This window comes from Candidatus Uabimicrobium helgolandensis (genome assembly GCF_041508025.1).
Classification (GTDB): Bacteria; Planctomycetota; Uabimicrobiia; order Uabimicrobiales; family Uabimicrobiaceae; genus Uabimicrobium; species Uabimicrobium helgolandensis.
In genome coordinates, this window is the sequence record NZ_CP165719.1 from 4147175 (window position 1) to 4204845 (window position 57671).

A 57671-nucleotide genomic window follows, 5' to 3' on the forward strand; every position below is an offset into this window, starting at 1 on the left:
CCATTTATTTGAAAGAAATAATGCGCAAAATGGTGCAACTTGGCTTGTTGAAGCGAAGTAAATGATTCCGACATTTTTGTGGTTTGTTGTTGCGATAGTAAAAATATCACCATATTAGGGTTTGCTGGAAACTTTTTTATAATTCGCATAAGATTCTTTCTATGGCGGTAAAGAGTATGAAAAAAATTATTTTTGTTATTGCTGGTGTCGCAATTATCATAAGTGGGTGGATGCTGTTCTCGACGCAAAATTCGCAGAACTATAACCTAGTTCTCATTTCTGTAGATACTTTACGAGCAGATCGCCTTGGTTGCTATGGATACAGCGTAGCGCAAACGCCTAATATTGATAATTTGGCTAGTGAAAGTGTTCTTTTTGAAAAATGCTTTGCGCAAACACCTTTGACATTCCCGTCCCACATTTCTATTATGACTGGCACAAATCCAACAACTCACAATGTCAAAGACAATTTATATTATGCTTTTGATGAAGCTAAACTACCTACTATGGCAAGTATTTTAAAAACATACTTTTATCAAACGGCTGCGATAGTGAGTGCCGCACCGCTTAATAAAAGCAAGCGTTTAAACAAGGGCTTTGATTGGTACTCTGATGTAGAAGATAACGCCATTGAAGACAACAGCAAATTTGTTGCAGAGCGTGCAGCTGTTGCAAGTGTTGAGATTGCCAATGAGTATTTAGATAAAATGTCGCAAAAATCCCTACCGTTTTTCTTGTGGTTACATCTTTTTGATCCTCATGCAGAGTATAAAGCTCCACAACGTTTTGCCGAATCTTTTGTTCACCCTTATGATGCTGAAATTGCGTACACTGATTATTGCCTTGGGCTGCTTTTTGATAAGTTAAAAGAACTTGGTCAGTATGAAAACACTATTATTGTCTTTGTGAGTGATCACGGTGAAGGACTTGGCGAACACGGAGAACTTAGCCATGGATACTTCACTTACAATTCTACATTGCACGTTCCTTTGATGTTCAAGGTACCAGGTATCTCAAAAAAAAGACTCTCATTTCCAGTGAGCACTATTGATATTTTACCAACTGTAATGTCGTTACTGAGGAAAAAAAATCTCAGCGACAAGGTTGGTATATCGCCTGTCTCAGAAGGCTATGATCTTTCTGCACATTTTACGAGTAATAAGAAATTTCCAATTCTAGACTGTTATGGAGAATCGTACTACGCTTATAATGTTTTTGGTTGGAGTATTATGAGAAGTCTGACTTCTGGAGATTATAAATATATCGCTACAAAAAAAGGAGAATTATACAATATAGTTGATGATATGCACGAAAAAAACAATTTAGTTACCGATCAAAAATACCAAAATATCGTTGAGGAAATGAAAGGTAAACTGATTCATGTGAGTAAAAATACTGGCATATCACAAACATTAAATATGGATGAAGACAAGGCAGCGATGGCAGCGATCGGTTACTTGCAAGGAAGTCAACCAAAAATAGCACCCACTGAAGGACCTGATCCTGTAGAAATGAAAGATATACTTAAACTCGTCACCAATGCACAAACGCAAATGGTATTGCGGCGTTATGATCAATGCGAAAAGATATTAAATCATATTATTGAAAAAGATCCGAATAATATAATGGCATGGATGCTTCTTGGAAAGCTCTATACTCAGGTTAATAACTTTGCAAAATCGATTGTGGCTTTCAAAAAAATGGAAGATTTGTGTGTGACTTCACGGTTTGCAAGGAATGGACAAATTGATGCTCTTATTCAACTCGGACGTTTTTCTGATGCTGAGGTGTTGATAGAAAAAACGTTTAAAGAAAATGAAGCTGATAAAGATGCTTTTTTGCATTCACGTAAGGCTTATGTGCTTTTACAACGCGAGAAATATGAAGATGCTGAGCGTAGCGCTCGTACCGCTTCTTCACTTGATTCCGATTTGCCAAGCGCTCAATTTTACTTAGCACGCTCTTTGCAGTTACAAAAAAAATATTCTGTCGCCGATAAAGAATTTATAAAAGCGATAAAGCTACAAAAGCATCATCCTCAAGCGTACTACTATTGGGGAGAGTGCTTACTGGCTATGGATAAAAAAGAGCAAGCGAAGCAATGCTTCAAAATAGCAATACAGCAAAATCCGCAACTACGCGAGAAGGTTTTGGAACTTTTGCGAAAGTAAGGTTTTTTACACAAGGATAAAAAATGCGATTCATTGTATACACGCAGTTTTTTATAACCATATTACAATGGACTCTAATGAGATCGATTACTTATGGATAGACATTTGACTTTGTTTTGCTGTGTTGTAATAGTTCCTAGTTTATTAGGAGTTATTATTACTTTTGCATGGCGAAAGTCTTTGCGAAGCGATGTTGCTGGTCACGTTTTTGCAATGTGGTTTGTTTTTTTGTGGGCATACTGTGGTTTCATGTATCCATTGTTGCATGAAGATGATAATAAGAGAACTGTTCTCATTCAGGGATATTTTATATGTGTGCTCATTTATATTACGTATGTTTTTTGGAAAAACTGGCGATTTTCGAAAACAACTAATTAGCAAGTTTGATATCTTTGAGTAGCCTCGTGCAAAAGTGGCGTTATAGGAAATGCTTTTTTAAATCCCACGGCCTCACTACTTCCGTATTGTCAGATCTTCAGTATTATCTTTTCATTGTAAAACATGAATCAATGGTTGGCATCCATCTTTGGTTACTGATAAAAGCCACAGAATATTAGTTGCTCAAGTATAGCTTCAGCTTTTAAGCGTTTTGAGAGAGTTACTGCACCACTTTTTCTATTATCTTGTTATGCCTTAATATAGAACTATTCAAAACAAATTTGATATATTTTCTTCTTGCTTTTTTTATAAAAACAAAGTACTCTGTATTGCAGAGTGAAATTGAGATAATCTATCTCAATAATAAAAAAGAACTAATACTATTATATTTGAAATATTATGGATAAAAAAGAACTTGTACAGAATATTAACTATATTAAATATGTGATATCGTCTTCAACGGAGTATACAAATCTTTCTGGAAAAGCAAATGTTCTTTGTGGTTTAGTTGCGATAGCTGGTTATTTTACCACAAAGTTTTTTGCAGGTGATGATGTGTTTCGTCAACAGATTTCTTACACTCATCCTTTTATTGTCGTATGGTTTTGTGTATTTTTATTTGCGTTATCACTTAACATTTTTTTTATTAAACGCAAGGCCAAAAACAAAGATGAGCCTGCTTGGTCGCGCCTTGTGAAAATGATTTTCGATGCTATTTTTCCAGCAATTGTAGTGGGAGCATTTCTGACGTTTTACTGTATTAGAGAACAAGTTCCGCAGTGGATACCTATCGTTTGGATGGGAATGTATGGACTGGGAGTTTGGTGTGCTAGTTTATTCTCTGTCAGAGCTGTGCGTTTTCTCGGCGCTGCTTTTATCATTACAGCACTACTGTGTTTGTTTTTTGCACAGAAGTATGCGATGTTGATTCTAGTTGTGTCATTTGGAGGATATCATATTATATACGGCTTTTGGCTGTACTATAAATACGGCGATTAAACTATGGATGATGATTCAATACAGTTAGATCAACTTTTAGAGTTAGATAAAGTGATTCATGAGCGTGTACGCTTAGGGATTATGTCTGCTTTATCTGCTTCTAAAAATTTGACATTCAATGATATAAAACAAATACTAAAAGCCACGGATGGTAATTTAGGAATGCATTTGCGCATGCTTGAGAAGCACCAATATATTGAAGTGGAAAAAAAATTTATTGGCCGAAAACCACAAACAAGTTACCAAATTTCTCAAAAAGGAAAAAAAGCTTTTCGTCATTATATTTGTGTGATCGAAAAATTGGTATCTAATTTGAAATAGGAAAAAGATGAAGGACAAAGAAATTGATAATATTCCGAGCCATATAGCTATTATAATGGATGGTAATGGACGTTGGGCTCAATCGCGTAATTGTCCACGGATTATGGGGCATCAGCGTGGTGCAAAAGTTGTTGAAAAAATTATAAAAGAGTGTGTGCGTTTAGGTGTTGAACAGCTTACTTTATATACTTTTTCAGAAGAAAACTGGCGACGTCCTGTGGAAGAAGTCGATTATTTAATGAATCTGCTGCAAAAATTTCTTGCAAAAGAACGTAAAAACCTTGTTGAAAATAATATTTGTTTTTCGGCAATAGGTGACCTTGGACGCCTTCCTAAAGCAGTGTGCCAAGAGTTACAAAAATCAATAGAAATTAGTTGTAAAAATAATGGTTTAAAATTGTGTCTAGCACTTTCGTATGGCGGGCGTTCTGAGATTGTAGATGCTACCAAAAAAATAGCAGAAAAAGTCGCGCTAGGAACTTTGAATGTAGAAGAGATTAACCACTCTATTTTTAAAGAACATTTGTACAAGCCCGATATGTCAGATCCCGATTTATTTATACGTACAGGTGGAGATATGCGCATTTCTAATTTTTTACTGTGGCAAATATCTTATACTGAATTATGGATTACTGATAAAATGTGGCCGGAGTTTAGTAAGGAAGATTTGCATGACGCTATTGCCGATTTTAACAAGCGTGAACGTCGTTTTGGTAAAACATCTGCACAGATTAAAGTGAATAGTAAAATTAGTTAAGTGATTCGTATATCAAAAGAGAGCTGAAACATCTATACTTTTGTTCGAAGCACAAAAGTATAGATATTTTAAAATTGAGTGGTAAATAGGCCGTTTTTTCAGATTCCAAGAAATACGTAAGTGCGTGGGAGGACAGCTGGCTACGCCAGCAGGAGATCATCGCAAATCACTATACTTTTTGTGTTTCGTGGTTGGCGGCTAATCAATCTTCCATAATCTAGTTCTTCGGACACAATTTTATAATTGTGCCCAGTCTTTAAGGAGGTTTACTATTAGTAAATATATACCAGCTTGGCAAATTAGAGCACGATTTTGTAAATATTTGTCAGATTTATATGCGAGAGAGGTTCCTCTGTACAAGACTCTTACTTCTATGGTACAAAAGACAAACAAACAAATTATTGAAAAACATCCTGAGCTTGGTCTTAATGTTCGAGATATTGAGGTAATTAGTGCTGAGCGCCACGGAGCTATAAGGTTGGGTAAACCACAAGAGCTTTACGTGATTGCAAAAATTTTTCGAATTATGGCGATGTATCCAGTAGATTTTTACGATTTGACGAAATCTGGTGCTAAAAGGCAGCCGGTTATTTCTACTTCGTTTCGCCCTATCTCTTTAGACGAAATTGAAAAGTCGTCTTTTCGAATGTTTGTATCGCTTTTACAGCCCGACGATCGCAGTTTCTTTACGGAAGACATAGGTAAAGAAATTAAAAAAAACATAGCACATCGATCTTTTTTCTCTACAAAGTTGCAAGAACTTATTGTGCAATATGAAAACGATGGAGGTTTTACAGAAGAAACTACAACTGTGTTTATTGAAGAAGCAGCAAAAATATTTACTTGGTCGCGCCAAGCAAATAATCGTAAGCTTTACAATTATTTAATGGATAATGGTTTAGCTATTGCCGCTGATATATCGTGTTTTAACAATCCTCATTTAAATCATTTAACTCCAAACTCTCTTGATATTTCTAAGTTATATGAGTTTATGTCCCAAGAAATTCCAGATAATTTGAAAGATAGTATAGAAGGTCCTCCTGCTCGGAACGTACGTATTTTACTGCGACAAACGTCTTATAAGGCTGTTGTTGAAGAAGTTATTTTTACAGATGAAAGTGGTGAGAAGAGTAAAGGTTCTCACAAGGCGCGTTTTGGAGAAATAGAAGAACGCGGAATGGCCATGACTTCTAAAGGTAAAAAACTATACGAGAATGCTCTCAAACGCTATATGGAGAACAATGACGTAAGCGAATTTTCCGTTATTCCTGATAACTACACAGAGTTATATAAGCAAAAACTTGGTTACTATATCTATGCTGCTACATCGCAAACCAAAGATAAAGGAAGTTTATGTTGCGATATAGATGAACTTATTGCTAATGGTGATGTAATACTTACTCCACTTCGCTATGAAGATTTTTTGCCTGTTAGTGCAGCAGGCATTTTTGCGTCCAACTTGGAAAATTATGGTGTTGAAAAGAGAGTACACGCAGAAGTGGATTATAGAAAAGAGCAGTTAGAAGAGATTATTGGACAACAAATATATGATTCTTTTGATATCTATGGATCTCAAAGTGCACAATCTTTAATGAATACATATCAACAGTTAGGTGTTTGGGAACAAGTGACAAACAAACAAGAAATACAAGAGAAAATAAAACCCATAGGCTGATAAATGCAAAAAATCGAAACGTATAATACGCTCCTTGCTAAAGAAATAAAAAAATATTCTTTGGTTTCTATGGATTTACTTATTGATGGTTTGAGGCATTGTAATAACGAGAAAATGAATCTCGGAGAGTATTTAGTATATAAAGAATGGATTTCTATTTCAAATTTAGCAGTAGCTATTCAAAATATACATCATCACATACCTGATTATTTAAAGATAGGTAAATACGCTGTTTTAAAAGAATTAGGTCGCGGCGGAATGGGGATTGTATATTTAGTTGCTCGTGAAAACTCTTCGCGCGTTCTAGTTTTGAAGACTTTACTTGCTTGTAGTGGAGATAATATTAAACGTTTTTACAAAGAGGCGCGTGCTGTCGCAGCTTTGCAACACCCTAATATTGTCCCTATCTATGATTTTGGTGAAAACAAAGATATTCCTTATTTTACAATGAAACATATTGAAGGTGTGGATTTTGATGCATTTTTGGAAACGCATCGTCATAATACTGATGCTTGTATCAATGTACTAATAAAAATATCTAAAACATTAAAATATATTCATGAAAAAAACATTATTCATCGCGATATCAAACCTGCAAATATCTTACTTGATAGTAATCTCAATCCATACTTAGTTGATTTTGGTTTAGTAAAGTTAGCTGAACATACATCATTGACAAAAGACGGCGATGTTTTAGGAACAATTCATTACACTTCTCCAGAGCAAGCAAGAGGGTTAATGAATATTAGTGACAAAACCGATATTTACAGTATGGGAGTGATACTGTATCAAATACTCACAGGTAAAACGCCCTTTGCTGATTATAATATGTTGGCTGCATACCGAAAAGTAGCTGAAAGTATTCCACCACCGCCACAAAAAATAGACAATTCTATTTCTGATGCTCTCAACGCTATTTGCTTGAAGGCCATGGAAAAAAAACCTGAAAAGCGTTATAGCGCTTTTGAACTTGCCGTGGCATTAGAACAATACAAAACCATCCCTAATTTTTCATTTCTCCAAAAGTTTTGGAGACAACATCTTATACCTCATCGTAATAAACTTTATATCTTTCTTGGCATTACTTTTTTGGCTTTATTTGTAATGTTTTTTCGGAAAACAGAAAACTCAAAATGGTATGAACAATATGTCGCAGATAGTCTTGTAGAAGAACAACGTTACACACAACTTATGAATCGTGCGAAACAACTTACTAAGGATAATTTGTACGATAAGGCATTACCATTATTACAGCAGTACCATCAATTTAATCCTCGTAATATGGAAGTTAATTATTTTCTGGCTTTGTGTTATGAAGAGCAAGGGAAATACACTATGGCTATTAAACATATATCGTGGTGTATTGAAATAGCTCCTTGGGAAGGGAAATATTTTCTTCAGAGAGGTGAAGTGTATTGTAAAGCGTCTATGATGAATGAAGCTGTTCGCGATTTTTTTCACAGTATGGAATTGGAGCCACGCAATATATTCATTATAGAAAGGTTATATACAATAGCACTTGACAAAGCCTCGCCAAAGTTACTGTTTCTTATTAAGAAACTCTTTGAGCAAGATGTATTTTTGAAATATTCGAAGCCAAAAATTGATTTATTTCAGCAGCAAAAAAATGAATTGTGTGCTGAAATTACCCAAAGTAAGTCTCGTCATAGTTTACCAAAAGAAATGCCGCGAATAATTATTTTGGGACTTATTGATACTTTTATGAAGAATAATGATTCTAAGCTTACTATGCGTGCTTATAAAGGAATGATTGTTCACCCTGAGCTATCTATTAGTTGCATCAATAGTTTAATCGTGTCGTCTACAAATGAACAAGTCGAAAAATTGACGGATTTAAAAAATCGCATTCATAAAAAGCATATAAAGAATATTAAAAACTTTGTTTTACAAACGATTGTTGGCTACATCCAGGCGGGGGAAAAAAAAGGATTAAGGCATTTGTATTTATGGCGACAAGAGGCTATTAATATTTTACAAGAAATGATTGTTTCCAAAGAAAATGATGTTATAGTGCGCTACTATGCATTAGAAGTTTTTTTTGAAGTTAATTTAACTGCTGCTTATCAGTTTACTCACGAAATATTACAAAACAATTCGGATTTAACTTTAGTCTTAATGAGTAAAACTTTAATGAACAAGTACGCTATGAAACTTAATCGCTACAATAAAAAGCAAGTAATTACGAAAAACAAAAAAATTATTGGCATAAAAATAAACGATAAACTTGTTACCATTAAAATCCAAGGAGAGGTAACAAGTACGAGGATTTCCGAGTTTATAAAAGTACAAGCATTAACATATATTGATACTAAAGTACTATGGCAATTGATAACGCCAAAAAATCCGCGACAAGTACGCTTACAAGCTTTAGAAAGATTGTTAGCTCGCTCACCAAAGAATACAACACTTCATGAAACATTACGCGCATTTTTAATTTCCCAAGATGAAGCAGAAAGAGGAATGGCTGTTTCCTTGTTGTCTCATCATATGGGTTATTACGAATTACAATTACTTGAATCTATGGATGATACTAGTTCTTTAGTAAAAATTATTGCTATAAATAAAATAAAAAAGGGGTGTTCGCAAGCAGTGTTTACTAAATTGAGAGAACAATTAAATGATGGCGATATGTTCCTTCGTTTGCATTGTGTTTTGTCTCTGGCATCTACAGGTCACTATTTGCGAAGTATTTTGGTCGATCCAAATGAAAATATATTATTGCGTTTCGCTACGATGGCTTATTTTCCTGGAAATAAGAATGTTAAAGCGTCAGAAATAAGTGTTGCTCGCGAGTTACTAAAAGACAAAGATCCAATTATGCGCTTTTTTATTGCGCACCGTTTTACAGGAAGAAATTTTGGTTCTCTGGCTTCTTTTGCTGCGATGGCTCTTGTTCAAAAAGACTATCACAGTTATATGGGAGTAGCAACATCAGACAACGTTTCTGTAGCTAAAAAATTGCATGAATTCGTTAGAAAAAATCCTCATAAGGAAGTTCAGCGTATAGCTTTAGTCTCGTTAGCTGTTGTTTCAATTCAACAAGGTATTGAGAAAATCACAAATTTTTTAAAGAGAAATAAGACCTTGGAGCCTTTAGAGTTTGAGAACTTCTTTTCAGAGTTAAGTACACTACAAAAAGAAAACAGCAAAATGCGCAAAAATATCGCGTTTGGTTGCCGCTATTTTTTGTATAGAAAGTTCTATCTTTCGAGAGATTCTTACTCAATACGTCGTTTGTTTAGTGAGTATGATTCTGAGTATTTACAGAAACTGGTTAAAGGAGCAGTAACATCTGATACATTTTCTCTTTTTCAGCTTGATTTTTTGAGTAAGAAGGCGGTGATTTTAAATGATGATCGCGTGTGTAAGCTTGAAAGAAGCGCTGTTCTTTATGGACTTTTTAAAAGAAATATGTCTCGCGAATCGTACAAGACTGCAGAGATTGCATTGAAAAAAATAAAGAATTTGCGGCCACTACAAAAATATTGGTTAGCTAGTCTCTATTTATATAATAGCAATTATGATTTAGCAAAAATTTTGGTTGAGGAAGCGGTGTCTAGTGAACCATGGAACATACGTTTTTTAAGGTTACGTAGAGAAGTGGATAAAAAACTTTTACAAAGAGAGTAAGTCTTATTCATTTTCGCTTTCTTCTAATTCTTCATGTAAGCGTTGAATTATCTCTTCTTGGGCGTCTATTTTTTGCTTGAGATAGGTATTCTCTTGCTTTAAAGTTTCCAACTCTTCTATTGTTTCTTCTGAAACATTGCCTACAAAAACAGGTGATGAAGAATTACTTTGATTTTGTGCCATTAGTTTTGTTGTTTGTGCAAGTAAGTCGACAAACATTCGTCTTATACCTTCACATTCTTTACGAATAGATTCGTTTTCTTGTTTTACTAAATTAACTTGTTGCTGTTGTAATTCCACTTTTTTGTCGAAATTCGTCTCTATATCTTCGATTTTTTTTAGCCATGGAAAGATCATGTTGCCTCCTGTATTGTTGTTAGAACACGTTTGTAGCGTGTTCTAGAGCTTTATATTAGAATAACACGCTTGTGCTAGAATGCAACTGCAAAATTGCGATTTTCAAAAAATAATAGCTTTGTCTGTCGCAAATTCTATAAAGACTTTCTCCTCTTTTGCGATTAATTTTTTACGACAAAAAACTATGAATTGTTGCACGCCAACTTCTATGTAAAACAAGAATCCTAAACCATTAAACTCAATATCGCGAACAATTCCTTTGATGCCTTTGTCACTTATATATATATGTTGCGGATGAATTGCGACCAAAACTTTTTTGTCTTGTGTATTTTGGCTAAGAGCTATTTTATGATCGCAAATTAAGAGTTTGTTGTTTTGTATTTTGGCGGGAATGATGTTCATTGGTGGATCACCTAAAAAAGTAGCTACTTCAGGTGTTTTAGGTTTATTGTATACATTTTCAGGTTTATCCAATTGTTGTAAATGACCATTGAGTAAGATGGCGAGTTTGTCTCCCGTTGCCAATGCTTCTTTTTGATTATGTGTTACATAAACAATGGGAACTTGTAATTCCCTACATATCTTTTTTACTTCGCGGCGCAAGGTATACTGCACTTGGACATCCAAGTGAGCAAATGGTTCGTCTAGTAAAAGAAGAGATGGTTTTCGGATAAGAACGCGTGCTAAAGCTGCTTTTTGAGTCTCTCCCCCAGACAATGTTTGCGGATAACGAAACCTCAAGTTTTGTAGCTGTAGTTGTTCTATTACCTTATCGATAGCAAAATCCTGTTGTTTTTTTGAAAGCTTTTTTACTTTGGTAACAAAACGCAAATTATTTTCAATTGTTAAGTGTGGAAGTAGCGCCGATTCTTGAAATAACAATCCAATCCCACGTTTGTAAACAGGAACTGTTGCGATATCTTGGTTATTAAGAAAAATTTTACCACTGTCCATTTGCTGTAAACCAGAAATTATATGCAATAAAGTTGTTTTTCCGGTTCCCGAAGATCCAAGTAACATTAGAATTTCGTTGCTGTGAACGTTAAAGGACACATCGCTTATAATCTTTTTGCCACAAAAACTTTTACACACATTTTTTAATACCAAAGACATAAATTCACCTAAGTAGAAATTACGCGTCCTTTTAAAGTACGTTTTGAATTCTTTTCTTGAACAATTAGAGCTGGACGTAGTTGGCGAATAACTTTTCCAGGAGAAAGTTGTTGGTTCTTTTGAACAATAATACCTTCAACATAAGAGTTTATAGCTCCTAAAGAGTCTTTTTTAGGAACGAAATCTTTCGCCATAATTTTATGTTTACGTGCTAAAAATCCTCGCCAATCTTGTACACGTTTACGTAATATATCGAAGAAAGAATGACCAAAAGGGCGATCGTCATGAAACAAACTCCAAAAACACTCTTCAATACGCCAGTAATTTGTCGCAATTTGGTAGTTACTTGCCTGTGAAGATAAACTGCGTTCAAAAACTTGTTTGCGTCGTTTTATTTCATCGATAATTTTAGCGCGATTTTCTGCTGTTAATGGTATTACTTTATTGCGATCAATACTTTCTATTGCGCAATTAGCTTTTGGTTGCATCCGTACGTGTATGGTTAAAAGTTCCAACTCACCAAGAATTCCGCGCCAGTACCCTGCCAAATTTTTAGCCTTGTGATGATCAGGAAAAGAGGTATTGGCAGGCAAGATTACTGTGGTTACTGGTGGTAAGAGTAATTTTCCTTGTTTCTTAATGCCTGGAACGACTAAAATCATCTTTTTTTGTTGCGCTCGTGGAGAACAACAGTAAATGATTTTTCCTACTTCTTTTTTTAAGTTTCCCATTTGTGTCGGAAACATAGTATACCCGGCTTTTTTTACTTCGTTGAGCCACAGATTCCAATTTTTTTGAAAGAGGTGCATTGTTTCTTTTGGTATTTTTCCTAAATTGACTGCGGCGATTAAATTGCTACGCACAGCGGAAATATTTTTGATAAAAGAAATAGCGTCTTTACTTTGCGAAAGATTGTACTTTGTTGTCAATCTGTGCCACTCATTGGCTTCTGTATTCCAGTTCTGTAGCATTTTTAACCTACTTTAAATGTTTTTCGAAAAGTTGAAAAATACGCATATATTCATCACGCCAGTTTTTGGGGCCGATGAAACTATGTCTTTCTAAAGGATAGACGGCGAGTTCCCAGTTGTCTTTTTCCAATTCAATGAGACGCTGTACTAGACGTATTACATCTTGAAATTGTACATTGTCATCCAACATACCATGGCATATTAGTAGCGCACCTTTTAAACCTTCGGCAAAATAAATAGGCGAACTACGCTTATAAGCTTCTTCGTCCTCATGGGGAATGTTTAAAATGTTTGATGTGTAAGGATGATTGTAATGCGCCCAATCTGTTACAGAACGCAGCGCTGCCCCTGCTTTGAATACCTCTGGTTCTTTGAACATTGCCATGAGGGTAATGAATCCGCCATAAGAACCACCGTAAATGCCGATGCGATTAGAATCAATGCCGCATTTTTCTATTAAAAATTTAGCACCGTCTACTTGATCGCTAAGATCCTTGCCACCCATGTGGCGGTAAATAGCGGTGCGCCAATCACGACCATAACCAGCACTTCCACTGTAGTCTATATCTAAAACGGTGTAGCCATGATCTACTAGTAGATTGTGAAACATGTATTCGCGATAGTAAAGACTCCACCATTTGTGCGCATTCTGTAAATAACCAGCTCCATGCACAAAAATTACTGCAGGCTTTTTTGATGATGTTGGTTGTTTTGATTCATATAGTCGCGCGTAAACATTTTTGCCATGTCTGTTGGGGAAGGTGACGATTTGTGGAGCGCGCCATGGATAACTACGAAATTCTTTGGTTGTAGAATTTGTTATCTGGTACGCAGTCGCACCTGGTTTATTATCCATGAGGTATAATTCCCAAGGTTTATTACAAAAGGAGTGGCGAATCGCTATTTTTGACTCATCAGGAGAAATATAGGTTTCATTGTTTCCGCGCATAGTTGTTATTTGTGTAAGCTTTCCGCCCATAATTGGCATACGAAATAAATGTCTTTCTCCAGGATGAGTTTTGTTCGCTGTGAAGTACCAGTGTTTGGTATCTTTTGAAATTTTCGGAGAATATATTTCGAAATTTCCCGATGTAAGCTGGGTTTTTTCATTGGTTTCTAAATTATAAAGATAAAGATGGGAATAACCTGTTTCTTCTGATTGGAACCATAGGAGTGGTGTTTTGGGAATAAACCCTATGTTTCCTGAATTCCAGCGCCAGCCTCCTATTCCAGGGCCGCCAATCCATGCTTCGTCTCTTTGGCGATCTAAGAGGGTTAATTTCCCGTCTGCAGGATTGAGCTGCATAATCCATCTATCTTTGTTATCAAGAGCAAGAATAACAACAACACAGGTGCTTTCAGACCAAAAAGGTCCGTGGATAATGACTTTACGTAGTTCTTGGCGATCTTTTAAGTGTTGTGGATGATCTTTGATGCCGGGAATTTGCGCTGTATCAATAAAATATACTTTATTTTTTTGGCGATTAAAAATCCCCATTTGGCTGCTACTAATTACTGTACCCACTTTATTTCGAGCGCTTATATTTTTTGTATAACCAGACTTTGTTGTGTAGTTGGGAACAAGTGTTGGCTTCGCTTTTCCCTGTTTTTGCAAACGAAAAGTTACATAGTTTTTATTAGGACTAAGTTTGATGTTTTGCAAAGAGCGATTATTGGTGTAGATTTTGCGCAGAGCTGGATGTTCTTTTTCTTTGGAATCTTTAACTTTTGTAGTTTCGCGTAGTGTTTCTACGAGTTCTAATTGTTGTTTTTTTAACCATTCTTGCGCAAGGTCTTTCTTGTCGTTTACTGGTGATGGCTCGTTACCTTTTACAAAGTGGGTTATTTGTTCATAACTATTTGTCTCTAGAGACCACGAATATAAGTTTTGGTCTTTGCTAAATACTATTTCTTGGTCACTAGAAAAATAAGCCCTGTTTTCATTGGCGACTGTTTTTGTTAGTTGCTTTGTGGTCTTTTTTTGTAAATCAACTAAATAGATATCGCCATTTTTTGTATACACTTTTTTGGTTTTTTGTGGATTTAATTTTCCGTTTTGTTCTGTTGTGTCTACCGGTTTAATTTTTAAAGAAGTGGCGTCCGCCATATAAAGATCGTTACCATTTTCTTCTTTACCGCGAAAATAAACACCACTACTGTTTTTTGCCCAACGAATACTTGATGGCAAAACACCTACCCAGTCTTTGCTCATAATTTCTTTTATTGTAAGCTCAGCTTTTTGCTTGTCATCAGCCACAACACTACAAATAAGCACGAAAATGATTATTAAGCGCAACATCTTACTCCCTTTTACTTGTTTTGAAGGCTATTGTATGAAAAAGCTTTGGCACACTGTTCTTTTAAATTTTGTAAGCTTTTATCAAAAACTTTGTTGGACTCTTGGTTTTGCAGTACTTTTAAGTTTTCTATTGTTTTTGAAATCCGTTTTCGTAAAGATTGTGGAATAGCTAAACGACGAATAGCTATTTCTAACATAGCATACTCTCCAACCCATACTTTGCTGTCATTGCTTGCGAGTTGTAGTTTTCTCATAAATTCGAAGACATATAGAGCGGGAAATTTTGTCACATCTTGCCTTGTAAAATCTTCGATGTTTTTAAATGAATCCATGTTTTGTTGGAGATTTTTATAAGCCGCAATTATTTCATCTTTTTTCATTAGGAAAATAAGTTGCGATGCTTTTTCTAGAACAATTGTTTGTTTTTTGGAAAGCGCAAAATTTGTTGGCATGTTTTGCAATTGATTCATAAAGCTATCTACATCGTCGCCAATAATCTCAGAACAATCTTTATGGAAACCGTCCCACCATTGTTTTGGTTTTTGAAACCATTCATCTAAAAATTGTTGTGCTGGTAGTGTTGTTGTGTGAATTCCTCGGTTTATTTGTTGTTGAAGCCGTTCTAACATTTCTTGACGTTCCTGTGGTTTTTTTTGCGCAAGACGCCAAATACCAATAAGTTCGCCAAGACTGAAGCGTACAAATTTTAACGGAATGCGTATTTCATTACTGAGGTTGACTTGATCACGAAGAAATTTGTCAAAATAGATTTGCATACGTTTCTCATAAACTTCCATTGTGTGCAAAATCATATCGAGTTCGCTCGGAGAATCGAAACGCTCAGTTCCAGGCAGTGAAGCATCAATAACAAATACTAAGCCTCCAAATATACGCATTTGTAAACCATTGTAATAGTTGTCTATTTTTTGTTTGAATAGCTGCAAGACACTTTCAAGACCATGGTTGTCGTATATTCCTCCATCGCTTAAATGAATATCAATACTTTGTTTTGCTGTGTAACCAGTAATTGTAATTGGTGGTAAGCCGACAGGAAAGGCGCTAGAGGCAGCTAAGGCTGTTGATATTGGACAATTGACACTACTGAGTTGGTACTCATCAAGTGTAACAGCAGCTGCAGGAAAAGGATCAAGATTGGTAAAAAGTGAAGGATAGACTTCTATCATGTTATTAAAATTAGATTTCGAAAGTGTCGTAAATACAAACTTCTTCCCTAGATTATAAGAAGTAGCATTCACCACTAGACGTGGCCTTAGAGCTAAATCTCCTAGCTTTTTATTTTCAACTAAATGATCGTTCCATACCTTTTCGATAATATTTGTTCTATCGCGATGAGTTAAAGCTATTTCGCCAAAATAAAGTGGATTAGCTAAATATTGATAAAGTTTATGTTGAAAAGGTATTCGCAAAGATTTTTTGAATTCTTTCCAAGAATTTGATTCCCAAGGTCTGTGTATACAAAGACTTGTGGCTGTTACTGTTCCTCCTGAAACACTGCTGATAAAATCAAGAGTGTTGAGGATATTTGTGCTGTTTTTTGTTTTATTTTGGAATGCGTTTACTGGATCTTCAATTTCGGTTATTGTGTTGAGCCAATATAGTGTTTCTCCCGCAAAAATAGCTGATCGACTACCACCACCACTTACACAACAAGCGATAAACATTTTTCCTGTGGAGTCAATTTCAATCGCTTTTTCAATTTGTTGGGTACTATATGAGGTACTTGATTTTATAAAACCAGGATCACCTAAAAGAGCAAATATTCCCCAAGCAATAACACCGTATGAAATTACAGCCATGAGCATAACTGTAAAATAAATGTTTATAAGAAGTGTAGGTAACCACAAAATCACTCCCAAATAATACTTGGGTGAAGAAAATATCTTTTTAAGCCATTTGAAATAATTTTTCCAAATAAGTATACGCATAATAACTGATCCTTTGTAAACTATGGAAGAAAATTGTGGGACTTTCCCTAAATAACTAACATTCAAGCTGTTTTCTTCCTGTAAATTCATCATATTAACATACTATAATCTGCTATAAATGACTATTAAAAAGTTTTATTGCACTGTTAATTTATGTATAATATTCTCATACACTATTTTAAAAAAAGGGAGGCACCATGAAAATGTTATTATTGGTTGTTGTTGCAACAACAGCTATTTTTGCTCAGAGCATTTGTATTGACGCTGGGCACGGAGGAAGTGATCCTGGGGCAGTAGGTTGGGGATTACAAGAGAAGAGTATTAATCTTGACGTTTCTCAACGTTTGTATAATCTAATGAGACAAAGTGGCTGGAAAGCTTATCTTGTACGTAGCACAGACAAAGCAGTAAGTTTATCTGGGCGCACAAGTTATGCGAATAGTCTTGGAGTTAGTCGTTTTGTTAGTATTCACTGCAATGCTTTTAACAAAAGTGCGAATGGAACAGAAACTTTTGCTTACAGCAAAGGAAGTAGTAAGTCTTTTGGAATGCGCAACAGTGTACATCCTAAATTAGTACGTGCAATGCGCACCAAAGATCGCGGAACAAAAACCGCTAACTTTTATGTAATCAAAAATACAAATATGCCTGCTATTTTATGTGAATTAGCATTTATTGATGAAAAAAATGACTCTGCAAAACTTGGAGATTCTTATTATCGCCAAAAAGCCGCTGAAGCTATTCATTCAGGAGTTGTTTCTTCGTTAGCAGCGTTCGATGAAGAAATCAATGATTCTTCTTTGTATATGGCCCCAAAGTGGTCTCCTGATGGTAGTGCTCTTCTACTTACTCACCCAGGGTATAATGGGATTGCTGTTATGCAAGTAGGTGATTACGATTTGAAGAGTATTTCTTCAGCAAATGCTTACAATGCAAAATGGATTTCTAACGATGAAGTTTTGTGCGGTGGAAAACAACAACAAAAATTGTTGAACATGGCAACAGGAAAGTCTGTAGATACTTTTGCAGGTGTTGATATGTCTCTTGCTAGCATTGAGGATGGTAAATTAACTGTTGCTGAGCATGTTATTGCATTAGATAACGATGTAATTTTTAACGCTGCTGTTTCTCCTGATCGCAACTATGTGGCGTATGAAAGTTTGAAAAATGGTATATCCATTGTAAACGTTGCTAGTGGTAAGTCTGTACATGTTGGAACAGGGAATAATCCTGCGTGGATGCCTAATAGCAAAGGGATTGTTTTTGATCATGCTCTAGATAATGGTCATGAAATCACTCAAAGCAATATTTACTTTGCCGATATTTCTGGACAAAAACGCATGAACATCACAGAAGGTTTATCTCTAATTGCTCAGAGACCTTCAGTTTCTCCTGATGGCCAAAAAATTGCTTTTGATGCAGAAGGCAGCATTTTTATTGCTTCTCTGAATGAACTCAAAATAGAGCAAGTGCTACAAGTTACAAAGTAATATCTTTCCCCAGCATGGCTGGGGAATTCTTTTAGGCATATAGAAATAATAATGTACCTTTTGCTAGAATATTATTTATTTTCGCACGCTTTAGTTAAGGTTAGTAATGACTTATATACTAGGAATTTCTGGGTATTATCATGACAGTGCAGCTGCTCTCATTAAAGACGGAGAAATTATCGCTGCTGCGCAAGAAGAAAGATTTACGCGAAAGAAACAAGATGAGTCTTTTCCCAAAAAAGCAATAGAATATTGTTTATCAGAGGCGGGAATTAATGCTTCTCAGCTGGATGCTGTAGGCTTTTACGATAAGCCGATTGTTAAATTTCATCGTCTTCTAGAAACATACTTCGCATTTGCCCCAGCAGGATTTGTTTCTTTTTCAAAAGCTTTGCCACTGTGGTTGGGTCTAAAGCTTTTTATTCCGCGAGAAATTCGCAAAAATCTTTCCACATTCAGTGGACCTATTCTGTATGCTGATCACCATGAAACACATGCAGCTTCCGCTTTTTTCCCTTCGCCATTTGATAGAGCTGCGATTCTTACGATTGATGGTGTTGGAGAATGGACAACTTCGTCTTTTGGCGTAGGAAATGGCAACAAAATCGAGTTGAAAAAACATTTGAAATTTCCTCATTCATTGGGATTGTTGTACTCAGCTTTTACTTATTATACCGGTTTTAAAGTAAATTCTGGAGAGTACAAGGTTATGGGACTTGCGCCATATGGTGATAAGGAAAATGCTAAAAAATATGCACAAATAATTTACGATAATTTAATTGATTTAAAAGAAGATGGAAGTTTTCGTCTCAACTTAGATTATTTTAATTATTGCCAAGGTTTGACAATGACAAATAGCCGTTTTGCTAAACTTTTTGGCGGTCCTGCACGCAAAGCAGAAAAAGAAATCACTCAGCGTGAAATGGACTTAGCAGCAGCAGTACAAGAAGTGGTCGAAGAAGCGATGCTTCGTATGGCAAAACACTTACGTAAGGAAACAGGTGAAAAAAACCTGTGTATGGCTGGTGGTGTTGCTCTAAATTGTGTTGGTAATGGGAAGATTATCAAAGAAGGAATTTTTGATAAGTATTTTATACAGCCTGCCGCTGGGGATGCTGGTGGTGCTTTAGGTACAGCACTTTTTTTGTGGTACCAATTTTTAGATAATAAGCGCAAAGTAAATGGAAAAGACGATCTGCAAAAAGCTTCGTTATTAGGACCGCAATTTTCAAATCGTGAAGTACAAAGATACTTAAACGGTATTGGCGCGAAATACACAAGTTATGATAGTTGGGATGAGCAACTTGATTATCTAGTAGAGCTTATTGAACAAGGAAAAGTGATCGGTTTTTTTGAAGGACGTATGGAGTTTGGGCCTCGTGCTCTTGGCTCGCGTTCGATTATTGGCGATCCGCGCAGTACTAAAATGCAAAGTATTATGAATTTAAAAATTAAATTCCGCGAATCTTTTCGACCATTCGCTCCCATTGTTATGGAAGAGCATGCTCAAGAATATTTTGATTTGAAGGATCCGAGTCCTTATATGTTGCGCGTTGGGCATGTTGTAGAGAATAAAAGGCTTAAACTCACTGAAGAGCAGCAAAAATTATGGGGAATTGAAAAACTTAACATTCCGCGGTCGGACATACCAGCAGTTACCCATGTTGATTACAGTGCGCGGGTACAGACCGTTGACAAAGTTCGCCACCCAGTGTTACATCAGCTAATGTCAAAATTTCGCGAAAAAACAGGATGTGCGGTTTTCGTTAATACCAGTTTTAACGTTCGTGGAGAGCCAATTGTTTGTAGCCCCCATGATGCTTTTCAATGTTTCCTCAATACTGGCATGGATGTTCTTGTTCTTGAACAGCAAGTTTTGCTCAAAGAAGAACAGACCATAAAACAAAAAACAAAAGATTATTTGGCTCAATTTGCATTGGATTAACAATGGACTTTCGTCACCCTAAAGAAATATGGAAAGATCCGCGCGAAGCGGTGGTTGATTTTGGACGCATTTTTGGTATAGGTGTTTTTGTTATTGGCGGAGTTCTCCAGTGGAATAAAAACGACTGGGGTTTTTCTCTTACTGCTTTTAGCAATGAACCAAGCTCACTTATTGTGTGGTGGATGGTATCAGGCTTTGTTCTTACTCTTTCTACTTTAACCTCTTGGCTTATGCGTCCTGTTTACTTTACGTGGATGTTGTTGGGACAGTCAATAGGATGGGTAGTTCAGAAAATTATTTTAGCGGTCATTTTTTATTTGTTGTTTACACCAGTGGGTTTACTATATCGTAGATGGTGCGGTGTGATTACTAAGAGACCAGATGAGAATCTAGATAGTTACTGGGAACCGAAGAAAATAGCTTCTAAAAAACAAAGTTATTATCGACAGTTTTAAGGAATAAACTATGACAGACGACAAAAAAAGCTTCGAAGACAGTGAAGATGAGAAAAAAGGCTTTGAAGATAATCAGGATATGAATATATTTCAGGAGTTTTTCACTTTTTTATGGCAAAATAAATTGTGGTGGATGATTCCTATTGCAATTGTTCTCGCGCTATTAATTGCGATTATTGCCTTGGGAGCACAAGCAGGTAGTGGTGCCCCGTTTATTTATACACTGTTTTAAAATCTTGGCTATTCCGTTTCACTAATGAAGCGGAATAGCTGTTACATTAAACAAGCGTTTTCTCAAGGTATGAATGAAATTTTTATAATCTACTCACTATTGTTGAAAACAAGCACCTCTCTCTGAGGTTTGAATAAATTGAACGAAGTGATCTATGAATTCTTGGCTATTGCTGAAATCTTCTTGTTCTATGGCTTCGATCATTTTTTGTTTAGAGCCCGATTTCGTGTACAAACCATATAGTTTACGCAAGTCACGTATTTGTTGTTTACTAAAGCCAGCCCTCTTAAGCCCAACCAAATTTACTCCCCAAGTTTGGTTGCGTTCACCTGCGATCAAAAACGGTGGAACATCCATGTTAATGCGACAATTTCCAGATAAAATAGCTAGTTTACCAATGCGTACAAATTGGTGAATCATAGATCCTCCAGACAAAATAGCGTTGTCTTCTATTTGTACATATCCAGCAATTCCAGACATATTAGCCATTATAACCCCATTACCAACTTGGCAATCATGAGCAATATGTGCTCCTCCCATAATTAGGCAATGATCACCTATTTTTGTCGTGCTTTCTGGTTCGGTTCCTCGGTGAATAGTTACATATTCGCGAATAGTATTGTTATTCCCCATAACCAAAAAAGTCTTGCTATCTTTTTTAAATGCTTTATCTTGTGGAAAATGACCAACAATTGCTCCCATATGAATCTCATTGTTGTCACCAATAGTGGTATTCTCACCAATAAATGCATGTGGATAAATGTGATTGTTATCCCCAATTGTTACATTGCCCTCAATAATTACGTAAGGACCTATCTCATTTCCTTTTCCTATTTTCGCATTTTTATCTACGATAGCTGTTGGGTGAATGGCCATCTAAAATCCTTTGTGTGTAGAGTGTCGATTTCTTTTAAACATAGACAATACTTAGGGTTGAGAGTGTAGCAGAATATATTATTCGCGTCAAGAACTTTTATAGATATGCGTATATTTACGAAAATTTTCATTATTTTTACTCGATTAAGAATAAAAACATCTTTTTTTTTAGTAATCTTTTCGCTAAACTCAGAAATAAGTGAGTTTACTTTTATCACATACATCCCTAAAATCTTTATCCAAAATGAGGTGATTTATGGACAACGCACAAATTCCCAGACTAACAACTTTATCGCACGGAGCAGGCTGAGCGTGTAAAATAGGTTCAAAAGACCTGACGGAGGTTCTCCGTTACTTACCAATTATTCAAGACCCTAATGTTTTAGTCGCTGCAGAGACAGCAGATGACGGTGGAGTTTACCAACTTACTCCAGAAATAGCTCTAGTTGTTACTCTCGACTACTTTACTCCTATTGTCGATGATCCATACAGTTTTGGAATGATTGCCGCTGCAAACGCGCTCAGCGATGTATACGCTATGGGTGGAACTCCTGTTACCATGTTAAATATGATTGGGTTTCCTAAAAGTACTCTTCCTTTTTCAGTACTCGGTGAAATTATAAAAGGTGGTGCTGCAAAAGCAAAAGAAGCAGGTGTAAACATTATCGGCGGACACTCGATAGACGACAGTGAGCCTAAATTTGGATTTGTAGCAATAGGTACTATACACCCACAAAAGATTTTGCGCAACTCTACTGCGAAAGTAGGCGACACACTAGTACTTACAAAACCACTAGGGACAGGAATTGTCAGCACCGCAATTAAAAAACAAAAAATTAGCGAAGAGATGATAGCGAAAGCCGTTGATATTATGTCGACACTTAATAAAGAAGCTTCCGAAGCAATGCAAGAAGCTGGAGCCAATGCTTGTACAGATGTTACCGGATATGGCCTATTAGGACATTTAAATGAAATGGTCCAAGGTAGTAAAGTAAGTGCAAGATTAAACATCAATGCTATTCCTTTGATAGAAGGTGTTTACGAACTAGCCGACCAAGGTTTTATACCTGGCGGAACTAGACGCAATTTAGAAGCAGTCACTGATTCTGTAACGTGGGATGAAGGAATTTCTCCTATTTCCCAGCTTCTACTTGCGGATGCTCAAACTTCGGGTGGTTTACTTATTTCGATAAGCCAAGAAAATTTACCACAGCTGCGCGAGAGTTTACAAAGCAGAAATATAGAATTTGCCGAGATTGGTGAAATAGTTGAAGGCAAGAACATCCATGTTAGTAGCCAGACATAAAATTGTATGGGGCGCGCCAACGCCCTAAACACACTAGAGAAAGAATATTCCCATGAAAAACTATTGGAAGCGCCTATTAACAAGAGTCTTTATCGCTATTTTCTGTATTATTGCTATTTTGTATACTTTCGAAATAATGTTTCCTGATCGAGTTAATTGGGAAACCGTTTTTACTCTAACGAATACTTTAGTTGATGCTTGGGGAAATATTATACTTATGCTGATTGTTCTCGCTTATTTGGGATACACGCGTAATGTAATGATGAAATCATTGGCACCTTTTCTCAACGATCTAAAAGGTCAAAGCAAAGATTTAAGTGACGCAGTTATCGCAAGTATTGACAAGATAAATAAAACAATGGAAAGTGTGGAAAGTACTCTAGAAGCTTCGCGGCAATTTGTGCAATCAGAAGAATGGCGCAAAGAACTACAAAACGCTTCTGATCATCTACAAAAGCAACTAGAAGAATTAGCGCAATCAGCAGGTCTAAGAGACGATGCTATCGAATTGAAAAATGCAATCGTTGAATCTTTGGCAAAAGCCAACAAGGCAATGGACAAATTAGCAGAGTCCACCGAAGATTTGAAAGTATATTTACGCAATAATCAGAAAAAAATAGAGTAGATTTTTTAATTTATCAAATTCCAAATTTGTCATTCGCGAGGTATACGAAATAAAGCCTTTACCGAGTAAAGGTAAAGACTAGGAAAGCGAAGCTCGACTACGTTGTCAAACTTCGCTTTCTTAATTCTAAATACAATACTTTCAACACCGATTCATTATTCAACGGATCAAATATTATCAATGCCAACACACTCTAATGAAAAAATAAACACACCACATATTTATCAGCTAATGACCACAGTCGCAAGTGCGCTAATAATTGTTGGGTATTGTTGGCCATTTGTATTGAGAATGTTTCTTTTTACTGAATTTACAGTAATTGGTTGTGTTATAGCGTCTGGTTTTATCAGTTTTTTGTTATTTCCAGGTTATTGGATACTGTGGTGTAGTTTTAAAGTAGCGCTATGTACTTGTTTTGCTGTTGCAAGTGTTATATCTGTAATGTTTTTTCTTGCAAATACATTCTTTGTTACGCTACATTTGCATTTATATATTCGCGGAACAGCAAGAATTAATATTTGGGATTTCCAATCTATCAATTTGCTAATTCTTCCGTGTAGTTATCTGTGGATCAGACTTCTAATAAGAGAATTTCGTAGGATTACGGTGATAACTCAAAGATAGAAATATCAGTGTGCGGCAGGTTGTCTAAACAATCGAGATAATTTTGCGGACAATGTATAAGCTTGAGGCTTTGTAAATTTAGTTTTCCTAAGCAAGAAAGATTATTAACAAAGCGAACATCAAGAGTAAGTGACTGTAAATTGGTAAGCGAAACAAGAGCATCGATATTTTCTAGATAATAGCAGTTTTCGATTGTCAGTTCCTTGAGATTTGCCATTGGAATTAGAGCATCTAAGTTTTGCAGAGTTCCACCTTCTATGTGAAGAGATGTTAAATGATTTAAATGTCTTACTGCTGTTATATATTGTGTTGTAGAGCCATTTTTTATATATAAATATTCTACGGATGGCCAATTTAAAAGTGCGCTTTCATTTGCAAAATTGCAAAAAAATAAATGTAAAGATTTAATATTTGGTAATGGTGTGAAGTGATCTAGAGTGCAATAACTCAAGTGTAATTCGCGAACATGATCTAATTTATCCATTTTGGGTAGATAAGAATCTATCTTTAAACAGTGCATGCTTTTTAGATTTGCAAATAAACTGGGATTAGGTTTGTCCAAGTAAACTTTATTTAAGTCTAGGGTTTGTAAATCACTCATTTCTGTAAAATCGAAATGCGAAAGCATTTTGCCAGAAAGACCAAGATATTTTAAATTTTTATAGTTATTATGACGCGATAGTTTCTTTAACGATTGACAGTCTTGAATATTTAAATGTTCAAGTTCACTACTTGCTATCGACAAATTATCGATCTCTTCTTGGGTCTTACTAAACTGCACGTTTATATGACGCAGTTTTCTTAACCCTTTAATACTGAATTTCTCTAATTCTGTACAGTTATCTAACTCTAGAGAGCGTAGATTTGTAAATGTATGGAGGAGGTCTATATCTTTTAACTCGCGGCAATGGCTCAGTTTTAAAGTTTTTAAGTGGGGCAATGAAAAATCTATTTTTCGCAATGCTCCATATGATAAATCTAAGTGTTCTAGCTGTGCTAACATACTAAGAGATGTTGTTTTGGTTAGCGATATAGATTTAGATAAATCTAAATATTTAAGCTTATCTAAATTTCCAAGAACTTCGAGATCTGAATACCTCATTCCTATTAAGCAAGGGGCTTGTAAGTGTGTAAGGTTGATTAAATGGCAAAGGTTTTCTATATTGCGATCTACCGAATTTTGTATGCAAAGTTTTTGTAAACTTTGTAAATTTGGCCATTGTAAAATAGAAGCATTTTCACATACTTCGTTTTCAAGATAAAGCTCCAATAATCGCGGAATTTTACCGAGATCTTCAAAATTGGACAATGAGGAGCAATACTGCAGGTTAAGCTTACGTAAATGAGGTAGCAAATCTAACCCACGAAGAGTTGTTAGCGATTGACAAAAAGATAAATCTAGATCAGTAACATTTTTTAACTTTGCAATATTTTCGGGAAGAGCAGATATTTTGTAGTCTTTTATTTTTAAACGATTAACACTTGGAAAGGCAAAACACCATTTGGGAATTTTTTCTATATTTAAGTTACTGAGTACAATTGAAATATTTCCAGAAAAACCACATGCTGTAAAAGTACAGTTACTTGCTTCTCCGACAACTATATCACCGCGAAAACTACAATTTTCAAAGTTTATATTTCGCCAGCGTTGTATATGTTGTTTGTCTAAGTAGAAAACTTTATCGCGATAATTTTGATCGTTTTCAATTTGTTGTGCTGTTTGTATTTTTTTCATAGCCAATCAAGTAAGGACACCCATAAAGGGTGCCCGTGAAAAGAAGAATTTAAGCGTTTGTTTTCGTTATTATATCGATTACCGCGGATCTACTTCTTTATTACGCAAGCGCATATTGCGAAAAGCGCGTTTTATCTGTGGCTTTAAGATAAGCTTCTTCCCCTGAGATTTTGCCGTTATTGAGTACTTTTTGAATGGCATCATCCATAAGTTGCATACCCATACCTTTTCCACCTTGAATGATATTGCGAATATTGCCAATATTACCTTCGCGTATGGAAGAAGCTAAAGCTGTTGTTCCTATCAGTACTTCATTACAAGCAACGCGGCCTTTTTTATCTTTGGTCTTAAGAAGTAGCTGTGCGCAAACTCCTTTTAAACAGTCGCTCAACATGGTACGAATTTGTGCTTGTTGGTCTGCAGGAAATGCATCAATAATACGATCCACTGTTTTAATGGCTGAATTTGTGTGCAGTGTACCAAAAACAAGAACACCAGATGCTGCTGCTGTTACCGCTAACGAAATAGTTTCGTAATCGCGCATTTCTCCTACGAGAATTACATCGCAATCTTGGCGCAAGCTGTTTTTAAGGCCATCTGCAAATGAGTTACTGTCAATTCCTACTTCGCGCTGACAAATGATCGAGCGTTTATTACGGTGTACAAACTCAATCGGCTCTTCAATGGTGACAATGTGTCGCGCACTTTTTTCGTTTATTTCATTAACCATTGCTGATAGAGTTGTTGACTTACCAGACCCTGTTGGTCCTGTGACTAAAACGAGACCAGAACGCATATAACAAAAGCTCTTTAACACTTTGGGAAGATTAAGATCCTCAAGAGATTTTATTTCGGAGGGAATTACACGAAAAACCGCTCCCATACCGTGTTCTTGAAAAAAATAATTTGCACGAAAACGCGCTTTATTACCCAAACCATAAGCAAAATCTAAGTCTTTAACTTTGCAGTAGTGCTCCCAACGATCATTGCTACAAATTTCGCGTAAATACTGTTCCATGTGTTGCGCTGTTAGAGTAGGATGATCTAAATTACGTATGCGCCCATGAGACCTTATCTTTGGAGGCTGTCCTTGGCTTAAATGCAAGTCCGACGCATCTTCAGTTAACATTATTTCAAATAGAGTATCAATTTTCGCCATCTTTAATTCCTCCTAAAAGTCGTTTTTGGGTGCCCATTCTTGGAATCTACTTTTATCTACAGCGCTGTAGTATGCGACTGTACCATCAACAATACCATCTTTTACCAGTTGATATAAGGAGTGGTCAAGTGTCACCATTCCTTGTTTTTTACCCATCTGCATAACAGAGCCAAGCTGGAACATCTTACGTTCACGAATCAAGTTAGCGACAGCATTGGTGTTAAACATGATTTCTAATGCGAGGGCACGTCCTTTGCCATCTTTGCGTGGTAAGAGCTGTTGACAAATAATTCCTTTGATTGATTCTGAAATCATTGTGCGTATCTGATTTTGTTGGTCTGGTGGAAATACATCAATGACTTGTTCAATAGTTCGCGCTGCAGAAGTAGTGTGCAAGGTACCAAATACCAAGTGCCCTGTTTCTGATGCACTAATTGCTAGCGATGTTGTCTCTAAATCGCGAAGTTCTCCAATCATAATGACATCTGGATCTTCGCGTAGTGCTGCGCGTAGTGCTGCTGAAAAGCTTTGAGTATGTACTCCTACTTGACGTTGGTTAATATGCGATGTTTTTGGAGAAAACACATATTCAATAGGGTCTTCTATGGCGATAATGTGGTCTTCGCGTTTTTGATTAATAAGATCTATCAAACTTGCTAGGGTTGTGGTTTTTCCACTCCCTTTAGGCCCAGTGACGAGGACAAGACCTTGGTGGTATTCTACTAAGCGCTTTAGGTTTTCAGGTAATCCTAATTTTTCGCATGTTGGCGGATCTTTTTTAATAATGCGAAAGGCACCGTTCCAACCTGTACGTTGTTTTACAATACAGGCACGGTAGCGATTACTTTGCTTATCGATATAGCTAAAATCCAATCCTTTTTGTTCAGTAATTATTTTTCGCTGCTCGTCACTCAAAGTAGAGAATAGTAATTTTTGTGCCTCGTCGGCTGAAAATATGCTGTTATTTAATTCTATAAGGCTTCCATGCAAACGCATAATAGGCTTGCAGTCAGTATTAATATGTAAATCAGAAGCTTCCTTGCTGCGCGCGTGTAATAAATATTCTTCTATAGAAGAAAAAGAACCTACATTACTTGCTGTAGAAGTAATATTTATAGATGGTTCTTTTACTGGTTCTTGCGCAATAGGTCGAGATTGTTGAGCGTGAAAATCATCGAGAAAAGCAGGCCCTGCGTCAATTGGAGAATTCTCTTGTGGTTGGTTTACACTTTTCTTTTTCAGACGTTTTTTTTCATAAAGTTTTAAAATAGATTTTGCCTGCTCTTTACTAATGAGTTTTACATGAACGAGAACCTGAATGAGGTTTTTCCCAGGATTAGCCTCTAGTATTTTTTTTGCTTTTTGTAGCTGTTTTTCAGTGGCAAACTCATTGCGAAGAACGACTTTTTCTACAAATTTATCTTGTTCGTTCAATGTTTCTCCCCTAATATTGGCACTCTAATTATCAGCAAAAACTTTGCTCAATTGGCGTGCTCTTTCTTCATTGATACTGTCTTCTACTAAAACGGCAATTTGATAATGTAGATTACTTGGAAGTGTTATTTTATTGCGCGCTGCATCACGATAAAACATAGATATTGTATTGCTTAACTCATATCCTGTCAATGTTGATCCATCGTTAGTTAAATTTACGCTACCGTATATACGTAGTAGATCTATGAGAGGTCTACGCAAACTTAAGACTTTTTCACTTGTTAAAAACAACAATTCTTCATAAAAATTTTGCAGATTTTTTTCTTTTTTCTTATGTTGTTGTGAATGTTTTTGAATAATAAGATCTTTCAAGTCTTCTGAAACATCTTCTCCGTAAAACTCGTGTTCTACAACTTTATTGATATCCCCTTCGCTGTTAGATATTTTACGTAGTGCAATAAGTAAATCGTCGGGAGAATAACCAAAAGCTTTGACATTCGCACCTTCAAATTGAGGATTGCTAAGCAGCTGGAGAAGTTTTTTCCACTTTCTTTCAATTGAAAGATTTTGCAATAAAAAAGTTTCCATCTTATAGTCAATATCATTTTGCAATTTTCGAGTAATAATGCGAATCGCATGGTTGCGGAGGTTGTTTGGAGTAAAATTAAGGCTTATTTCTAAATCGCGAAATGATATTTTTTTACCTCCGCGTAAAAAAGTTACCACCAGTTGAAAAATAGTGTGTGACATTTTTTCTGTTTCTGGAATTTCTTTTAGTTGTTTTAGGCATTGAAAAAATTGATATACTGACTGAGCCTTACGCATAGCATCCCATATTTTATTAGTGACAGGACTTTCAAAAAGAGAAACATATAGCGCTTTTTTTATGTTTGCCCCTTCGCTACCTAAAAATCTGTTAGCTGTGGTTTCAAAATCTTTACCTTTTTCTACTTGTTCACAAATCTCTTTTATATTTGCAATGATTTGCAGATTAAAATTTTCGATATACGCTTTATTTTTGAGAGGGTACCGAGCTAAAAATTCATATAAATCATAGCGATCGTAACAAGACTCTACGGCGCGGAGAAACTGCTGTCTGTGCTGCGCTAGCAATTGTTGTATTATTGTATAGAAATAGTCGTGGAACACACTATTGATTTTTTTATTTGTGGTGATATTCGATGCTTGTTCTAAGATGTCAACACCTAAATTACCATAGTTTATCACTACTAGAATATTTTGCGGTTTACGTATAAGTTTTTCATGGCTTAGAAGTGCGTGTTTTATTCGCATCAAGCAATATTTTTCTTCCTTATCTTTCAAGTTACGCATAAAGCCGTCAATGATTCTTGGTAAGTGTGGATAGGGGTTTTCTGGTAGCTCTTTTAACAAAGATTTTGCAAAAACTTTACAGTTTATAGCTTTTGTATTCCACTGCTTGAGTATTTCCCAATCTTTTTGGATTTCTTGTTGTTTTTTATTTGTGCTTTCTTTAAGACACTGCCGCGAATCATTTGTTGGAGTGACATAGTCTATTTTTTGCTCTTTGGTTTTTTGCAAGCGACGTGATCTTTTTTTCGTTGCATGTTTTTCAGTAACAGGTTTTGCTTTTTTTTGCGTGGTAGTATTTAAAGTATTTTGTGATGTTTCCTCAGATACAGAGGACTTTTCTTCAAGTTTTTGGGTAGTACGCATAATAAAATCATTGCGTGATAATTTATCAAAGGATAGTATTTTTAGTAAAATATCTATAGAAGGTTGAAAGGCAACATTTGGGAAGCACTGTAATCTGTCGTGTACACAGCTTAAACGCTGTTTTTTAAAAAAAGCATATAGGCGTTTTGCAATAAAGCGTTTAGCCTCTAAGTCAATATCACTTTCGTAAAACTCCGCTTCTTTAAGTAAAAAACTTTTGGATGCAGCATTACCTAGTGTTTGGGCAATAGACACTAGGTGATCCATATATTGAAAAATAGGATAACGAGTATGGGGAAATTCGTCCAAATAAAGTTGAAGAGTTTCCATGGATTTTACAGAAGAATTAAACACCAAATCCTCCTTTTACGATATATGAACACAAGCAAGTGGTTTATATATAACTTTTTTATATTTTCCACTTTGAACGGATTGACTTTCGTATAAAGTTAAGGCGTTTATCTCACAATTTGTTACGAAAATATCTTTGTGAGCTTCAAACACTGGAAAGAAATTCTGTGGTAAGTGTTTTACACGCCCCAAAGTTATATGTGGATTAAAGCCTGAAAATTTTGTTTCTTTGGCAAAGCCGAGATTTTCTAAATTATTCTCTAATTGTGAATGTACATGGTTCAGTAATTCTTTAGCACCTATGGTGCCTAGCCACAAAATACGCGGGTTTTTCTTTGTAGGAAAAACTCCTAGCTCTTTTAACTGTATTTGCTGACGTTGTTGTTCGGCTAGAGTTTCTTCCATTATTTGAGTTATTTGTGGAATAAGGTGTTCGTCTGTATCACCTAAAAATTTAGCAGTGATATGAAAACTCTCTGCCCCTACCCATTTAATTCCTGTTGGCATTTCGTTGCGTAAAGTATTTTGTGATTGTGTGATTCTTTGTTTTATTTCTTCATCAAAGGAAAAAGCAATAAACATTCTTTTGCTACTCATGCGGGACACCTGAATAAAGTCACTTATGGATATATAACGGTAATTATTTTTTGCCATATCTTGATTCATGGTACTGAAAATGCTATGATTGCGGAATATTTCATCGACCATATTTACATAATAACAAAATCTAAATCATTCGTCTATCTATGTTTGAAATCCCTTGGAGGAAAAATATGGAACAAGAACTACAACAATTCATCAATAATTATGTTGACAGTGTACGACCTTTACTTAAAGAATTGTATACACTACATTGGGAATATGACACTACCGGTGACAATTCTCTGGTTGATCGCAAAATTGAAATTGAAAAACAGTACAAAGAAATCGTTGCCAATAAAGAATCTTTTCAACAACTACAGGCTTTTAAGAAATCAGGGGTGGTTAACGATGCGACTTTGGTTCGCCAATTAGATTGTTTACTCAATGAATTTGGCATGAATCAAGGAGATTCTGAAAATATAAAACGTATTATACAACTAGAATCAGAAATCAATACCAGTTATAATCAGTATCGTGCCAAAGTAGATGGACGTGAACTCAATGATAATGAGATTAAAAAAGTATTGAGTGATGAACTTGATTTAGAGATGAGAAAAAAAGCGTGGGAAGCAAGTAAACAAATTGGGCAAGAAGTGGCAGGAAAAGTGATCGAAGTTGTAAAACTTCGCAATGAAAATGCACGCAAAGCAGGTTACTCTGACTATTATCAAATGGCCTTGAGTCATAAAGATTTAGACGAAGAGAAAATGTTTAGTACATTAGGACGTCTTGCTGAATTAAGTGATGAGCCATTTCGCCAACTAAAAGAAAAAATGGACAAAGATTTATCTCAAAGATTTGGTATTGATGTAAAAGATATGCGCCCTTGGCATTACGCAGATCCATTTTTTCAACAACCTCCCGTAGATAAAACACTCGATATAGACCAATTTTATCAAAGTGTGGACATTGAGAAATTGATGATCGAAACGTATGATAGCATTGATATGGATATTCGCGATATTCTAGAAAAATCAGATCTATATCCAAAAGACAAAAAATGCCAACATGCTTATTGTACTTTTATCGATCGCGAAGCTAAAGATGTGCGTATACTGTGTAATATCGCTCCTACAGAGCAATGGACAAGTACAACATTGCACGAATTTGGTCATGCTGTTTACGATAAATATATCGACTCTGGCTTGCCATATATTCTCATCGATACTCCACATACTTTGTCAACAGAAGCTATTGCAATGATGATGGACACATTGTCAAAAAACCCAAAATGGCTCACTGACTTTGTAAAAGTAGATGTTGAAAAAGTAAAACCTATTCACAACGATCTTATTCAAGCTGAACGTTTAACGCAGTTTGTGTTTATTCGTTGGGGACTTGTTATGGTAAATTTTGAAAGAGAACTATACAAAAACCCTGACCAAGATTTGAATAAGTTGTGGTGGGAATACGTAGAGAAGTACCAATGTGTAACGCGTCCCGAGGATCGTAATGCGCCAGATTGGGCAGCAAAAATACACTTGGCTCTTTGTCCTGTGTATTATCAGAACTATATCTATGGAGAGCTGGTTTCTGCTCAACTTCAGGATCACATCAAAAAGCAAATAGGTAATGGCGAGTTATTTGGTAATAGTGAGCTAGGTACTTATTTAAAAGATAAATATTTTGGCAGTGGAGCAAAATACGATTGGAATGAAACTCTGAAAAATGCAACAGGAGCAAAGTTAGATCCAAAGCATTTTGTGGAGCATTCTTTGGGAATATCTCTTGCATAGAGATATTATATTTGTGCTCATTGATCCTTTGGTGCAAACCAAAGGATCAATGAGTAAGCTACTTTATCTTGTTACTATTTACGATTAAATGATAAAAAAACTGAATACATTGTTTGTAATTTTTGATTGTCAAGCGTTCGTTGGAGCCGTGAATTCTTTCAAGGTCATCGCTATACATTAACATTGGGGCAAAACGATATACATTGTCGCAAACAATAGCAAAATGTCTACTATCAGTTCGCGCTACCATGAGGCCGGGAGCAACGATTACTTCTGGAAATACTTGCGAGATTGAGCGTTGCAAAGTGTGAAAACCAAATGTATTGGTTTTTGATACAGGAGAGGGATCACCTGCGCCTTTACTTGCGATTTTTATTTGAATACGTTGATCATTAATTGTGTTTTCTACATATTCTTTTACAGATTCAACTGTGTCTCCAGGAATAATGCGAAAATTTACTACTGCACGTGCGTGACTTGGAAGTACGTTGTTTTTTTGGCCTGCTTGAATTACCGTTACTGCGGTTGTGGTTCGAAGTAGAGTATTACTTGTGGCTTTTTTCTGTAGCGATGAAATAATAATCGGTTTTAAAAACCACATATTGGCCATTGCCATTTTTTCTCCAAAACTCATTTCTGGCCCTAGATAATCGAACATTTGGCGCGCTGGCCCTGAAATTTTTGCTGGTAGTAGGTTATTTTCTAGTTTGTGAATAGCTGTACTTAAAATTCCAATTGTTGAAGGATAGCTTGGCATAGAAGAGTGCCCACCTGCGGTTTTTACTGTTAATTCGAGATTAACTAAACCTTTCTCTGCAACACCAATAACTGCGACAGGACGCTTAATACCAGGAACAATTCCTTGGGTGACAATTAAGCCTTCATCTAGTACAAAAGATAAGCGTACATTACGCGATTTTAAAAGTTCGGCAACCTTACGTGCTCCTTGTAGACCATCGATTTCTTCGTCATGACCAAAACAAAAATATACAGTTCGTTGCGGAGTAATGTTTTGTTCTAGAAGCATTTCTGTTGCTTCTAAAATAGAGATAATCATGCCTTTATCATCCATTGTACCTCTTCCCCAAATATGCGTGTCTGTTACTTGACCGCTAAACGGCGGATGCTGCCAATTTTTTTCTGTTCCTTTTTCTATAGGGACTACATCCATGTGCGCCATTAACAAATATGGTTCTAATTTGGGATTGTTACCTTTCCATGTATACAGCAAGCTATTGTTTATTTTTTCGCGCTGTAAATTTTGATGTACTTTAGGAAAAGATGTTTCTAGAAAGGTATGAAATTTTTTAAATTCGTTGGTGTTGATTTTTTCTCTATCTTCATAAGATATTGTTTGAAAACGGACAGCTTGCGAAAGTTTATTTATTGCGCGGTCGTTGATTGTTAGCTCTTTTACTTCGATAGAGAGTTGTTTTGATGAAAATCGCATGTAGTTAATGGAAAAGACTATTATTAAAAGTAGTAGAAAAATAAGTACTAATATAATTGATTTTTTTATGATAGATTTCACTATTTTTTTCCTAAAGAATTTTACAAATTGTATTTTATTTTAATATCTGCAATTTCGTTTGCCATGTCAAAAATCTTTTCGTCATATGGCTTGTTTTCTTCATTGAGGTGAATTAGGTCAAATGCATCCATGTCCCAGTTCACTTCTGCACCTCTAGACCATAAAATGGTAAGTTTTTCTGCTGAATCGTTGTCTACAACGGCATAGATACCATTATATTTTTCTAAAAGTTCGCTATAGAATTTTTTAAATGAAGGAGAACTTGCGATAATATTATTACAAGACTTCCATCCAGCCTCAATTTCTATAGATAAAATATCTTCGAAAAAATGCAAATCAATATTGAAACCATCTACAAATAACTGTTGTTGACATCGGTGTCTTTTTTGTAAGTATTCTGCAAGTAAAGAATCTTTTTCTTTTATTAAGTTTTGTGCGATGGTTATGCCATTTGGATACTTTAGTGAGCTTAAATACGCTACTAAATCAGAAGAATATAGATGCGGATTCGCTGTAATATCAAAGAAAAGACGTGTTGCAAGTGTATCAATGATAACGGGATCTTCTTTTAACCATATACCACACTTACTAAGATATGGATAGGTCCCTTCAAATTTATTGAAATCTATATTTAGATTTGGATGTTTTTCCACGGGTATATTGTGTTGTAAGTTTTCAATGAGATCCCTTGCTCTTTTTTTAGAAAAATAGAGCAATTTTGTGTAATGTTGTCCCATATTAAACCTCCATAATTTGTTTTGGCGAAAAGTGTTTACAGCTAATATTTAATCTAATTGTGCTATAAGTATTTTACCAGGTGATTTATATCAATTTTATTTCTACACAACGATAAGATTTAAAGGTTTGAGTGTAGAGTTGTTTCTTGTGGAAATTCAGCAAATTTGTTGTAATCAAGGTCGAGTTTTTTGAGAGAGGAAAGTTGATTGTCAAATTGAATCCTTCAAAATCTTCAGCATTGATTTTCCCGAGGTCGTACAAGCGAAATATTTTGTACTTTTGACTGTTTTCATTGTGAGCCTTTTCAGATAAACTCTATCGCACTTTTGATTTAATTTATAAATTATAATTTTTTGCCGTTTTGGGGAATATATGCTTAATTTGGGATATATATTTGATGATGCAACGCGTGCTGTAAAAAAATATGCCAATTTTATTACCATTCCAACACTGCCAGCAACCGTTTATTTGATGCAAGTTGATGTCATCAATCATTACAACCATGCGCTTGATCATTACTTCACGCTTACTTTAAAAGAAGATTTTTTACAGAACTCTTCCTTGGGAACACCTTATGAAAAGTGGGCATATTTTACAAATCAAAACTTTGAATCACTATCTTTTTGTATCTATAATCTTATTCGTTATACTCACCGTTTACTTAGTGAAAGTGAGCGCCTTGGATTAATTGCGAGAAAGCAAGTCTCAACAGGAGTATGCAGCCGGTATATTAGTAATACTGTCGAATTGAGAAACAAAAAAATTGGAATAAATATTATCGCCGACGAACGTATTGTTATAACAGCAGAAGATCCCGATTATAATATCGGCGGAACATTACTTAGTAAGTCAGAGAACAATATTACTAAAAGATATTTTACTCCTTGTAATAACGATGAGGAGAGAGAAATTTCTTTAGAAGAATGGAAATCTTTGCGAAGTAAGATTAGAGAGAAAGAAATTAGTATTTCCGACCGCAATATTCTTACTAATATAAAATGCAATGGTAAGGTTGAAATTGAAGAGCTTTATAAAAAAAATGCATTGTATGTTGCCACTTGCAAAAAATATTATTCATCGACAGATGTTATTTGTCCGTTTAAAGAATTAGGCGACAACTGGATATAAGCTATTTTTTAGCGCGGTTATCGAAAAAAGGAAATGTATTTTTGAACACGTTTGTAATCGGATAGATTTAGATCGCGTTTTTTTAACTGTAGCACTGAATATTTTTCTTCTGTTATTTTTTTAATATGCTTATCCCTGTAACAATATACCTAGTATTGATCGCTATAGGAGTAATATATGGAAACATACGTCAAAAATATTATATATCAATGTGGGGAATGCTTTCTTGCGTTTTATTACCAGTACTGGTAGTAATTACCCCGCTGTTTTCTCCTCCTCAGATAATTCACATAGTGGAAACGGCTCTTCTTTTTACAGAAACAACTACCACAGCGGTAGTCTCTGCAAGTACATTAACTAACGAAGTAGATTATTTTTATTATTTTTGCCTATTGTGGTTGGTTGTTTTTATTATCTTAATTGCGCGTATCTCTTTAGTGATAAGCGAGAATGGTTGGGGACCACTCAATGTTGGTATTTTAAAATCAACAATTGTTCTCCCTCGAAGAACAATTAGTGCATTTTCTCGCCAAGAAATAGAGTTGATTCTTCTTCATGAATTATCTCATATACGGCGTTGGGATAATCTCTTCATATTGTATCAAAATATCATTAAGACGTTGTATTTTTTTCACCCATTGTTGTGGTGGATAGATCGACAATTAGCGGTCACCCGTGAACAATTATGTGATTCATTTGTATTGCAAGTTCGTCCTGATAAACGTATCGATTACGCGCAGGTACTATATCAGTTTTTAGAATGGAAACAAAGAAAGTACTACTTTACAACAGGATTTTGTGGCGTTCATTCTCGAGTTAAAAATATTTTAAATAAGGAAAAATTTGATATGAATAAACGAAATATTCCATTATTGAGTGTCTCTTTTGTCATTTTTTTTATTTTCACAATTTACTACCAAAATACTGCTGTTTTTGCTGATAGTTCTCCTATGAGCGTCGCGTTACAGGAAAAACTAGAAAAAAGAATAAATGTTTCTGCCGAAAATGCAGATTTTTCAGAAGTAATAAATTCAATATGTAATCAGCTTGAAATAAAAGCGGAAATTGATTCTCGAACTCTGAATAAGCTTAAGACAATAGGTGTCTCTCTTCAAATGAAAGAGTTAAAGGGAAAATTAGTTCTAAAGTTATTTTTGACATATTATAAAATTTCCTATATTGGTGTTAACGAAAATACAATATTCATAGCCGACCGTTTTCATCCGCGTCTTCGAAATCATACGAAACCTGAAATTAAAAAATTTATGCCTTACAAGCATGAAAAAGGTATGGTCCTACAAATGAAAAGCCAATTTTTGGATGTTCGCTTTACTAGTTCACCATTACCAGAGATTATGGATTTTATTCGTACTCTTACAGGGCTTAATATCATTATTCACCCTCAAGTTTATGCAGAAAAAACGGAAGAACAAATGACCATTGATCTTAATATAAAAAATAGCTCAGTACTTTCTATATTCGAAACGATAACAAAAATAACAGGAATAGAGTTTTTTACAGAAAATGGTGTTATTATCTGGGGAAAGAAGCCGCAGGAATTTATAACAAAAACTTATGAAATAAAAGATTTATTACAGAAGTTAGATAAAGATAAAATTATTCATACCGTCAAACAATGCTGCGAAGAAAAGTATTGGGAAAAAGGATTATTTGCGAAAATAGACGACGATGTTTTAACTGTACGCAATCGAAATAATGTTATTCCACGCATTACTTGGGCGCTAGGAATACTAAACTATGATGCAGTCGAAGCGAAATAAAAATTATAGTAAAACAAAGTAATCTTTGTAAATGATCTGACAAAGCTAGTTACCCGTTCAGTGCAGGACTTATTTTCTAGTGCGACGCGACACAGCTGTAGTTACGTAACCGAGGAGTAACAAAACTAGAAATTAAAAGAACAAAATGCCAACAGGTAACTGCTTTTGGAGAGTTACTTAGTTCTTTGTAACATTTTTCTTGCTCTTTATTTAACCATTTGGTTAAATAAATTAAACGTTTTATTTTAACTGAATTCGAAGTGTTAAATATTTTGTATGAAAAGAGAGCTAAATGAAAAAATTCTTGGCAGCATTTATAACTTGTTTTCTTATAAGCAATGTACTTACTATTGTTTGGTATACAGCAACTGCTGATGCGAATAGTGTTCCTTTTAAAAGAGAACAGCCCGATTATTTACTGTTGCAGTTGAACCACATAGTTTTTGCTTTTATTTTAGCATATATATATCCCATAGGTTATAAAGGAGGTAGTTTGTTAAAGGAAGGTTTTTGTTTTGGGGTATTGATGGGAATTCTGATGTTTTTGCCTACAGGTCTTGTTGTACGAGGTATTTGGGAAGTTCCAGCAAATTTAATGTTTGTGTTCAACACTATTTTTCATGCGTTGGCAGGTGGTGTTTGCGGAGTAGGGATAGCATTTACTTATGGGAAGAAAACCGAATAACTTAGATATTGTTTTTTCAGCAGTTTCGGATCCGACAAGAAGAGCAATACTTGAAAATTTAAAAAAAGGTAAAATGTGCGCTTCTGACATAGCAGTGCCCTTTCAAATTTCACTTCCTGCTGTTTCAAAGCATCTTAAAATTTTAGAATCTGCGAAACTAATCGTTCGTGAAAAACAAGGTAGAGTGCACTTCTTTCATCTTGATGCTTATCCTATTAGAGAAGCAATAGAGTGGATGAATAAATATAAAGAATTTTGGGAAACTCAACTAGATGCTTTAGAAAATTTCTTTGAAGAAGGTGATTAAGGGATAGCAAAATGTTAGCAGAAGTACCTATTTTTTTAGAAATAGATCGTGTTATTTCCGCCTCACGTGAACGAGTATTTGCCGCTTGGACACAGCCAGAAAAATTGAAAAAATGGTGGCATATAGGAAACGACTGGAGTAATTCTATAGCAGAAGTTGATTTGCGCGTAGGAGGAGCTTACCGATTGGGGATGAGTTCAAAATCTGGCCAAGAAAGTATTGTTGTTGGTGTTTATAAGGAAGTTGTTGTTCCGGAAAAATTAGTTTTCACTTGGAATTGGGATCACGATCAACAAGAACAAGAAACGTTAGTCACTATTCTCCTTACCAAACTAGAAGACAACACTACACACATACTTCTCAAACATGAAAATTTCGAAACGCAAGAATGGTGCGATCGACACGAAGCGGGTTGGAATCTTTGTTTTGTGCAGCTTGAAATCGTTCTCTTATAAATGATTGATAGAAAGCCGATTAAACGGTTTTCTACCAATCGTTTATTCAAACGAAAATCAAATAGATTTACTTCAGAAAACTTTGCACTTTTTGCAGGCGATTTTGCAGTAAATCAGGAAATATGTGGTAATACTTTTGATTGAGCGGAGATGGATGTGGCAGAGGAGCAAGAATTACTTTTTTTTGTAACTCACTTTCTTTAGAAGAAATTGTTATTTCTAATTCTGCTTCGTAGCGATCTTCGCGTTTAAAAAATTCATCAGCAACTTTTTTTGTTGCATAAGGATGAAACCATTTAAATGCTTCGTTACCAAGAGTGATAATATAGTCGCCTTGCCAATGTTCTAAGAGTAGTGTTTCTAAAAAAGGACGAAAACGCTTTTTAACGCCTGCAGAATAAGCTTTATTTCCTGGCGGTTTATAGGGAACTGTATTAGTGAGTAGTACTTTTTTGGCTGCAGCTTCTAGTTTATCCTTATCACTTGTTTGTTCACCGTAAATTGCAGAATGAAGGCCTTTTCTTACTAAACGTCCAGCAGCACCGTAGAGTGGTTGCTGTGCATGAACTTCATCTTTGCCTAAATCGCGTGCAAAAAAACACACCTTGCTTTTCAAGTCCCCAAAAAATAAGGTTGGCTCTAGTGGATTGCGCCCTGCAGATTCATAAACTTTCTCATCTATCGGAAAATCTTCGCGGCTTGCTTCTTCTTGTACAGAAGCAATTAGCTCTTTTATATTACTCATATTGTTCCTTTATCAAGATAAGATATATTCAATTTGAGTTGGTTGATTTGTTGGTTTATATTCTAGAGTACATATGCTAGCATTTACAAACGTTGTGTGATCGTTTTTTGTTATTCCATAAGCTTCGTGAATATGTCCAAAAATATGGTAACGTGGTTTTATTTCGATAACCTTATTGAGCAAATCCTCGCAGCCTACTTTATTGCCATTTGCTACTGTATCTCCATACCCAAGAGGAGGACCATGAGTAATAAGAACATTAGTATCATTGGGAATTAATTGCCATTTTTCGCGTATTTCTTCTCCGCGTTGTAGGTTGAATGCCCAATCAAAAAACCATGGTTGCCACGGACTACCGTAAAATTTAATTCCTTCAATGACGATTTCGCTGTCTTGAAGATAAATGGCGTTACTAAGTTCCTTCTGCGCAGCTTCTCGCTCTCTTTCAAAGCAAAAATCGTGGTTACCAGCGATTACAATTTTGTGCTTGTGTGGAAGCTCGCCTAGGTAATTATTAAATCTACGAACATCGCGTAGTGCACCTTTGGAAGTAATGTCTCCCGCATGGATAAGTATATCTCCATCAGGAATTGTAACCTGCGGACGACGATTATGTGTATCGCTGATAGCCACTATTTTTATTTTGCTCATATAATATTATCCACCCAAACGAAATGCGTTTTCCTTGTCCTGTTTACATTTTTCAATTTGATTGTGGTAAACTTTCTTAGGGTTTGCTTCATAGGCAATATCTAGATAGCGCAGAGCGCGATCGTAGTCACCATCATATTGTAAAGCAACACCGTAGTTAAAATAAGCGCTTGCTGCCGCTTCTGTGCCGATAACCCCTTGATTTTGTTTTCCATATTCCTGGATTTCGCGGAAAACGTTTGCAGCTTTGTCCCAACTACCGTTTTTCGCAAAAGCTAAACCACGTTCAAAATCGGGATGGTCTACAGTTTCTAACTGCACTTGTAGGCGTTCTTGATAAGGAGTTATTACTTTTGAAAATTTCGTAGCAATGCGTTCACAACATCTTTTATACAAAGGAAGTAAATCTAAGCGTTGTGGCAAACTATCAGGATTCTCTGATCTTCCATAAACGCTGTCAGCGTATTCGTTGTAATCTTTTTGAACAACAATTTGTCCGGTTCCTGTTTCTATAACAGAAATAGATACGTTTAAAGAAACACTACCTTTACGGCCATAGTATGTTGGAGGCTCGTAATCTGGATCTTGTTGTTGTTGTAAAAAATTATATGTATCTTTGTGTTTCACTACTTCTTGGTCATTCCAGTTATTTTCTGTTACCTGACCGACAATAACAACATCAGCTCTCACTAATTCACCTATTTGAGAAGCACCTTCAGCAGAATAAGCATCTGAATCAGTCTCTAACTGATATTGAATTACTTCGTCAATTTTCTGTTGGTCTATAAAACGCAAGCTGCCAGCAGAAGATACTTTAGACAGTAGACTGTTGGTCAAAAAACGATCTTGATCATCGTCTATTTTTACCAAAGCAACGGTTTGATAACGATCCATATTGACTTCTGATGGTCTTTTAATTGTCGTATCAATAGTTACTGTTTGGCAAGAAGCTAGTAGTAAAAATATACTACATAAAATTGTTGTTGTTTTTATACTTTGCTTAAACATTATATCACTTTCAATAGAGATATGTCGAGTTGCCATTTTATATATTTTACAATAACTTGCGAACTAAATAAACGTTGAATACAAATGCAACTTAATATTTTTATAAAAAATTTTTGTAAGAGCCAGCCGTTGCAAGTTGCTTACGCATTTGCGGTCGCGTGCTCTTGTCGCATCGTACTAGAAAATAAAAGTTCTGTACTGAGCAGGTCACTTTTGTTAGGTCACTTAGTTCTATTTATATTATGCATCAAGTTCCATCCCACCTACACTAGAAACAAATACTGTAGTAGAAAAATGATCACTTAATTTTGTCATATTTTTAAAAGATTGTTCTTCTTGCCCTTCTTCTGGAGGAGTGAATCCCATAAATACAACGGCAGAACGAACAGAGGTCATACGCATTGCTGTGGTAACATCTTTTGCCACTATAACTTGAGCAGAGGCTTTGATACGGGAGATATGAATTAGCTCATTTAAGTGATTGGTTGCTTCGTCAAGGCCGGCTTCCGAATTGATGATACGCAGTAAGCGAATACGGTGAGTCCGCCATTCGTTATTTTTTAATAATAAATGCGCAAGAAGAAGCATTAAGTGGCCATTTTTTTGACCCCGCCACCAAATATCGATTGTGCCTGTTGGAGCTTCCCACCGGCTAAATTTATTTGGGTCTGTTCGCAAAAGAATAAGGCTTTTCTTAAGACCAACTAAAGCGCGTAATAGGGATGCAAAGTCTTTTGTTCGTTCTGGGTCAGTGCTCCAACCTAGAAGAACTGAGTTACAGTGAAAGCCGCCTAGACCATGGCATTGTACTAATGATTTTATACTTTCGGTTAGGTCGCTTCCCACAACAACTGCTGGGAAAGCAGATAGCTCATTATCGCGAATGAACTTTTTAAGAATTTTTTCTTGATTGACACGTCTTCCTAGAAGATCATCCATATTACCGACAATGATTTGTCCTAAAGAAAGAATACCGTGCCCGGCAGTCAGCCAGTGTCCATAAATAGCTAGATGGACGCGACTCCAAACTCCACCACTTAAAGCAATAATAATAGGTCGCCAGTTTTTAGGATGATAACGTTCGTCTTGAATAATCAGTAAATTTTTGCGCGCTCTTTCAAAAGCAACACCACTTTGAACATCTCCCCAACGTGCTTCTATTTCTTTACGTGCAATATACCACTTTAAAGCTCCCATTGCCGAAATAGATATAATTGCCCAAACGGGAGAGATTAAAAACATTACACCTATGCACCCTAGAGCACCAATTAGTTCTGTTGACCAGTGGCTATAGCGAAAACGCGGGCGATAGCTAGGATTTTTAGTCATGGATTCGTAAAAAGTTGATAGATTTAGCATTCCGTAGGTAATCATAAAAAACATCGTTATAATGGGGGCAATTGCATTTAAGTCACCAAGCAATATACATATTTGCGAAATAAAAAACGTTAGGATAACAGCGCGTCTTGGTTCATTATTGACACCACTTCCATGAGAAAATATGCGCAAAGATGAAAATATATTGTCTTTGGCGAAAGCTTGTAGTATGCGCGGAGCCCCCATCATACTTCCGAGTGCTGAAGAAAGTGTTGCTGCAAAAATACCTAGGACAACAAGTGTTTTAGACCAAGCAATGTTTTTTACAATAAGAGAATCGCTGACTAAACTTTGTGGTGCACACGCGGCGGCAAGTACTAGTGCCATAATTAAATATATAAAACCAGTGAATACAATTGCCCAAAGAGTTCCTTTAGGAATGGATCGCCCCGGATCTTTTAGGTCTCCAGACATATTTGCACCCGCCATTATTCCGGTAACTGCGGGAAAAAATAATGCAAACATGGTAAAAAAACTTTGCCCATCTACATAGTTGGGTTGTAAATTTTGATATAGGTTGTCTAAGCGCATATCACCTAAAGCACCAGCGAAAAATGAAATAAGAGACAATAGTAAAATGCCCAAGATAAAATACTGTACTTTTATTGCCCAACCAGCACCAATAAGAACGCAAATAAAAATGAAAAAGTTAACAGCGCTGGCAGCACTAACATCGAACCATGCACCAAAATTAGCTTGTATTTCAAGAGGGACTACATCTGAAAGAGCTTCTGTAAATCCAATAACATACATTGCAACTGAAATTGCCTGGGCGAGAAAAAAGAATACGCCAATAGCTCCACCAAGTTCGACACCGAGGCTGCGGCTAATGAGATAGTAAGCACCACCTCCTTTTACTCTTGTATTGGTTGCAATAGCTGATAATGACAAAGATGTAAGAGTTGTGATGATTTTTGCTATAAGTAAAATTATTATTGCATTTATCAAACCACTTTGTCCAACTACTTGACCATAGCGCAAAAACATAATTACGCCTAATATTGTTAGAGTACAAGGAGTGAATACACCACCAAAAGTTCCAAATTTATTGGCCCCTAGATCTTCTAATTTTTTCATTTTGATCATTGAGGTTGTTTTGTTGCCACCCTGCTTTTGAAGCTTCTGAGTTTCGCGCTTTGTTTGTTTTTGCATTTTCTGAGTTGTGCGCTTGTTCGATTTACTCATGTAGTTTTCCTTGAAAAGTTTTGGAGCGTACTATTGCAAACATTTTGGTGAATAGGAGCACATCTAAGGAATTTTTCATGATTTTAGTGTTTTCAAGTATGAAAAGCAAATACTTTCGTTCCCTTACTTGACAAAAAAGTAAAAACAAATACAATAAAATAAATATACCCAAATACATGGATATTAAGTAATGTTTCATTTTCTAGATTCAGTATTGCAGCTAGTGCGTTGGTATTGTTCTTTGCCGCGTCCCCTGTTTGACTCTTTTAGAGATTTTCGTTGTTACTTTCAATTGCAGAGCACAACTTTGCGTTTTCAAAGTGCCTCGCTACTCCCTAAAATAACTCACATATATAAATCTAAACGTTGATACCCTAGCGCTATGAAATATTGATCCGTAAGGAAATCTTTATAATGCAAAAAAATGCACGATTTAAATGGTTAGCTATTTTTGTCCTTGGTTTGTGGGTAGTAATGATGGCACTACTCATTCAAAGAGAATATTTTCCTTCGATGGGATCGCTTGAAGCTAATTATGAAGAAATCTTAAAGACAGTACCAAGAAGCCATCAAGAAATAAAACGGCAAACAAGGGTGATGGAAGTATATTACACAAATAATGTTATTCCTATAGGTGAGATACAAAGTATTACGACTTCCTTACCTGACGGAACGTTTGAACTTAGTACTCGTGCAAAGCTTGAAGTTACTAAGGAACAACAGCAAAAAATTAATAAACTGACTAAATTTTTTCAAATACCTGACAAACAAGATGAAAATCTTAAGGTTCTAATGGAAACAACAGCGACTGTTGGTCCAGACTACCAACTGCAAAATTTAGATTTTCGCGTAAAAGCAAACCTTTTTGATATTGCTTGCGAAGGAAAAATGAGAATGGGGAAATTGTTATTTGCTATAAAACAAGGCAAGCAAACCATTAATCGCGAAGTTCAGCTTCCACGTGGCACAGTTGCTATGAATCAAATGGAAACTATACCAGTTCCTAAAAATATCAAAGTAGGCCAAAAATTTCATATGCGTTGGTTTGATCCTTTATCGCAAACGCATCGCAATATAAAGTCACACGTTATTGGTAAAGAGAATATTATTTGGGGTGGCAAGAGCGTTTCAACATACGTTGTTCACTCTGATTCCGGAACGTTTAAAACTATTTCGTGGGTTGATGTAGATAATCGAGTTTTGCGTTACCAGATAGCAGGTTTTACTTTTAAATTGAAAAAAGAAAAACAAATAGAAAACCGCAAAAATACCGAGAAAGAACAAAAAAATGATTAAAATAGAAGGGCTATCAAAGCACTATGGTAATAAAGTGGGCCTAAAAAAATTAGATTTAACTATTAAGTCAGGTGAAATATTTGCTTTTCTTGGACCTAATGGCGCAGGTAAAACGACAACGATAAAAATGATGGTTGGGTTACTTCGTCCAACAACAGGAACAATTACCATCTGTGACAAAGATATTATCAAAGAAACAATTGCTGCTAAAAAATATCTTGCTTATGTCCCTGATCAGCCTTATCTATACGATAAATTAACAGGACGAGAGTTTTTGGAATTTGTTGCTTTGATGTATAAAATACCATTGCAGGTCGCCACTGAAAAAATAGAAAAGCTAACAGCACTTTTTTCTTCTTATGAGTATGTTGATCGTTTGACTGAAAACTATTCTCATGGAATGAAACAACGCATCGTATTTTCTGCTGCTCTGATTCATGATCCGCAGGTTCTAGTTGTTGATGAACCGATGGTGGGACTAGATCCGAAGAGCGCTGCTATAGTAAAAAACGTATTTAAAGATCAAGCAGCTAAAGGTACAACTGTATTTGTTTCAACTCATAGTTTAGATGTTGCAGAACAAATCGCAGATCGTATTGCTATTATTAAACATGGTGAAATTATTGCTCTTGGTACTCTAGAAGAGTTAAGGAAGCGAGTGCAAAAAGAAGCGCGTTTAGAAGATATTTTCTTAGAGCTAACTGAGGAAGAACAACCAAATTGATAAATTTTAAACTAAAGGGTTTTTTTATGTCGATTTTGAAAAAGATGAGTTGGGTGTGCATTTGTGTTTGTTTTGTTTGTTGTACAACGTCACAAAAACAAGATAATCAGAAAACAGAACAACAAGATAGCCAGAAAACAGAACAACAAGATAGCCAGAAAACAGAACAACAAAATAGCCAGAAAACGGAACAACAAGATAAAGTAGCAAGTAGTACACAGGATGTAAAAAACACATTACTTCAAGATAAAGCTGGTCTACAGAATGTCCAAATTAGCGCTCCGAAATCTACGATACCTTTCAACACAATAAAGATCGCTTTAAACCCCGTTATACCGCAACCAATTGAAAATAAACGTTTCAATATTGCACAAGTAAAAAAACAATTGCCAGTAAAAAAAGAACAAAAAATAGAAGATTCAAGTCCGACGATTAAATCTTATAGTGATATAGCAAAACTACCGAAAAAAATCGATGGTGAAATTCTTTTAAAAAAAGGAACTTATTATTTAGAAAAATCGGTGACAATTACGCGTAAAGGGACCTTGATTATCGAGCCCGGTACTGAAATTGAAATGGATGCTTGTGCTGTTATCTGTAATGGAAAATTAATTTCTAAGGGAAGTAAAAATAGTCCTATTGTTTTTAGTGGTGATGCTTGGGATAATATCAGCGTTTTTGGTGAGGGTAGTAGTGCTATTCTAGAACACTGTGAAATTAGAGGTGGATCAGGGATGGGTGTTCAACAAGAGAATGGACAATATACTGTAACTCCGCAATTTTTGGATATTACTTATGGCGGTGGAGTTCTTGTTGCTCAGAAAGCAAAAGTTGTAATGCAGGATTGCAAAATTGAAAATGTGTATGGAGTTAATATGTTAGCAGTAATAAATAGCACTCTTACATTAAAAAACTGTAAGCTTGTAGAACATGACCAGCAAGGGATTTTTAGTCTGGATGGTAAGCTCACTTTGACTAATTCGCGTTTGGAAAATCAATCTGGAGTTGCTCTTCAGTTTTCTGGTGTGAATATTGCAAAAATTGAAAACAATATTTTTGTAAATTGTAATACTGCAATTGCTAAAACGGCAGGTACAGTAGCTAGTTTGAAAAACAACAAGTTTGAAAACTGCGAACAAAAAGTCACTAATAAATAAAATCTGGTACAGTGTTACAAAGCTATTGAAGATTCTAATCTATTCTTTCGATTTTTAGGTTATTGTTTTTTGTTTATAGAATTACAGCTTGTGCACTGTAAGACATCTAACTAAAAAATCGGAATTCTTATACCCCAGGACGAATGTAATACTGTACTCACGGTTTTAATTGACGTTTTTGTTTATTGCAAATGACTAAACGCCCCACGCTAACCGACACAGGTCTCCAAATTTCACGTAGGTTTTGTCAAACCTAAATGGTGCACTTTTTGTTATAAGGTCTATTTGAGTAAATCTCGTTGTAAAGCCCATTTACTTCGAGGAATTCTTCTTACCATACCACAACCCATATTAGTATCTTTACCCAATCCAACATAAAAAGAGATATCTGAGAGTAAATTAAAATATCGCAGTAATTGTGGATCTTTTTTTATTAGACGAAATCTTACTTTGCCAACAAAACCAACCCTAAGAGTTTCCTGTGAAATATTTTGTATACTTGTGCATAGATTTTTAAACAGTACAATCACAACATTATTTGCTATTTCAGAGATAATAGAATCATCTATTTTATGTTGTGGCAGTATTTTATTCCATCTTTGACCTAGATCGTTGTAAACAAGTTCAGGAATAGGTAGAGGTGTAAATTTTCCATTATTGATAAACAAAGTACTTGAAACAAAATCAATAAGGGCTTCATCATCGTCCTTGTTGTTTTCCGACAATAAATCTTCTAGTGACTGTGAATTTACCCATGGATGTTTAGATGATGCCGTCGAAATAGCTCTGACAACTTCAAAATCTACTTCTTTGGTTTTTAGAGCTGGAATTTGATTTGTGATGATATCTTGGTATAAATGATTGAATAGTGGATTTGATACTTGCTCTTCTAAAGTAGATAAGCGAAACCAACACAAAGTACCTTTTTTTGTATCAATGTTGAATATTCTTGGAGATCTTTCACCGAGATAAAGAGGCGAGAATGTATAGTTTTTGATCAGACTTTCAGGAGAAGTAACCTGCATGTCTTTCATGTACTTGTATAAAATTTTTCCCAACGATGTAATAGCTATTCCGCCATCAACTTTTGTTGCTGGACAGTGATCCGTCGGTTTTACATGCAATACCATTGATGCGGGCATAATAACACTTTCTAAAATATAGAATTAATACGTTGAGGTGAGTTGAAAAAATTCTATTTACAACAAAGTACTTAAGAAATTTCTATCTTATCATGTATTTTAAATATTTCAAAGCAGTATTGAATTTTAATGAAAAAAATTAGGATTCAATACTAGGTATAATTGTCATTTGGATTATGAGTTTGTAGATATGTATTTATAATGCATTTCTTTTGAGGAGTTGCTCAATGAACATACACCTTCTTCAACTGAAATAGTCTATCAGTTCATTATAAGAGTGCAATAAAACAGTAGTTTTATTCCCAGTTTGTCAATAAAATATATTGCAATTTAAGATGAAATTTATATATAATGTAATGTAAGCGTGTATTGTTCTAGCTAGATTAGGTTCTGACCTAAACGCTTAGAAAGAGACCCTTGTACTTTGGTTGACTATTTTTATGAAGTATTTTGGAAAGGATTATAGAATGTTTATTTTAGAAAAGACACAATTGATTGGGTTTGTAGAATGTTTACAAAAAATTTATCTACTCATTGGCAAATAATTCTTCATTTTTTGCCCGAAAATCAACAAAAAGCGCTATTGCAAACAGGTGCAGAGATTATTACGACGCTGCATTTATTTTTTGTGATGGTTGGTATTATATTTCCTAGTAACAAATCATCTAAAACTTACAACGCTCTATACTGGAATCCACTGCAAATAAAAATCCTTGAAGGATACCCTGCACGACGCCACCCTACTTGATTTTTCTCTATCATTCAAATTTTACTATTGTTTATTCAACGCTAGAAGTTTGTCTATAGTTAGGGTTTGGAAAAAATTATGTCCATTTTATGACATTATTTTTGGCAGCCCTTAGCGTAAATTTCAATAATTATCAATATGATAGTTTACAACTAGGAGCTTTCAATGAAAAAAGTAGGCGTTATATATAATCCTTTCGCAGGAAAAAATAAAAACAATCCGCAAAAAAAACAGTTAGTTTTAGAAAAAATAATTGGTAATAGAGGTATTGTAAGAGCAACTCAAAGTATTGATGATATATATGAGGTTGCAAAAGAATTTCAACAAGAAGGTATTGATATTCTAGGCATTAGTGGTGGAGATGGTACAAACCAATGCGTTCTTACTACTTTTTCTGATGTTTATGGAGAGGAAAATTTACCTTTAGTTGCATTACTTCGCGGAGGAACTATGAATCTACGAGAACAGTCTCTCAAGATGAAAGGTTCTCCTGAGGCTCGTTTAAAAAGACTCATAAAAGTTTTAGATCAGGACAATTGCCCAACAGTAAAACACACCTTATTAAAAGTGAATGATCGTTATGGCTGTATTTTTGGTAATGGAACGATTACCAATATCATGGAAGAATACTACAATGGTGGGAATCCAGGATTTAAAAAAGCATGTACACTTTTTTTGCGATCTCTTTTTTCCAGTATTACCAATCAGAAATTTATAACAAAGTTGTTTAGCCCCATAGAAGCGCAAGTAAAAATTGGAAATGAAACACTTCCACAACAAAGCTTCACTGCGCTTATGGCTGCAACAACAAAAGAATGTGGACTAGGTTTTAAGCCATTTTACCGTGCCCAAGAAAAAGCAGGATATATTCACTTTTTAGCAATAGATCTGAGTCCCACAGAGGTGATGAAAAACCTTCATCGTATTCGCGCAGGTAAGAAAATACATAGTGATCGTGTATATGATATTGTAACTAAAAAAGTTGAAATCCAAACAGTAAAACCATACTACTACACTATTGATGGTGAAATGCTAAGTACCTCAAGCAAAATAGTTTTAGCTGCTGGCCCAACTGTTAATTTGATGGCTATTTAGATACTGTTAGTTGCGATTTTTTTGTGGACACCAGTAACGATTTAACTTGTAAAAATCTAAAGTAGCAACCCTGAAAACTACTAACTTACGGAAAATATACTTCTTTATTTGAACTTTGTTTTATTACACGTTTTTTTAATGTAAAACAAGTAAAATTGCTATGTCAGGAAGAAATAAAATGACATGGATAAGTATTGGGAAAGTAACAGAGTTTTTTGGTGTAACAACACAGTCAATTTGCGATTGGACAAAACAGGGGAGATTAGAAGCAATACGGAGATTAGGTAGGCATAGAAGATACAATCTGGAAGGCATAGAAAAAAAGCTTGGCATTGAAAACGAAAATGAAAAAACGATACTATATTCAAGAGTAAGCGCGCACAATCAAAAAGAAGACTTAGTGAGGGTAAATCTCGCCACCGCTTCAACAAACAATCTGTTGTTTTCGGCTGTTTTGATTGGGGAGCGCGTAAACTTCTTACTCTTTGCGTTTTTAATAACAAAGGTGACAACTTTCGCAGCCATACTTTGCTAATTTTTGTGGCATACAAAGTAAATTACAACGAATTTACAAAGATATTGATCATTGGAAAAGCAAGAGCGATAAGCTTCTCTACAAAGATTCGCTTTCAATTCTACTTTTCGAAGGTGGTTGGAAATTTTTCTTTGTGTATTTTTGCCAACTCTACATATTTAGCAGCCCATTTCAAGTGTTCTTCGAATATACTGGTGTTTAGTTCTCTTACCTTTTTACCTGGAATTCCAACAACTAAACTGTTTTCTTCAACTGTAGTGTTTTCCAATACAACACTACCAGCTCCAACAATGCTACCTTTTTTAATGTGTGCTCCTGTTAGGATAATTGCACCAATTCCGATAAGACATCCATCTTCGATTGTACACCCATGAATATTTGCGTTGTGCCCGATTGTTACATTTGCACCAATAATACAAGGCGTATCATTTGTAACATGAACAACACTACCATCTTGAATATTTGTATTTTTACCAACTGAAATGTAATTGACGTCGCCGCGAAGTACGCTATTATACCATACAGATGCATATTCTTCTATACGTACATCTCCCATAACTTGAGCGCCATTTGCAATAAATACCGATGGTGCAATAGTTGGTAATGTGCTTAGGGTGTGTTTTGGTAGATCTGTTTTTTCCATGGTTTTTCACCTAAAATAAACGGTTAAGTCCATTAAGGGCAGCTACTCGGTAAGCTTCTGCCATTGTTGGATAATTAAAGGTCGTATCAACAAAATACTTAACAGTGTTTGCTTTGCCTTTTTGCGACATAACTGCTTGTCCGATATGAATAATTTCAGAAGCCTGGTAACCAAAACAATGAATGCCTAAAATTTTGAGTGTTTCGCGATGGAATAATATTTTTAACATTCCAACTGTGCGCCCAGCGATTTGGGCGCGTGCAAGACTACGAAAGAGTGATTGTCCTACTTCATAAGGGATTTTTTCAGCTGTCAATTCGCGCTCTGTTTTACCTAGAGAACTGATTTCAGGAATAGTGTAAATTCCCGTGGGAATATTTTCAACTAATCTTTTGTCTGCCACTTTTAGTATTTTTGATGCAGCATAACGTCCTTGATCATACGAAGCGCTTGCCAAACTTGGAAATCCGACTATGTCACCGACAGCGTAAATATGTGTTGCATTTGTTTGATAATGATCATTTACTTTAATGTACCCGCGGTAGTCTAGTTCTATACCAAGATCTTTTAAACCCATATTTTCAGAATTTCCAGTGCGTCCATTTGCCCATAATAATGTATCTGACTTTAGTTTTTTTCCTGACTGTAGATATAAAACTACCCCGTCTTCTGCGATTTCAATTTTTTCATAAAGCTCATTATGACGAATAAGAACTCCTTGGTTGCGCAGGTGATAACTAAGCGCATCTATTATTTCATTGTCTAAAAAAGCCAGTAGTTTATCACGTGTATTGATTAAACTTACTTTCATGCCTAGGTTTTTTAAAATAGAAGCGTATTCACAACCTATAACACCAGCACCATATATTGTAATTGATCGAGGTGTGTAGTCCATTTTTAATATACTATCACTATCTAAAACACGTTTGTTACTGAAATCAACTTCTTTTGGATGATAGGGACGCGAGCCTGTAGCAATTACAAAGTTTTTTGCATGAAATTTTTCACACGCTCCAAAACTGTTTTCGACTTCAATAGTATTTTTGGATATAAAGCGTGCATAACCAGGAATAATCTCAACGCGATTGCGTTCATAAAAACTACGACGCATATGAGATTGTTTATTGATTACTGACTCTGCTGATTTTATTAAATTAGAGTATCCAACATCTATGTGTCTGATTTCACTAGCAAATAGAGGATTATTGCGTAACTCCAGTACAGATCTAACTCCGTGGCGTAAAGATTTTGAAGGGATCGTTCCCCAGTGGGTGCATCCACCACCCATATCAAAATATTTTTCAACAACCGCTGTTTTTTTTCCGCTTTTAGAAAGCTGCATTGCAGCGCCTTCTCCTCCTGGACCGCTCCCGATAACTATTACATCGTATTTTTTCATTCCTTATTTTTCCTTATCTTTCCTTATACAAAAAGTATTTACCTTGATTTTGGAGTTATTCATGTCGATGGCAAAAAATTTAACAAACATTTTGTGCTTTTTAAGATCAAAACGCACAAATCCAGGAACTTCTTGCGAAAAAATAGTGTCTTTGCCACTATGCGCCGCATTCAATTTTCCAGCGCTTCCCGAAATCACCTGAAAAGATTTATTTTCTAAATCCAAAAATTGCAAATTATGATCATGTCCGGCAACGTAAAAATCTACACCACACTGTTGTATAATTCGACTCATGTTCTTAATGAATTTTTGGTAGGGTTCAGCATTAAGATCCTGTTTGTAGGGAGATAATGAATATACCGTTTTATCTGCGATTACAGATAGAGATGTGAGCCATAAAAAAGTAAATGGTCGTAACCAAGATGGAATGACATCTCTAGTACCTGTCCATGTCCATTCTCGCAATGAGCGAAATCCAGAATGCGTTCCATGGGAACTTATAGGATGATGTCCGAAAATTAATTTCCATTTTGCGGGGCTATTATTTAATTTATCGCGTAAATAGTCCCAATGTTGTTTTGCCATAGATGTTTTTTGAGAGTACATTTTTAAATATAAGGGTGTATCTAGAGCTATAATAAGAATATCATTTGTATTAATGACTATTTGTGGAAAGGCAATTTGTTCTATATTGGCGGATTTTAGCTGTTGGTGTTCTTTGTCATTGTTTGTATCTTGTATGATTTTATGATGAATTGGGTATGATTTAAAGATGGGAAAATCATTTTTACCGTTAAACAAAAATTCCGCTGTAGTTTCTTCGTGTAAACGACCATCTATTTGATGGTAATCGTGGTTTCCTGGTACCACATGAAAAATAATATTTTTCTTTTGGTACTGAGTGTTACGATAAGATTGTCCGAATCTTTTTTGTAATACTTCGATGACCAGTGGATGATTGAACTTTTCATTAGGTAAACCGTCAGGATATATGTTATCTCCTAAGCCTAACACAAAAGGGGCCATTTTGAGTTGTTTAAGACGTAGTAGGTCTTCTCGTAAAGCTTTCGCTACCATTTTTTGTTGGATGTTTGCTGTTCCCCAATCACCAAGAGCATAAAAAGTAATTGTTTGTGCATCTGGTTTTTGAGAATCATGATAAAGGTGTTGATAGTTATTATTTATAAAAGCCTTATGTTTATAGCTTCGTGGAATGAAGATAATTGTTAAAATTGCAATAATTGGCATAGAAAAAATAATAGCGCGGATTGATTTTTGTAATTTTGCTTTCAAGAGATCTCCTTTACAACATAATAGACTCGAGTCGTAATATTAATAAATTAGATTTTTATGTTAGATATAGAATGATAAAGGTGGCGTAACTGATTTGTGTGTTTGGTTTGTTGTTATGTCGTTGCCGTAGGTGTACACCTACGGCAAACTGCATTAGGACATTTGTACAACAATTGGATGGCGGCAATTTGGACAACAACCTTTTTTTCCCATCATCTTTGCTGATATGTGTAATTTTTTTGTACAGCTTGGACAAGAAAAAAAGATTTTTTTCTTTGCTTGCTGTGCTTTCTCTAATTTATCAAGGTATGCATGTAAATTGCGTAAACACTTCATGAACATTCGCTGCACAAATGCAATCTTGCGGTAGTACTCGCTTCTTAGTTCTGGATCATCTATTTTTGAAGCATCGTAAATAGGTGGTTTTGTGAGTTCATCCAAGTGATTGAACAAAATCTTGTTGAGCCTAGCATGTACGCTTTCGATTTTTATTCTTTCTTGAGGATTATTGCGCATCATTTGTGTTAATAGTTCACAAAGTGCTTCGACTAAACTACCTTTTGGAAGGTGGTCACTGAGTTTTGGTTTTTCCGAATACAATATTACTTCAATGAGTTCATGCAAGCTATTTGCACTTACGACTTTTTGTCCTGTAAGGACTGTAAAAAGTGTACTCGCAAGTTGATAAACATCGCACTGGTGTGTCAATATATTGTCAGGTTTAAATTGTTCTGGGGCTGCATAATACAATGAACCAGCAAAAGCGCGCTCTACGTTTTCTTCTGCTGTGACTGGGCGGCAAAGATGTTGTAGTTCGTAAGCTCGGGCATATTCTCTTTCTTGTAGCTGTTTGTGTGTAGTCTCTAGTGACGTTATTTTATTATTGATTTGGTTCATTTCTGTTTCGTTAAATTCTTGCATATTTACTTTACGTTCGTATAGACGTTTTAATCTTTTATGTACGAGTTCACATTCAGTGCTAATACGTAAAAAATCGCTGTCGAGAACGCGTAATAGTCGCCTATTATCATCATTTAATTCTGAATTTACAGAATGTGTTATTATAGCAAGTCCAAAGTCGAATAACTTGGGCATACCATCATCAGTAAGTAAAATGTTCTGTGGTTTAATATCACGATGAATGACACCTTCTTCTTTTAGCTCCATTAAAGAACGAGTCAATCCGTATAACAACATAAAACCTACAGTTATTGGCAATTTTTTGTCAGGAAACATCTTACAAAGTTGATCGACGGCAATATCTCCTCCATACTCCATCATTGCATAGTAACCAAGGTGCGAATTATCTTCGTGATTTTTTGCCATTAAACACCCTTGTTGAATTAGTCCTACTACACTGTCGCTAATTTTTGCGCGTTGCGCAATTTTTTCTAGACAATTTCCTTCGTGTATTAGTGACTCTTCGCAGCCTTTAAAAGCTACTTTTACAACAAAGCTTTTTCCTGCTGGCAATTCCGCATAGACAATTTCTTGGTTGTTAATTCCACTACGAACACAGAGATGATCGGCAAAATATTCTCTTGCCCAGTTATTTTCTGGCCGAAGTGATAATATTGTTCCGTCGAATTTTGTAGTTAGCTTTAAAACCATTCCCATTCCGCCGCGGCCAAGTTCGCTAATTTCGTAGTCACTTTGGAAAAAATCTTTGATTGATGTGCTTTTTTGTTTTAGCTCATAGTAGTGTAAAGCCCAGTCTATTTTTAAAGAATAAATGTGCGTTTGTGGTTCTTTGATGGCAACTAAAGCGTAGTTCTCTCCTTTTTTGAGATCATTTTCTTCAACAAATGTTTCCCATGATTGAACTTTATGTTCGTTTGCGAAATCGACTGAAACTTGCATTACTACCGATGAGGGTTTCTTATTTTCTTGCGATAAACTTGATTTTTCTGACAGGCGCGTTTTAGTTGTCGAAATGCTGTCTTTTTTGCCTAAAGTATTTGTATCACTTTTATTATCTGGATTTGCTGTTGGTGCGCTGACGATAGTTGCTTCTGATTCGAGAGATGGATCGTTTGGTTCTTTAGAAACAAAATCAGTGACATTGCCTCCAACAACAGTCATATCTGTTGCCATAGATTCGTTAACAACATTAATGCTTGCTGCTACTTGGGGAATATTGTTGTTGCCAACTACCGTTGTATCTGATTCGAGATAACCAGGAGTATTGGATAAATCTTTGGAAACGAAGTCGGAGACGTTTGCTCCCACAACAGTCATATCTGTTGACATTGATTCTTTAGCGTTTGTTACTTGGGCATTTGAATCTATGTGGCTAGGTGTTGAGTCTTTCGCGACAAAGTCGGAAAGGTTGCCAACAACAGTCATATCTGTTGCAAAAGAGTCGCTGGATGAGCTCAATGGAGGTGTATATGTTTCGGGTGCGTAGTTACTATTATTTTCTTTTGAAATAATATCATCAATCTCTCCTCCTACAACAGTCATGTCTGTTGCAAAAGACCCCTCTGAAGGATTTAATGGCGGTAGGTATGTGTCTGGATTTACTTCACTTTTTTCTGAAACATTTTCTTTAGAGATGAAATCGGAGACATTTCCTCCTACAACAGTCATGTCTGTAGCGAAAGTATCGGGTTCAGAAGCACTTGGTTCTGAATTATTTACACCACTAGGAATATTTTCTTTAGAGATGAAGTCAGAGACATTTCCTCCTACAACAGTCATGTCTGTAGCGAAAGTATCAGGCTCAGAGGCACTTGGTTCTGAATTATTTATATCACTAGGAACATTTTCTTTTGAAATGAAGTCAGAGATATTTCCTCCTACAACAGTCATGTCTGTAGCGAAAGTATCAGGCTCAGAGGCACTTGGTTCTGAATTATTTATATCACTAGAAACATTTTCTTTTGAAATGAAGTCAGAGACATTTGCTCCCACAACTGTCATGTCTGTAGCGAAAGTCTCAGGTTCAGAGGCACTTGGTTCTGAGTTATTTATATTACTAGGAACATTTTCTTTTGAAATGAAATCAGAGACATTTGCTCCCACAACTGTCATGTCTGTAGCGAAAGTCTCAGGTTCAGAGGCACTTGGTTCTGAGTTATTTATATTGTTCGGAATACTTTCATT

49 protein-coding genes (2 of these 49 running past the window's edge) are annotated in these 57671 nt (G+C 35.6%); 25 read left to right on the forward strand and 24 right to left on the reverse strand.

The window, feature by feature from the left end; translation table 11 throughout:
• Positions 1-149: the beginning of a NifU N-terminal domain-containing protein gene (locus UABHE_RS15085; RefSeq protein WP_372371163.1), read on the reverse strand. The gene continues 364 nt to the left of window position 1, outside the view; only the first 149 of its 513 coding nucleotides appear in the window; it begins with the start codon at positions 147-149; the stop codon falls past the left edge of the window.
• A 27-nt stretch (positions 150-176) separates the two neighbouring features.
• On the opposite strand from UABHE_RS15085, the gene UABHE_RS15090 reads away from it, so the two are divergent.
• From UABHE_RS15090 to UABHE_RS15120, 7 genes are all read left to right on the forward strand, one after another.
• Positions 177-2171: a sulfatase-like hydrolase/transferase gene (locus UABHE_RS15090; RefSeq protein ID WP_372371164.1), complete on the forward strand. Its 1995-nt coding sequence runs from the start codon at positions 177-179 to the stop codon at positions 2169-2171.
• A 93-nt stretch (positions 2172-2264) separates the two neighbouring features.
• On the forward strand, positions 2265-2549 hold the full coding sequence (locus UABHE_RS15095) for a hypothetical protein (RefSeq protein ID WP_372371165.1): 285 nt from the start codon (positions 2265-2267) through the stop codon (positions 2547-2549).
• A 399-nt stretch (positions 2550-2948) separates the two neighbouring features.
• The gene (locus tag UABHE_RS15100) at positions 2949-3548 is read left to right on the forward strand and encodes a hypothetical protein (protein ID WP_372371166.1); all 600 of its coding nucleotides are present in this window, start codon (positions 2949-2951) and stop codon (positions 3546-3548) included.
• Between the two features lie 3 nt (positions 3549-3551).
• Positions 3552-3869: a winged helix-turn-helix domain-containing protein gene (locus UABHE_RS15105; protein WP_372371167.1), complete on the forward strand. Its 318-nt coding sequence runs from the start codon at positions 3552-3554 to the stop codon at positions 3867-3869.
• A 7-nt stretch (positions 3870-3876) separates the two neighbouring features.
• The gene (locus UABHE_RS15110; RefSeq protein WP_372371168.1) at positions 3877-4626 is read left to right on the forward strand and encodes an isoprenyl transferase; all 750 of its coding nucleotides are present in this window, start codon (positions 3877-3879) and stop codon (positions 4624-4626) included.
• Between the two features lie 322 nt (positions 4627-4948).
• Positions 4949-6301 (forward strand): 2-oxoadipate dioxygenase/decarboxylase family protein, encoded by a 1353-nt coding sequence (locus UABHE_RS15115; RefSeq protein WP_372371169.1) that lies wholly within the window; start codon positions 4949-4951, stop codon positions 6299-6301.
• A 3-nt stretch (positions 6302-6304) separates the two neighbouring features.
• Entirely contained in the window at positions 6305-9952 is a 3648-nt protein-coding gene (locus tag UABHE_RS15120; protein ID WP_372371170.1) for a protein kinase, read from the forward strand.
• 3 nt (positions 9953-9955) lie between these two features.
• Here the strand turns inward: UABHE_RS15120 and UABHE_RS15125 are convergent, their stop codons facing one another.
• From UABHE_RS15125 to UABHE_RS15145, 5 genes are all read right to left on the reverse strand, one after another.
• Positions 9956-10309: a hypothetical protein gene (locus UABHE_RS15125; protein WP_372371171.1), complete on the reverse strand. Its 354-nt coding sequence runs from the start codon at positions 10307-10309 to the stop codon at positions 9956-9958.
• A gap of 102 nt (positions 10310-10411) precedes the next feature.
• On the reverse strand, positions 10412-11422 hold the full coding sequence (locus tag UABHE_RS15130; RefSeq protein ID WP_372371172.1) for an ABC transporter ATP-binding protein: 1011 nt from the start codon (positions 11420-11422) through the stop codon (positions 10412-10414).
• 8 nt (positions 11423-11430) lie between these two features.
• On the reverse strand, positions 11431-12393 hold the full coding sequence (locus UABHE_RS15135; RefSeq protein WP_372371173.1) for a hypothetical protein: 963 nt from the start codon (positions 12391-12393) through the stop codon (positions 11431-11433).
• A 7-nt stretch (positions 12394-12400) separates the two neighbouring features.
• Positions 12401-14692: a prolyl oligopeptidase family serine peptidase gene (locus UABHE_RS15140; RefSeq protein WP_372371174.1), complete on the reverse strand. Its 2292-nt coding sequence runs from the start codon at positions 14690-14692 to the stop codon at positions 12401-12403.
• Between the two features lie 11 nt (positions 14693-14703).
• A complete protein-coding gene (locus UABHE_RS15145; protein ID WP_372371175.1) occupies positions 14704-16731 on the reverse strand; it encodes a patatin-like phospholipase family protein in 2028 nt (675 codons plus the stop codon).
• Between the two features lie 104 nt (positions 16732-16835).
• Here UABHE_RS15145 and UABHE_RS15150 point away from each other — a divergent pair, with 104 nt between their 5' ends.
• From UABHE_RS15150 to UABHE_RS15165, 4 genes are all read left to right on the forward strand, one after another.
• On the forward strand, positions 16836-18128 hold the full coding sequence (locus tag UABHE_RS15150; protein ID WP_372371176.1) for an N-acetylmuramoyl-L-alanine amidase: 1293 nt from the start codon (positions 16836-16838) through the stop codon (positions 18126-18128).
• Positions 18129-18234: 106 nt separating this feature from the next.
• Entirely contained in the window at positions 18235-20073 is a 1839-nt protein-coding gene (locus UABHE_RS15155; RefSeq protein ID WP_372371177.1) for a carbamoyltransferase, read from the forward strand.
• 2 nt (positions 20074-20075) lie between these two features.
• Positions 20076-20528, forward strand: coding sequence for an SxtJ family membrane protein (locus UABHE_RS15160; RefSeq protein ID WP_372371178.1), 453 nt, complete (start codon positions 20076-20078; stop codon positions 20526-20528).
• Positions 20529-20538: 10 nt separating this feature from the next.
• Positions 20539-20760 carry a DUF5989 family protein gene (locus UABHE_RS15165; protein WP_372371179.1) on the forward strand — a complete coding sequence of 74 codons (222 nt, stop codon included), beginning with the start codon at positions 20539-20541 and terminating at the stop codon, positions 20758-20760.
• A 96-nt stretch (positions 20761-20856) separates the two neighbouring features.
• Here the strand turns inward: UABHE_RS15165 and lpxA are convergent, their stop codons facing one another.
• Positions 20857-21636 carry an acyl-ACP--UDP-N-acetylglucosamine O-acyltransferase gene (gene lpxA, locus UABHE_RS15170; RefSeq protein WP_372371180.1) on the reverse strand — a complete coding sequence of 260 codons (780 nt, stop codon included), beginning with the start codon at positions 21634-21636 and terminating at the stop codon, positions 20857-20859.
• Positions 21637-21892: 256 nt separating this feature from the next.
• On the opposite strand from lpxA, the gene selD reads away from it, so the two are divergent.
• Both selD and UABHE_RS15180 read left to right on the forward strand, forming a co-directional pair.
• Complete coding sequence (gene selD, locus UABHE_RS15175; protein ID WP_372371181.1) at positions 21893-22942, forward strand: selenide, water dikinase SelD; 1050 nt, start codon at positions 21893-21895, stop codon at positions 22940-22942.
• Between the two features lie 52 nt (positions 22943-22994).
• Positions 22995-23567 carry a hypothetical protein gene (locus UABHE_RS15180; protein WP_372371182.1) on the forward strand — a complete coding sequence of 191 codons (573 nt, stop codon included), beginning with the start codon at positions 22995-22997 and terminating at the stop codon, positions 23565-23567.
• Positions 23568-23935: 368 nt separating this feature from the next.
• On the opposite strand, the gene UABHE_RS15185 is transcribed toward UABHE_RS15180, so the two are convergent.
• From UABHE_RS15185 to thpR, 6 genes are all read right to left on the reverse strand, one after another.
• Positions 23936-24106 carry a hypothetical protein gene (locus tag UABHE_RS15185; protein WP_372371183.1) on the reverse strand — a complete coding sequence of 57 codons (171 nt, stop codon included), beginning with the start codon at positions 24104-24106 and terminating at the stop codon, positions 23936-23938.
• 62 nt (positions 24107-24168) lie between these two features.
• The gene (locus tag UABHE_RS15190) at positions 24169-25926 is read right to left on the reverse strand and encodes a hypothetical protein (RefSeq protein ID WP_372371184.1); all 1758 of its coding nucleotides are present in this window, start codon (positions 25924-25926) and stop codon (positions 24169-24171) included.
• 100 nt (positions 25927-26026) lie between these two features.
• Positions 26027-27085, reverse strand: a complete 1059-nt coding sequence (locus UABHE_RS15195; protein WP_372371185.1) for a type IV pilus twitching motility protein PilT — start codon at positions 27083-27085, stop codon at positions 26027-26029.
• Positions 27086-27097: 12 nt separating this feature from the next.
• On the reverse strand, positions 27098-28519 hold the full coding sequence (locus UABHE_RS15200) for a type IV pilus twitching motility protein PilT (protein WP_372371186.1): 1422 nt from the start codon (positions 28517-28519) through the stop codon (positions 27098-27100).
• 24 nt (positions 28520-28543) lie between these two features.
• The gene (locus UABHE_RS15205) at positions 28544-30568 is read right to left on the reverse strand and encodes a hypothetical protein (RefSeq protein ID WP_372371187.1); all 2025 of its coding nucleotides are present in this window, start codon (positions 30566-30568) and stop codon (positions 28544-28546) included.
• 12 nt (positions 30569-30580) lie between these two features.
• On the reverse strand, positions 30581-31162 hold the full coding sequence (gene thpR / locus UABHE_RS15210) for an RNA 2',3'-cyclic phosphodiesterase (protein ID WP_372371188.1): 582 nt from the start codon (positions 31160-31162) through the stop codon (positions 30581-30583).
• Positions 31163-31338: 176 nt separating this feature from the next.
• On the opposite strand from thpR, the gene UABHE_RS15215 reads away from it, so the two are divergent.
• Positions 31339-32943 carry a M2 family metallopeptidase gene (locus UABHE_RS15215; protein WP_372371189.1) on the forward strand — a complete coding sequence of 535 codons (1605 nt, stop codon included), beginning with the start codon at positions 31339-31341 and terminating at the stop codon, positions 32941-32943.
• A gap of 58 nt (positions 32944-33001) precedes the next feature.
• Here the strand turns inward: UABHE_RS15215 and UABHE_RS15220 are convergent, their stop codons facing one another.
• Positions 33002-34474 carry a M20 family peptidase gene (locus tag UABHE_RS15220; protein WP_372371190.1) on the reverse strand — a complete coding sequence of 491 codons (1473 nt, stop codon included), beginning with the start codon at positions 34472-34474 and terminating at the stop codon, positions 33002-33004.
• A 20-nt stretch (positions 34475-34494) separates the two neighbouring features.
• A complete protein-coding gene (locus UABHE_RS15225; RefSeq protein ID WP_372371191.1) occupies positions 34495-35211 on the reverse strand; it encodes a hypothetical protein in 717 nt (238 codons plus the stop codon).
• A 373-nt stretch (positions 35212-35584) separates the two neighbouring features.
• Between UABHE_RS15225 and UABHE_RS15230 the strand changes: the two genes are divergently transcribed.
• The 5 genes from UABHE_RS15230 to UABHE_RS15250 all read left to right on the forward strand — a co-directional run bounded on the left by UABHE_RS15230 (position 35585) and on the right by UABHE_RS15250 (position 39568).
• Positions 35585-36340 (forward strand): hypothetical protein, encoded by a 756-nt coding sequence (locus UABHE_RS15230; protein ID WP_372371192.1) that lies wholly within the window; start codon positions 35585-35587, stop codon positions 36338-36340.
• 218 nt (positions 36341-36558) lie between these two features.
• On the forward strand, positions 36559-38121 hold the full coding sequence (locus UABHE_RS15235) for a M56 family metallopeptidase (RefSeq protein WP_372371193.1): 1563 nt from the start codon (positions 36559-36561) through the stop codon (positions 38119-38121).
• A 292-nt stretch (positions 38122-38413) separates the two neighbouring features.
• Positions 38414-38806: a hypothetical protein gene (locus UABHE_RS15240; RefSeq protein ID WP_372371194.1), complete on the forward strand. Its 393-nt coding sequence runs from the start codon at positions 38414-38416 to the stop codon at positions 38804-38806.
• Positions 38787-39113 (forward strand): ArsR/SmtB family transcription factor, encoded by a 327-nt coding sequence (locus UABHE_RS15245; RefSeq protein WP_372371195.1) that lies wholly within the window; start codon positions 38787-38789, stop codon positions 39111-39113. The genes UABHE_RS15240 and UABHE_RS15245 overlap by 20 nt, the downstream gene beginning before the upstream one ends.
• An 11-nt stretch (positions 39114-39124) precedes the next feature.
• The gene (locus UABHE_RS15250) at positions 39125-39568 is read left to right on the forward strand and encodes an SRPBCC domain-containing protein (protein ID WP_372371196.1); all 444 of its coding nucleotides are present in this window, start codon (positions 39125-39127) and stop codon (positions 39566-39568) included.
• A 67-nt stretch (positions 39569-39635) separates the two neighbouring features.
• Here UABHE_RS15250 and UABHE_RS15255 read toward each other — a convergent pair whose 3' ends face one another.
• The 4 genes from UABHE_RS15255 to UABHE_RS15270 all read right to left on the reverse strand — a co-directional run bounded on the left by UABHE_RS15255 (position 39636) and on the right by UABHE_RS15270 (position 44534).
• Positions 39636-40313: a uracil-DNA glycosylase family protein gene (locus UABHE_RS15255; RefSeq protein ID WP_372371197.1), complete on the reverse strand. Its 678-nt coding sequence runs from the start codon at positions 40311-40313 to the stop codon at positions 39636-39638.
• Positions 40314-40325: 12 nt separating this feature from the next.
• Complete coding sequence (locus UABHE_RS15260) at positions 40326-40964, reverse strand: metallophosphatase domain-containing protein (RefSeq protein WP_372371198.1); 639 nt, start codon at positions 40962-40964, stop codon at positions 40326-40328.
• Between the two features lie 6 nt (positions 40965-40970).
• Complete coding sequence (locus UABHE_RS15265; protein WP_372371199.1) at positions 40971-41972, reverse strand: hypothetical protein; 1002 nt, start codon at positions 41970-41972, stop codon at positions 40971-40973.
• A gap of 240 nt (positions 41973-42212) precedes the next feature.
• On the reverse strand, positions 42213-44534 hold the full coding sequence (locus UABHE_RS15270) for an amino acid permease (RefSeq protein WP_372371200.1): 2322 nt from the start codon (positions 44532-44534) through the stop codon (positions 42213-42215).
• Positions 44535-44948: 414 nt separating this feature from the next.
• Between UABHE_RS15270 and UABHE_RS15275 the strand changes: the two genes are divergently transcribed.
• The 3 genes from UABHE_RS15275 to UABHE_RS15285 are packed head-to-tail and all read left to right on the forward strand — an operon-like array spanning position 44949 to position 47711.
• Positions 44949-45830 carry a hypothetical protein gene (locus UABHE_RS15275; RefSeq protein ID WP_372371201.1) on the forward strand — a complete coding sequence of 294 codons (882 nt, stop codon included), beginning with the start codon at positions 44949-44951 and terminating at the stop codon, positions 45828-45830.
• Positions 45823-46554, forward strand: coding sequence for an ABC transporter ATP-binding protein (locus tag UABHE_RS15280; protein ID WP_372371202.1), 732 nt, complete (start codon positions 45823-45825; stop codon positions 46552-46554). The genes UABHE_RS15275 and UABHE_RS15280 overlap by 8 nt, the downstream gene beginning before the upstream one ends.
• A gap of 26 nt (positions 46555-46580) precedes the next feature.
• Positions 46581-47711: a right-handed parallel beta-helix repeat-containing protein gene (locus UABHE_RS15285; RefSeq protein WP_372371203.1), complete on the forward strand. Its 1131-nt coding sequence runs from the start codon at positions 46581-46583 to the stop codon at positions 47709-47711.
• Positions 47712-47992: 281 nt separating this feature from the next.
• Here UABHE_RS15285 and cas6 read toward each other — a convergent pair whose 3' ends face one another.
• Positions 47993-48853, reverse strand: a complete 861-nt coding sequence (gene cas6, locus UABHE_RS15290) for a CRISPR system precrRNA processing endoribonuclease RAMP protein Cas6 (protein WP_372371204.1) — start codon at positions 48851-48853, stop codon at positions 47993-47995.
• A gap of 508 nt (positions 48854-49361) precedes the next feature.
• Between cas6 and UABHE_RS15295 the strand changes: the two genes are divergently transcribed.
• From UABHE_RS15295 to UABHE_RS15305, 3 genes are all read left to right on the forward strand, one after another.
• The gene (locus UABHE_RS15295) at positions 49362-49601 is read left to right on the forward strand and encodes a hypothetical protein (protein ID WP_372371205.1); all 240 of its coding nucleotides are present in this window, start codon (positions 49362-49364) and stop codon (positions 49599-49601) included.
• 165 nt (positions 49602-49766) lie between these two features.
• Positions 49767-50696, forward strand: coding sequence for a diacylglycerol kinase family protein (locus UABHE_RS15300; RefSeq protein WP_372371206.1), 930 nt, complete (start codon positions 49767-49769; stop codon positions 50694-50696).
• A gap of 178 nt (positions 50697-50874) precedes the next feature.
• Positions 50875-51231 carry a hypothetical protein gene (locus tag UABHE_RS15305; RefSeq protein ID WP_372371207.1) on the forward strand — a complete coding sequence of 119 codons (357 nt, stop codon included), beginning with the start codon at positions 50875-50877 and terminating at the stop codon, positions 51229-51231.
• A 100-nt stretch (positions 51232-51331) separates the two neighbouring features.
• Here UABHE_RS15305 and UABHE_RS15310 read toward each other — a convergent pair whose 3' ends face one another.
• The 4 genes from UABHE_RS15310 to UABHE_RS15325 all read right to left on the reverse strand — a co-directional run.
• Positions 51332-51874 carry a gamma carbonic anhydrase family protein gene (locus UABHE_RS15310; RefSeq protein ID WP_372371208.1) on the reverse strand — a complete coding sequence of 181 codons (543 nt, stop codon included), beginning with the start codon at positions 51872-51874 and terminating at the stop codon, positions 51332-51334.
• A gap of 10 nt (positions 51875-51884) precedes the next feature.
• A complete protein-coding gene (gene sthA / locus UABHE_RS15315) occupies positions 51885-53273 on the reverse strand; it encodes a Si-specific NAD(P)(+) transhydrogenase (RefSeq protein WP_372371209.1) in 1389 nt (462 codons plus the stop codon).
• 3 nt (positions 53274-53276) lie between these two features.
• Positions 53277-54566 (reverse strand): metallophosphoesterase, encoded by a 1290-nt coding sequence (locus UABHE_RS15320; RefSeq protein ID WP_372371210.1) that lies wholly within the window; start codon positions 54564-54566, stop codon positions 53277-53279.
• A 153-nt stretch (positions 54567-54719) separates the two neighbouring features.
• Positions 54720-57671 carry the 3' portion of a protein kinase gene (locus tag UABHE_RS15325; protein ID WP_372371211.1) on the reverse strand. 2265 nt of this gene lie beyond the right edge of the window, so only the last 2952 of its 5217 coding nucleotides appear in the window; its start codon lies beyond the right edge, outside the window; it ends in the stop codon at positions 54720-54722.

What these genes read in the sequence shown, in the direction of transcription:
- UABHE_RS15090 (WP_372371164.1), top strand. Translation starts at nt 177, where the DNA reads ATGAAAAAAATTATTTTTGTTATTGCTGGTGTCGCAATTATCATAAGT.
- UABHE_RS15095 (WP_372371165.1), top strand. Translation starts at nt 2,265, where the DNA reads ATGGATAGACATTTGACTTTGTTTTGCTGTGTTGTAATAGTTCCTAGT.
- UABHE_RS15100 (WP_372371166.1), top strand. Translation starts at nt 2,949, where the DNA reads ATGGATAAAAAAGAACTTGTACAGAATATTAACTATATTAAATATGTG.
- UABHE_RS15105 (WP_372371167.1), top strand. Translation starts at nt 3,552, where the DNA reads ATGGATGATGATTCAATACAGTTAGATCAACTTTTAGAGTTAGATAAA.
- UABHE_RS15110 (WP_372371168.1), top strand. Translation starts at nt 3,877, where the DNA reads ATGAAGGACAAAGAAATTGATAATATTCCGAGCCATATAGCTATTATA.
- UABHE_RS15120 (WP_372371170.1), top strand. Translation starts at nt 6,305, where the DNA reads ATGCAAAAAATCGAAACGTATAATACGCTCCTTGCTAAAGAAATAAAA.
- UABHE_RS15125 (WP_372371171.1), bottom strand. Translation starts at nt 10,309, where the DNA reads ATGATCTTTCCATGGCTAAAAAAAATCGAAGATATAGAGACGAATTTC.
- UABHE_RS15130 (WP_372371172.1), bottom strand. Translation starts at nt 11,422, where the DNA reads ATGTCTTTGGTATTAAAAAATGTGTGTAAAAGTTTTTGTGGCAAAAAG.
- UABHE_RS15135 (WP_372371173.1), bottom strand. Translation starts at nt 12,393, where the DNA reads ATGCTACAGAACTGGAATACAGAAGCCAATGAGTGGCACAGATTGACA.
- UABHE_RS15140 (WP_372371174.1), bottom strand. Translation starts at nt 14,692, where the DNA reads ATGTTGCGCTTAATAATCATTTTCGTGCTTATTTGTAGTGTTGTGGCT.
- UABHE_RS15145 (WP_372371175.1), bottom strand. Translation starts at nt 16,731, where the DNA reads ATGATGAATTTACAGGAAGAAAACAGCTTGAATGTTAGTTATTTAGGG.
- UABHE_RS15150 (WP_372371176.1), top strand. Translation starts at nt 16,836, where the DNA reads ATGAAAATGTTATTATTGGTTGTTGTTGCAACAACAGCTATTTTTGCT.
- UABHE_RS15155 (WP_372371177.1), top strand. Translation starts at nt 18,235, where the DNA reads ATGACTTATATACTAGGAATTTCTGGGTATTATCATGACAGTGCAGCT.
- UABHE_RS15160 (WP_372371178.1), top strand. Translation starts at nt 20,076, where the DNA reads ATGGACTTTCGTCACCCTAAAGAAATATGGAAAGATCCGCGCGAAGCG.
- UABHE_RS15165 (WP_372371179.1), top strand. Translation starts at nt 20,539, where the DNA reads ATGACAGACGACAAAAAAAGCTTCGAAGACAGTGAAGATGAGAAAAAA.
- lpxA (WP_372371180.1), bottom strand. Translation starts at nt 21,636, where the DNA reads ATGGCCATTCACCCAACAGCTATCGTAGATAAAAATGCGAAAATAGGA.
- UABHE_RS15180 (WP_372371182.1), top strand. Translation starts at nt 22,995, where the DNA reads ATGAAAAACTATTGGAAGCGCCTATTAACAAGAGTCTTTATCGCTATT.
- UABHE_RS15190 (WP_372371184.1), bottom strand. Translation starts at nt 25,926, where the DNA reads ATGAAAAAAATACAAACAGCACAACAAATTGAAAACGATCAAAATTAT.
- UABHE_RS15195 (WP_372371185.1), bottom strand. Translation starts at nt 27,085, where the DNA reads ATGGCGAAAATTGATACTCTATTTGAAATAATGTTAACTGAAGATGCG.
- thpR (WP_372371188.1), bottom strand. Translation starts at nt 31,162, where the DNA reads ATGAGTAGCAAAAGAATGTTTATTGCTTTTTCCTTTGATGAAGAAATA.
- UABHE_RS15215 (WP_372371189.1), top strand. Translation starts at nt 31,339, where the DNA reads ATGGAACAAGAACTACAACAATTCATCAATAATTATGTTGACAGTGTA.
- UABHE_RS15225 (WP_372371191.1), bottom strand. Translation starts at nt 35,211, where the DNA reads ATGGGACAACATTACACAAAATTGCTCTATTTTTCTAAAAAAAGAGCA.
- UABHE_RS15230 (WP_372371192.1), top strand. Translation starts at nt 35,585, where the DNA reads ATGCTTAATTTGGGATATATATTTGATGATGCAACGCGTGCTGTAAAA.
- UABHE_RS15235 (WP_372371193.1), top strand. Translation starts at nt 36,559, where the DNA reads ATGCTTTCTTGCGTTTTATTACCAGTACTGGTAGTAATTACCCCGCTG.
- UABHE_RS15240 (WP_372371194.1), top strand. Translation starts at nt 38,414, where the DNA reads ATGAAAAAATTCTTGGCAGCATTTATAACTTGTTTTCTTATAAGCAAT.
- UABHE_RS15245 (WP_372371195.1), top strand. Translation starts at nt 38,787, where the DNA reads ATGGGAAGAAAACCGAATAACTTAGATATTGTTTTTTCAGCAGTTTCG.
- UABHE_RS15250 (WP_372371196.1), top strand. Translation starts at nt 39,125, where the DNA reads ATGTTAGCAGAAGTACCTATTTTTTTAGAAATAGATCGTGTTATTTCC.
- UABHE_RS15255 (WP_372371197.1), bottom strand. Translation starts at nt 40,313, where the DNA reads ATGAGTAATATAAAAGAGCTAATTGCTTCTGTACAAGAAGAAGCAAGC.
- UABHE_RS15260 (WP_372371198.1), bottom strand. Translation starts at nt 40,964, where the DNA reads ATGAGCAAAATAAAAATAGTGGCTATCAGCGATACACATAATCGTCGT.
- UABHE_RS15265 (WP_372371199.1), bottom strand. Translation starts at nt 41,972, where the DNA reads ATGTTTAAGCAAAGTATAAAAACAACAACAATTTTATGTAGTATATTT.
- UABHE_RS15270 (WP_372371200.1), bottom strand. Translation starts at nt 44,534, where the DNA reads ATGAGTAAATCGAACAAGCGCACAACTCAGAAAATGCAAAAACAAACA.
- UABHE_RS15275 (WP_372371201.1), top strand. Translation starts at nt 44,949, where the DNA reads ATGCAAAAAAATGCACGATTTAAATGGTTAGCTATTTTTGTCCTTGGT.
- UABHE_RS15280 (WP_372371202.1), top strand. Translation starts at nt 45,823, where the DNA reads ATGATTAAAATAGAAGGGCTATCAAAGCACTATGGTAATAAAGTGGGC.
- UABHE_RS15285 (WP_372371203.1), top strand. Translation starts at nt 46,581, where the DNA reads ATGTCGATTTTGAAAAAGATGAGTTGGGTGTGCATTTGTGTTTGTTTT.
- cas6 (WP_372371204.1), bottom strand. Translation starts at nt 48,853, where the DNA reads ATGCCCGCATCAATGGTATTGCATGTAAAACCGACGGATCACTGTCCA.
- UABHE_RS15295 (WP_372371205.1), top strand. Translation starts at nt 49,362, where the DNA reads ATGTTTACAAAAAATTTATCTACTCATTGGCAAATAATTCTTCATTTT.
- UABHE_RS15300 (WP_372371206.1), top strand. Translation starts at nt 49,767, where the DNA reads ATGAAAAAAGTAGGCGTTATATATAATCCTTTCGCAGGAAAAAATAAA.
- UABHE_RS15305 (WP_372371207.1), top strand. Translation starts at nt 50,875, where the DNA reads ATGACATGGATAAGTATTGGGAAAGTAACAGAGTTTTTTGGTGTAACA.
- UABHE_RS15310 (WP_372371208.1), bottom strand. Translation starts at nt 51,874, where the DNA reads ATGGAAAAAACAGATCTACCAAAACACACCCTAAGCACATTACCAACT.
- sthA (WP_372371209.1), bottom strand. Translation starts at nt 53,273, where the DNA reads ATGAAAAAATACGATGTAATAGTTATCGGGAGCGGTCCAGGAGGAGAA.